Source organism: Eggerthella sp. BIOML-A1 (genome assembly GCF_009875595.1).
Classification (GTDB): Bacteria; Actinomycetota; Coriobacteriia; order Coriobacteriales; family Eggerthellaceae; genus Eggerthella; species Eggerthella lenta.
On sequence record NZ_WWRZ01000006.1, the window covers coordinates 212406 to 270076 of the forward strand.

General features: G+C 67.4%; 50 protein-coding genes (2 of these 50 cut by a window edge). 45 read left to right on the plus strand and 5 right to left on the minus strand.

The window, feature by feature from the left end; genetic code table 11:
- The 7 genes from fixA to GT590_RS08900 form a co-directional block, all read left to right on the plus strand.
- Window positions 1-214, plus strand: the 3' portion of a protein-coding gene (gene fixA / locus GT590_RS08870) for a putative electron transfer flavoprotein FixA (RefSeq protein WP_161171014.1). It extends 545 nt beyond the left edge of the window; the window shows 214 of its 759 coding nt (coding positions 546-759); the start codon falls outside the window, past its left edge; it ends in the stop codon at window positions 212-214.
- Between the two features lie 45 nt (window positions 215-259).
- Window positions 260-1141 carry an electron transfer flavoprotein subunit alpha/FixB family protein gene (locus GT590_RS08875; RefSeq protein ID WP_161171015.1) on the plus strand — a complete coding sequence of 294 codons (882 nt, stop codon included), beginning with the start codon at window positions 260-262 and terminating at the stop codon, window positions 1139-1141.
- Window positions 1142-1388: 247 nt separating this feature from the next.
- On the plus strand, window positions 1389-2690 hold the full coding sequence (locus tag GT590_RS08880) for an FAD-dependent oxidoreductase (RefSeq protein ID WP_161171016.1): 1302 nt from the start codon (window positions 1389-1391) through the stop codon (window positions 2688-2690).
- The gene (locus GT590_RS08885) at window positions 2687-2986 is read left to right on the plus strand and encodes a ferredoxin family protein (RefSeq protein WP_161171017.1); all 300 of its coding nucleotides are present in this window, start codon (window positions 2687-2689) and stop codon (window positions 2984-2986) included. The genes GT590_RS08880 and GT590_RS08885 overlap by 4 nt, the downstream gene beginning before the upstream one ends.
- Window positions 2987-3162: 176 nt before the next feature.
- Complete coding sequence (locus GT590_RS08890) at window positions 3163-3651, plus strand: DUF1269 domain-containing protein (protein ID WP_161171018.1); 489 nt, start codon at window positions 3163-3165, stop codon at window positions 3649-3651.
- A gap of 543 nt (window positions 3652-4194) precedes the next feature.
- Window positions 4195-4773 carry a helix-turn-helix domain-containing protein gene (locus GT590_RS08895; protein ID WP_161171019.1) on the plus strand — a complete coding sequence of 193 codons (579 nt, stop codon included), beginning with the start codon at window positions 4195-4197 and terminating at the stop codon, window positions 4771-4773.
- An 11-nt stretch (window positions 4774-4784) separates the two neighbouring features.
- On the plus strand, window positions 4785-6491 hold the full coding sequence (locus tag GT590_RS08900; protein WP_240129913.1) for an AMP-binding protein: 1707 nt from the start codon (window positions 4785-4787) through the stop codon (window positions 6489-6491).
- Between the two features lie 16 nt (window positions 6492-6507).
- Here GT590_RS08900 and GT590_RS08905 read toward each other — a convergent pair whose 3' ends face one another.
- Window positions 6508-7617, minus strand: coding sequence for a hypothetical protein (locus GT590_RS08905; protein WP_161171020.1), 1110 nt, complete (start codon window positions 7615-7617; stop codon window positions 6508-6510).
- Window positions 7618-7648: 31 nt separating this feature from the next.
- Here GT590_RS08905 and GT590_RS08910 point away from each other — a divergent pair, with 31 nt between their 5' ends.
- The 9 genes from GT590_RS08910 (at window position 7649) to ribF (ending at window position 18382) form a co-directional block, all read left to right on the plus strand.
- Window positions 7649-9493, plus strand: coding sequence for a sensor histidine kinase (locus GT590_RS08910; RefSeq protein WP_161171021.1), 1845 nt, complete (start codon window positions 7649-7651; stop codon window positions 9491-9493).
- 414 nt (window positions 9494-9907) lie between these two features.
- Entirely contained in the window at window positions 9908-10387 is a 480-nt protein-coding gene (gene rimP / locus GT590_RS08915) for a ribosome maturation factor RimP (protein WP_161171022.1), read from the plus strand.
- Between the two features lie 17 nt (window positions 10388-10404).
- Window positions 10405-11622 carry a transcription termination factor NusA gene (gene nusA, locus GT590_RS08920; RefSeq protein WP_161171023.1) on the plus strand — a complete coding sequence of 406 codons (1218 nt, stop codon included), beginning with the start codon at window positions 10405-10407 and terminating at the stop codon, window positions 11620-11622.
- A gap of 30 nt (window positions 11623-11652) precedes the next feature.
- Window positions 11653-11934, plus strand: coding sequence for an RNase P modulator RnpM (gene rnpM, locus GT590_RS08925; RefSeq protein ID WP_161171024.1), 282 nt, complete (start codon window positions 11653-11655; stop codon window positions 11932-11934).
- Window positions 11935-11951: 17 nt separating this feature from the next.
- On the plus strand, window positions 11952-14714 hold the full coding sequence (gene infB / locus GT590_RS08930; RefSeq protein WP_161171025.1) for a translation initiation factor IF-2: 2763 nt from the start codon (window positions 11952-11954) through the stop codon (window positions 14712-14714).
- Between the two features lie 293 nt (window positions 14715-15007).
- A complete protein-coding gene (rbfA, locus tag GT590_RS08940; RefSeq protein ID WP_161171026.1) occupies window positions 15008-15445 on the plus strand; it encodes a 30S ribosome-binding factor RbfA in 438 nt (145 codons plus the stop codon).
- A gap of 9 nt (window positions 15446-15454) precedes the next feature.
- Window positions 15455-16465: a bifunctional oligoribonuclease/PAP phosphatase NrnA gene (locus GT590_RS08945; protein WP_161171027.1), complete on the plus strand. Its 1011-nt coding sequence runs from the start codon at window positions 15455-15457 to the stop codon at window positions 16463-16465.
- On the plus strand, window positions 16462-17475 hold the full coding sequence (gene truB / locus GT590_RS08950; protein WP_368854014.1) for a tRNA pseudouridine(55) synthase TruB: 1014 nt from the start codon (window positions 16462-16464) through the stop codon (window positions 17473-17475). Before GT590_RS08945 ends, truB begins: the two co-directional genes overlap by 4 nt.
- A complete protein-coding gene (ribF, locus tag GT590_RS08955) occupies window positions 17459-18382 on the plus strand; it encodes a riboflavin biosynthesis protein RibF (RefSeq protein WP_161171029.1) in 924 nt (307 codons plus the stop codon). The genes truB and ribF overlap by 17 nt, the downstream gene beginning before the upstream one ends.
- 97 nt (window positions 18383-18479) lie before the next feature.
- On the opposite strand, the gene GT590_RS08960 is transcribed toward ribF, so the two are convergent.
- A complete protein-coding gene (locus tag GT590_RS08960; RefSeq protein ID WP_161171030.1) occupies window positions 18480-20381 on the minus strand; it encodes an LTA synthase family protein in 1902 nt (633 codons plus the stop codon).
- A 291-nt stretch (window positions 20382-20672) separates the two neighbouring features.
- Between GT590_RS08960 and GT590_RS08965 the strand changes: the two genes are divergently transcribed.
- The 3 genes from GT590_RS08965 (at window position 20673) to GT590_RS08975 (ending at window position 25865) form a co-directional block, all read left to right on the plus strand.
- Window positions 20673-22772 carry a sodium-translocating pyrophosphatase gene (locus GT590_RS08965; RefSeq protein WP_192925335.1) on the plus strand — a complete coding sequence of 700 codons (2100 nt, stop codon included), beginning with the start codon at window positions 20673-20675 and terminating at the stop codon, window positions 22770-22772.
- Between the two features lie 230 nt (window positions 22773-23002).
- Window positions 23003-24568: a diguanylate cyclase gene (locus GT590_RS08970; RefSeq protein ID WP_240129837.1), complete on the plus strand. Its 1566-nt coding sequence runs from the start codon at window positions 23003-23005 to the stop codon at window positions 24566-24568.
- Entirely contained in the window at window positions 24555-25865 is a 1311-nt protein-coding gene (locus tag GT590_RS08975) for a GGDEF domain-containing protein (protein WP_161171032.1), read from the plus strand. Before GT590_RS08970 ends, GT590_RS08975 begins: the two co-directional genes overlap by 14 nt.
- Before the next feature lie 73 nt (window positions 25866-25938).
- On the opposite strand, the gene gdhA is transcribed toward GT590_RS08975, so the two are convergent.
- Complete coding sequence (gene gdhA, locus GT590_RS08980) at window positions 25939-27270, minus strand: NADP-specific glutamate dehydrogenase (protein ID WP_161171033.1); 1332 nt, start codon at window positions 27268-27270, stop codon at window positions 25939-25941.
- 233 nt (window positions 27271-27503) lie between these two features.
- Here gdhA and GT590_RS08985 point away from each other — a divergent pair, with 233 nt between their 5' ends.
- From GT590_RS08985 to GT590_RS09000, 4 genes are read left to right on the plus strand one after another with little or no spacing between them, the layout of a single operon-like run.
- Complete coding sequence (locus GT590_RS08985; RefSeq protein ID WP_161171034.1) at window positions 27504-28859, plus strand: DUF2130 domain-containing protein; 1356 nt, start codon at window positions 27504-27506, stop codon at window positions 28857-28859.
- A gap of 55 nt (window positions 28860-28914) precedes the next feature.
- Entirely contained in the window at window positions 28915-29238 is a 324-nt protein-coding gene (locus GT590_RS08990) for an antitoxin PHD (protein ID WP_154248557.1), read from the plus strand.
- Complete coding sequence (locus GT590_RS08995; RefSeq protein ID WP_161171035.1) at window positions 29235-29564, plus strand: type II toxin-antitoxin system RelE/ParE family toxin; 330 nt, start codon at window positions 29235-29237, stop codon at window positions 29562-29564. Before GT590_RS08990 ends, GT590_RS08995 begins: the two co-directional genes overlap by 4 nt.
- Window positions 29565-29586: 22 nt before the next feature.
- Window positions 29587-31365 carry a hypothetical protein gene (locus GT590_RS09000; protein WP_161171036.1) on the plus strand — a complete coding sequence of 593 codons (1779 nt, stop codon included), beginning with the start codon at window positions 29587-29589 and terminating at the stop codon, window positions 31363-31365.
- A 12-nt stretch (window positions 31366-31377) separates the two neighbouring features.
- Here the strand turns inward: GT590_RS09000 and GT590_RS09005 are convergent, their stop codons facing one another.
- Window positions 31378-31872 (minus strand): DUF188 domain-containing protein, encoded by a 495-nt coding sequence (locus GT590_RS09005; RefSeq protein ID WP_161171037.1) that lies wholly within the window; start codon window positions 31870-31872, stop codon window positions 31378-31380.
- A 195-nt stretch (window positions 31873-32067) separates the two neighbouring features.
- Between GT590_RS09005 and dltA the strand changes: the two genes are divergently transcribed.
- From dltA to whiA, 18 genes are all read left to right on the plus strand, one after another.
- Complete coding sequence (dltA, locus tag GT590_RS09010; protein WP_161171038.1) at window positions 32068-33615, plus strand: D-alanine--poly(phosphoribitol) ligase subunit DltA; 1548 nt, start codon at window positions 32068-32070, stop codon at window positions 33613-33615.
- 16 nt (window positions 33616-33631) lie between these two features.
- Window positions 33632-34804, plus strand: a complete 1173-nt coding sequence (gene dltB / locus GT590_RS09015) for a D-alanyl-lipoteichoic acid biosynthesis protein DltB (protein ID WP_161171039.1) — start codon at window positions 33632-33634, stop codon at window positions 34802-34804.
- Window positions 34797-35051, plus strand: coding sequence for a D-alanine--poly(phosphoribitol) ligase subunit DltC (dltC, locus tag GT590_RS09020; RefSeq protein WP_015538831.1), 255 nt, complete (start codon window positions 34797-34799; stop codon window positions 35049-35051). Before dltB ends, dltC begins: the two co-directional genes overlap by 8 nt.
- Before the next feature lies 1 nt (window position 35052).
- Window positions 35053-36333: a D-alanyl-lipoteichoic acid biosynthesis protein DltD gene (gene dltD / locus GT590_RS09025; protein ID WP_161171040.1), complete on the plus strand. Its 1281-nt coding sequence runs from the start codon at window positions 35053-35055 to the stop codon at window positions 36331-36333.
- The gene (locus GT590_RS09030; protein WP_161171041.1) at window positions 36333-36506 is read left to right on the plus strand and encodes a hypothetical protein; all 174 of its coding nucleotides are present in this window, start codon (window positions 36333-36335) and stop codon (window positions 36504-36506) included. Before dltD ends, GT590_RS09030 begins: the two co-directional genes overlap by 1 nt.
- A complete protein-coding gene (locus GT590_RS09035) occupies window positions 36506-38110 on the plus strand; it encodes a serine hydrolase (RefSeq protein ID WP_161171042.1) in 1605 nt (534 codons plus the stop codon). The genes GT590_RS09030 and GT590_RS09035 overlap by 1 nt, the downstream gene beginning before the upstream one ends.
- Window positions 38111-38173: 63 nt before the next feature.
- Window positions 38174-39121, plus strand: a complete 948-nt coding sequence (locus tag GT590_RS09040) for a lysine exporter LysO family protein (RefSeq protein WP_161171043.1) — start codon at window positions 38174-38176, stop codon at window positions 39119-39121.
- 158 nt (window positions 39122-39279) lie between these two features.
- Entirely contained in the window at window positions 39280-40476 is a 1197-nt protein-coding gene (locus GT590_RS09045) for a Fic family protein (protein ID WP_161171044.1), read from the plus strand.
- 171 nt (window positions 40477-40647) lie between these two features.
- Window positions 40648-43164 carry a molybdopterin-dependent oxidoreductase gene (locus GT590_RS09050; RefSeq protein WP_161171045.1) on the plus strand — a complete coding sequence of 839 codons (2517 nt, stop codon included), beginning with the start codon at window positions 40648-40650 and terminating at the stop codon, window positions 43162-43164.
- Between the two features lie 10 nt (window positions 43165-43174).
- Window positions 43175-43753, plus strand: a complete 579-nt coding sequence (locus tag GT590_RS09055; protein ID WP_192925326.1) for a 4Fe-4S dicluster domain-containing protein — start codon at window positions 43175-43177, stop codon at window positions 43751-43753.
- Window positions 43754-43836: 83 nt separating this feature from the next.
- Window positions 43837-44499: a molecular chaperone gene (locus tag GT590_RS09060; RefSeq protein WP_161171046.1), complete on the plus strand. Its 663-nt coding sequence runs from the start codon at window positions 43837-43839 to the stop codon at window positions 44497-44499.
- A 99-nt stretch (window positions 44500-44598) separates the two neighbouring features.
- Window positions 44599-46788, plus strand: a complete 2190-nt coding sequence (locus GT590_RS09065) for an ATP-dependent helicase (protein WP_161171047.1) — start codon at window positions 44599-44601, stop codon at window positions 46786-46788.
- A gap of 139 nt (window positions 46789-46927) precedes the next feature.
- Window positions 46928-47566, plus strand: coding sequence for a hypothetical protein (locus tag GT590_RS09070; RefSeq protein ID WP_161171048.1), 639 nt, complete (start codon window positions 46928-46930; stop codon window positions 47564-47566).
- A gap of 92 nt (window positions 47567-47658) precedes the next feature.
- Window positions 47659-48102: a hypothetical protein gene (locus GT590_RS09075; RefSeq protein ID WP_161171049.1), complete on the plus strand. Its 444-nt coding sequence runs from the start codon at window positions 47659-47661 to the stop codon at window positions 48100-48102.
- A gap of 115 nt (window positions 48103-48217) precedes the next feature.
- Window positions 48218-50485 carry an excinuclease ABC subunit UvrC gene (gene uvrC / locus GT590_RS09080; protein WP_161171050.1) on the plus strand — a complete coding sequence of 756 codons (2268 nt, stop codon included), beginning with the start codon at window positions 48218-48220 and terminating at the stop codon, window positions 50483-50485.
- A 4-nt stretch (window positions 50486-50489) separates the two neighbouring features.
- Window positions 50490-51458 (plus strand): RNase adapter RapZ, encoded by a 969-nt coding sequence (rapZ, locus tag GT590_RS09085; RefSeq protein ID WP_009307182.1) that lies wholly within the window; start codon window positions 50490-50492, stop codon window positions 51456-51458.
- 10 nt (window positions 51459-51468) lie between these two features.
- Window positions 51469-52593 (plus strand): gluconeogenesis factor YvcK family protein, encoded by a 1125-nt coding sequence (gene yvcK, locus GT590_RS09090; protein WP_015760786.1) that lies wholly within the window; start codon window positions 51469-51471, stop codon window positions 52591-52593.
- Window positions 52572-53504: a DNA-binding protein WhiA gene (gene whiA, locus GT590_RS09095; protein WP_009307180.1), complete on the plus strand. Its 933-nt coding sequence runs from the start codon at window positions 52572-52574 to the stop codon at window positions 53502-53504. The genes yvcK and whiA overlap by 22 nt, the downstream gene beginning before the upstream one ends.
- 42 nt (window positions 53505-53546) lie before the next feature.
- Here whiA and GT590_RS09100 read toward each other — a convergent pair whose 3' ends face one another.
- The gene (locus GT590_RS09100; protein WP_009307179.1) at window positions 53547-53960 is read right to left on the minus strand and encodes a PaaI family thioesterase; all 414 of its coding nucleotides are present in this window, start codon (window positions 53958-53960) and stop codon (window positions 53547-53549) included.
- A gap of 285 nt (window positions 53961-54245) precedes the next feature.
- Between GT590_RS09100 and gap the strand changes: the two genes are divergently transcribed.
- From gap to gpmI, 4 genes are all read left to right on the plus strand, one after another.
- Window positions 54246-55247, plus strand: coding sequence for a type I glyceraldehyde-3-phosphate dehydrogenase (gap, locus tag GT590_RS09105; protein WP_009307178.1), 1002 nt, complete (start codon window positions 54246-54248; stop codon window positions 55245-55247).
- Between the two features lie 62 nt (window positions 55248-55309).
- Entirely contained in the window at window positions 55310-56494 is a 1185-nt protein-coding gene (pgk, locus tag GT590_RS09110; RefSeq protein WP_015760785.1) for a phosphoglycerate kinase, read from the plus strand.
- A gap of 67 nt (window positions 56495-56561) precedes the next feature.
- Window positions 56562-57335, plus strand: coding sequence for a triose-phosphate isomerase (gene tpiA / locus GT590_RS09115; RefSeq protein ID WP_009307176.1), 774 nt, complete (start codon window positions 56562-56564; stop codon window positions 57333-57335).
- Between the two features lie 159 nt (window positions 57336-57494).
- Window positions 57495-57671 carry the 5' end (the start) of a 2,3-bisphosphoglycerate-independent phosphoglycerate mutase gene (gpmI, locus tag GT590_RS09120; protein WP_114557057.1) on the plus strand. The gene runs 1395 nt beyond the window's last position, so only the first 177 of its 1572 coding nucleotides appear in the window; it begins with the start codon at window positions 57495-57497; the stop codon falls past the right edge of the window.

A 57671-nucleotide genomic window follows, 5' to 3' on the forward strand; every position in this document is an offset into this window, starting at 1 on the left:
CATCGCGCTGCCCCGCATCCCGGGCATGAAGGACATCCTGGCCGCCGGCAAGAAGCCGATGAACGTGGCCGGCGCCGAGGGCTCCTACGCCAGCGCGCTGGAGACGGTGTCGTGCCTCGCGCCGCAGCAGGCCGACCGCAAGCAGGAGATCCTCGAGGCCTCGGCCGACGGCGCCGTCGCGCAGTTCGCCGCCGCCCTCAAGGCCGCCCTGTAAGTTCCCGACCATCCTCAAGCATTCAGAAAGGCAGAGTTGATATCCATGAAAGCACTCGTAATCGCTGAACGCGCGGACGCCGCCCGGGAACTCGCCGCCGGTGCGCGCACCATGGCCGACGAGGTCGTGCTCGTCTCCTTCGGGGAGGCCCCCGAGGCCGTCGCCGACAAGGTTGCCCGCATCGACGTGCCGGAGGGCTCCGTCCTGGACGACGCCGCCGACACCGTGATCTCCGTGTTCGACGCCGAGCAGCCCGCCGTCGTGCTCGTGGAGCCCACGCGCCACATGAAGACGATCGCCGGCAAGCTGGCCGCGCATGCGAGCACGTCCGTCATCACCGACGTCATGTCCTTCGAGGGCGGCGCCACGAGCCTGTACTTCGGCGGCGTGGCCGAGCGCGTGCAGAAGGCCGCGGGCGACGTGGCCGTCTACACGGTGGGCGCCGGCGCGTTCGAGGGCGCGGAGGCCTCCGGCGCGAACGTCGTCGAGGAAGTCGCCTGGGTCGCCCCGGCCAACCCCGTGAAGCTCGTGTCGTCCAAGCCCATCGAGAAGAGCGGCGTGGACCTGAACAAGGCCGACGTCGTCGTGGCCGCCGGCCGCGGCTTCGCCGAGGAGCCCGAGCTCGACCTGGCGCGCGCCCTCTGCGACAAGCTGGGCGCGGGCCTGGCCTGCTCGCGCCCCCTCACCGAGGGCGTGAACTGGCTTCCCACCGAGCTGTACGTGGGCGTGTCCGGCCTCATGCTGTCCCCGAAGGCGTACGTCGCCTGCGGCATCTCCGGCCAGATGCAGCACATGGTGGGCTGCAACCGCGCGGGCACGATGTTCGCCATCAACAAGGACAAGAACGCTCCGGTGTTCAAGCAGTGCGACTACGGCATCGTGGGCGACGTCAAGGACGTCCTCCCGGCGCTCGCGGCGGCGCTGTAGGCTCTGCGATCGCTCCCCGGTCCCGCGTCACGACGCGGGACCGGGGAAGCCGGCCAGGCTGCCATCCCGAGCGCCGCGAGCGGCGACGGGGGAGCGCTGCATCCGACGGGACCTTCGCCAGCCCGTCGGCGGCGTGCCGACGAACCTCGTTCGCCTCGCGCGCTCGGGATGGCAGCCTGGCTGGTTTGCGGCGCGTGCCGCAGCGCGGTATGATCGACGGAAACTAACGCTTAGGAAAGGATGAAAGGTGTCTGAAACCGATTTCGACGTCATCGTCGTGGGCTCGGGCTGCGCGGGCGCGGTCGCGGCCTACACGGCCGCATCGGCCGGCAAGAGCGTCCTCGTGGTCGAGCGCGGCAACTTCGCCGGCGCGAAGAACATGACCGGCGGGCGCATCTACTCCCACTCGCTCAAGGAGGTCTTCCCCGACTTCGAGCAGGAGGCCCCGCTGGAGCGCAAGATCACCCACGAGCGCATCGCGCTCATGGATCCCCGCTCCAACATGACCATCGACTTCACGAGCGACGAGCTGGCCGAGGAGGGCAAGGACTCCTACGCCGTCCTGCGCGGGCCCTTCGACCAGTGGCTGGCGGGCAAGGCCGAGGACGCCGGCGCCGAGTACATCTGCGGCATCGCCGTCGAGGAGCTCATCAAGGACGGCGCGGGCAAGGTCGTCGGCGTGCGCGCCGGCGAGGACGAGATCACCGCGCAGGTGGTCATCCTGGCCGAGGGCGCGAACCCGCTTCTGTCCGAGAAGTGCCTCGGCAATCCCCGTCCCAAGGCCAACGAGATGGCCGTGGGCATCAAGCAGGTGTTCGAGCTTCCGGCGGGCCAGATCGAGGACCGCTTCCTCTGCCCCGAGGGCGAGGGCGCTGCGATGCTGTTCGTCGGCGACTGCACGCACGGCAACGTCGGGGGCGGCTTTTTGTACACGAACAAGGACTCCATCTCGCTCGGCCTCGTGGCCACCGTCTCCACGGCGGCGGACGGGTCGAACCCGTACCCGGTGTACCAGATGCTCGAGGACTTCAAGAACCATCCGGCGGTCGCGCCCGTCATCCGCGGCGCGAAGATGGTGGAGCACTCCGGCCACATGGTGCCCGAGGGCGGCTACGACATGGTTCCGAAGTACGTCTTCGACGGCTGCGTCGTGGCCGGCGAGACCGCGGGTTTGTGCATGAACATGGGCTACCAGGTGCGCGGCATGGACTTCGCCGTGGCGTCGGGCCGCATGGCGGCCGAGGCCGCCGTCGAGGCCATCGACAAGGGCGACGTCTCCGAGGCCGGCCTCGCGTCCTACAAGGCCAAGATGGAGGGCTCGTTCGTCATCCAGGACCTCAAGACCTTCAGCAAGTGGCCGCACGTCATGGAGCGATGGGACTCCATGTTCACCGACTACCCGGTCATGGTGAAGGAGATCTTCAACGCCATGTTCAGCGTGGACGGCGCGCCGCAGAGGCCGCTCATGAAGCGCATGATGCCCATCGTGAAGAAGCGCGGGCTCTTCAAGCTCGCCCGCGAAGTGAGAGGAGCAGTGAAGGCCCTATGAGCAAGGTCTGCGACATCACGGTCAACGTCGACGGGTTCCTGGCCGTCGACAAGTACGAGGTCGACGAGGAGAGCGCCCACATCGAGCTGGTCGACGACCCCGACACGGAGGAGTTCCTGAAGCTCGTGCGCGTGTGCCCGGCGGCCCTGTACAAGATCGACGGGGACGGCGCGAAGTCCTTCGACTACGCCGGGTGCCTGGAGTGCGGCACCTGCCGCATCGCCTGCGGCTCGACCATCGTGAAGAAGTGGGAGAACCCACAGCCGACCATGGGCGTGGAGTACAGGTACGGGTAGGATCGCCCGATCATAGCTAAGCGCTTGAGCGGCGCGGGGCCCCGGCTCCGCGCCGCTTCGCATTCGCTTTACGCGACGGTATCGGTCGGGCATCGTCCGGCAACGCTTTGCGCCATTGCGGACGCAGAGCCTTAGAGTGGGGCTGTATCGATTCGCATCGAAAGGAGCCCCATCAAATGAGTACGCTCATCGTGCTCGGTTATCCGAGCGAACAGGAAGCGAAATCCGCTTACCAGAAGGTTCTCGACCTCGACAAGAACCTCATCGTCAGCCTCCAGTCCATCGCCGTCGTGGCGCGCCGCGCCGACGGCAAGTACGACGTGGTCACGCCCGGTTCCAAGGTGGGCACCTCCGCGGTGTGGGGCCTGTTCTGGGGCGTGCTGTTCGGCCTTCTGTTCTTCGTGCCCGTGTTCGGCGCGGCCATCGGCGCCGGCATCGGCGCGCTGACGGGCGCCATCGTCAAGCGCGGCGTGGACAAGGACTTCCAGGACCGCGTGCGCAACCTGCTGTCCGGCGACGACAGCGCCGCCGTGTTCATGGTGGTGGACGAGATGACCACCGACAAGTTCATCGACGCCATCCGTCCGTTCGGCGGCGACGTGCTGCAGACCTCGCTGTCCATCAAGGACGAGGACGAGCTCAAGCACGAGCTGTTCAAGAACTGACGACCCGACCGCGTCGGGTTGCGGGGGCCGTATGGTTCCGCCGTTGCGAAGCCGCCTTCCGAGGCGGCTTCGTCCGTCTCGCGCCCCGCTTCGGCGTTCGGCGTCGATCTGCTCCTGCGAGCAATGCAGCGCCGCCTCTTCAAGCGGCGCGGGCGTGCCAGGCGTCTTCGAAGTTTTGGCAGGTTTTGCGCGATATTCACCCGATCGGGCCCGCTTGTCTCGCGGCGAGCGCCCTTGCGAGCTTGACCGCCCTGCATCGTCGCAGGTCGCGAAAACCTCCTTGCTTAAAATCGCAGCGGGATCGGGCGGCCGGCGGTGAATTCCGTGCGTTTTCGACCAGAAAACGCGATTCGGCTGGCGCAGCCGTACCATGGCCGGCGTCGCGCCCCGCCGCATCGCGCGCCCGCCGCGCCGCGTCCCCCCGTGGCGCGACGCGGCGCCAAGCGCCTCCGCCGTTTCGGCCGCACGCCTAATCGTGGCCGGATAACGGCAGATCGTGGGGTAGTATGGCGGGTACGGAAAGCACGAGGAGAGGACGCTGCCATGGCGGACGAGAACAAGCTGGGGAACAAGATCACCACCCTTCGGACGGCGCACCACCTGTCGAGCCAGGACCTGGCGGATCGCTGCGGATGCGACGTCTCGGTCATCGAGGAGCTCGAGGCCGGCGAGCTGCCGCCCTCGCTCGCGCCGCTCATCAAGATCACGCGCGCGTTGGGCGTGCGCCTCGGCACCCTCATGGACGACGACGAGAACCTGGGCCCCGCCTACATCGACCGCGAGCAGATGGAGGAGGTTGCGAAGGTCAAGACGCTCGAGACGGCCAGCGACGCCGGCGACCTGAGCTACTTCAGCCTGGCCGCGGGGCGTCCTTCGCGCCACATGGACCCGTTCGTCATCACGGTCGACCCCTCGGGAGAGACCGATCACGAGCTCGTGGGGCACGAAGGCGAGGAATGGCTCTTCGGCATGGAGGGCTCCATCGAGATCGAGTACGGCAAGGACGTCTACGTGCTGCATCCGGGCGAGAGCATCTACTACGATTGCATCGTGCCGCATCAGGTGCGCGCCCACGACGGCCAGAAGGCGAAGTTCCTCGCCGTCGTGTACACCCCGATCTAGGGAGGGCGGACATGATGACCGACGAGAAGAACGGGGCCGCTTCGGGCGCCCCCGTCCCAGGGGACGCCGACTACCCGCTGCATTCCGAGAAGACCATCGGCTCCTACTTCCGCGAGCAGGCGGCGATCGATCCCGACCACGAGTTCGTCGTGTACCCCGACCGCGACCTGCGCTGGACGTACCGGGACTTCGACGAGCGCACCGACAACCTGGCGCGCGGCCTGCTGGCCATCGGCATGCGCCCGGGCGACCACCTGGGCGTGTGGGCGCGCAACATCCCCGACTGGCTGACGTTCATGTACGCCACGGCCAAGATCGGCGTGGTCATGGTGACGGTGAACCCCGTGTACAAGAGCCACGAGCTGGACTACGTGCTGAAGCAGTCGGACATGAAGGCGCTCTGCGTCATCGACGCCTACCGCGACGTGGACTACCTCGAGATCATCCGCGAGCTCGTGCCCGAGACGCTCGCCCAGCAGCGCGGCTACCTCGAGTCGGAGAACTACCCGTTCCTCAAGAACATCATCTACATGGGCCCCGAGAAGCACCGCGGCTGCTACAGCGTGCCCGAGCTCGTGCTGCTGGGCCAGCACGTGCCCGACGACGCGCTCGCGGAAGCGGAAACCCATTTCGACAACAACGACGTGGTGATGATGCAGTACACGTCCGGCACGACGGGCTTCCCGAAGGGCGTCATGCTCACGCACCGCAACATCCTCAACAACGGCTTCTACATCGGCGAGGGGCAGAAGCTGGGCCCGGACGACCGCGTGACGCTGCCGGTGCCGTTCTTCCACTGCTTCGGCTGCGTGCTGGGCGTCATGGCGAACCTCACGCACCGCTCCACCATGATCATCGTGGAGGAGTTCGACGCGGGTCTCGTGCTGCAGGCCATCCACAAGGAGCGCGCCACCAGCGTCTACGGCGTGCCCACCATGTTCATCGCCGAGCTCAACCATCCCGACTTCGACACGTTCGACCTGTCCAGCCTGCGCACGGGCATCATGGCCGGAAGCCCCTGCCCGCCCGAGACGATGCGCGAGGCCATGGACAAGATGAACCTCACGGAGATCACCATCTGCTACGGCCTCACCGAGACGAGCCCCGTGTTCACGCAGACCAGCGCCGACGACGACCTCGAGCACAAGTGCGAGACGGTGGGGCGCAAGCATCCGCCGGTCGACGTGCGCGTCATCGATCCCGCCGACGGGCACGTCTGCGCGCCGGGGGAGCCGGGCGAGCTCTGCTGCAAGGGCTACAACGTGATGAAGGGCTACTACAAGATGCCCGAGGCCACGGCCGAGGCCATCGACGCTGACGGCTACCTGCACTCCGGGGACCTCGGAACGGTCGACGAGGACGGCTACTACCGCGTCACCGGGCGCATCAAGGACATGATCATCCGCGGCGGCGAGAACGTCTACCCGCTTGAGGTGGAGAACTTCCTGCTCACCATGCCCGGCGTGCTGGACGCCCAGGTGGTGGGCATCCCCGACGAGAAGCTCGGCGAGATCGTGGGCGCGTTCGTCCGCGTGCGCCCCGGACACGAGGGCATGACCGAGGACGACGTGCGCGCCTTCGCCATCCCGCGCATCGCGCGCTACAAGGTGCCCAAGCGCGTGTTCTTCGTGGACGATTTCCCCATGACCCCGTCCATGAAGGTGCAGAAGTTCAAGCTGCGCGAGATGGCCGAGGAGTTGGTGCGCGCGGGGAAGTAGGCGCGTCGGCGCGCGTTCAGGGGCGCGGTTTGCGCGGGCGTCTCGGGCGCGCCCGCAGCACGGCGTGGGCTCCTCCGGCGACGGCGACGGTTCCGGCGGTGGCCCCGACGGCCCACACGAAGCCGGGGATGCGTCCCTCGTCGGGGGGTTCGCCTGCGGCGGGCGCGCTTGCGGGCGCGGCGGACGGATCCGCGCCGTCGTGCGCGCTCGTCGCCGCAGCGTCCTCGCGTTCGGCGGAAGGCTCGGCCTGGCCGTCCCCGGCGTCCGGGCTTCCCCCGGCGTCCGGGTCGTCGCCCTCGCCGGACTCGCTTCCGGGGGCTTCGCCGTCCTCGGTCGCGCCGCCGCCCTGCGGGGACGCGACGGCCTTCTCGGTCGCGGGCGCGAGGTCCGCCGGAGAGCTTTCGGGGTCGACGCGCGCGCTTTCCCCTTGCCCCACGCCGCCGCGGTTGCCGCCGCCGTCGCCGGCGTCGACCGCAGGCGGGTTCACGACGTTCGGGGGCTCCCGGTCCGGCTCGTCGGGCGCTTCGGGGGAATCGGGATCCGGTGGAGGATCGGGAAGCCATTCCTTTGCGTACTCGATGAGCGCCGGTTCGTACTCGGTGGTCCTCAGCGCTCCGTTCTCGAGCGTCACCGCGGTCGCGCGCAGGTAGAAGTCGCGGTAGTCGACGGTGTCCGACGAGTAGCTGACCGTGCAGTACAGGATGGTCGGGTTCTGGAAGTCGTCGTCGTAGACCGGCTGGATGCTGTCGATGCCCGAGGCGTACTCCTGCCAGCCCTCGTCCCATTCGAACGTGCCCCAGCGCTCCCATTCGCCGGGGGCGTCCGCGTACGCGCGGTCGACGTAGAGGACCTGCAGGGCGGGATGCCCGGTCCCCTCGTCGCGACGGCACGGGTCCACCGGCAGCGCGGGCAGGAACAGCAGCGCGCTCATCCCCACATCGGGGATGATGCGGACGATCTGCCCGAACGGCTCGTCGACGCGGTCGACGGCGCCGCCCCCGACGCTTCCGCCCCCGACGGAGCCGCCCGCGCCCAGCGCGCTCGCGGCGCCGCACGGCAGGAGGGCGGCTGCGAGCGCGAGGCCGAGCGCGCATGCGAGCGCGCGTTTTCTGGTACCATGCTGCACGGAGGCTCCTTGTCGTTGCGGAAGGTGGCGTATGCCGGTTCGTGCGCTATGTCGCGCGGCAGCTCCTGCGGCGGCGATCTTCCTGCTGGCGGGATGCCTGTTCGCGTTGACGTACTACCATGATAACAAATACATCGCGCCGCCCCCGTACGGTTCGGCCGGCATCGTCGAGATCGACGACGCCGACCTCGCGCGCGCAGTCCCGCTCGTGGACGGGTGGCTGCTCTGCGTGGACGGCGGGCCGCAGACCGAGACGTTCATCGGCCAATACTCGAATTTCTCGTACGCGCCGGGCGGCACGTCGCCGTTCGGCAGCGCCTCCTACGAGCTCACCCTGCGCTACGTCGGCGAGCAGGGCGAGCGCGCGCTCGTACTGCTCGTCCCCGAGGTGTACGGCGACTACGCGCTGTACGTGGACGGCGTCCTCGCCGCGTCGAGCGGGGGCGCCGCGGACGTGGGCGTCATAGTGGGCGGCGACACGCGCCTGCGATTCGAGGTGGCCAACGACGCGAGCTACTACAGCGGGCTGTACTACCCGCCCGTGCTGGGCACGGCGCAGGAGATTGCGAACATCCAGTTCGCGAACGCGCTGTCCGCGTGCGTGCTCGTGCTGGCCCCGCTCGCCGCGGCGCTGTTCGCGCTGGCCGTGCGCCGCAGGCGCGACGGCGACGCGCTCGTGCGCGACTTCGGCGTGCTGTGCGTCGCCTTCGCCGTGGCGGGCGCGCACGGGCTGGCGTGGCGCGCGGGAATCTCGGGCGCGTGGTTGCACGCCGTGGAGGACGCCGCCTGGTCGTGCGTGCTCGTGGCCGCTGTGGCGCTCGCCGCGCGCGTTGCGGGGCTGCCCTGGACGCAGGCGAGGCGCCCGGCCGCGCGTTGGGGCGCCCGGGCGCTGTGGGCGCTGCCGGCCCTCACGTTCGCCTGGGTGCTCGCCATCCCCGCGTTGCCGGAGTCCATCGAGGCGTACGGCCTGTTCCAAACGGTATCGCGCGTCGGATGCTGGGGCTTGTTCGTGGGATGCGCGGTGGCCGGCGCGCTCAACCGCAGCGCCGAGGCGCGCTTCGTGGGGTACGGCTGCGCGGTGCTGGGCGCCGCGCTCGTGGCGAACCTGCTCGACAACAACGCCTACGAGCCGCTGTACGGCCTGTGGCAGAGCGAGTACGCGGGGCTGCTGCTCGTCGGCGTCTTCGCCTGGATGCTCGTGGAGCGCGTGCGCCGCCTGCGCGCTGCGGGCGAGCAGGTGCGCGACCTCGAGGTGCAGGTGCGCGCGGCCGAGACCAGCCTCAAGCACCTGCGCAGCGGCGAGGAGGCCACGCGCGCCGCGCGCCACGACCTGCGCCACCATGTGGGCGCGCTGCGTCAGCTCGCCGACGCGGGGGAGTGGGAGCGGTGCCGCTCCTACCTCGACGAGCTGGGAGAGCGGCAGCGGTCCGAGGCGCCGCTGCGGTACGCCGACAACCTCGTGGTCAACGCCGTCATGGCGGCCTACCTGTCGCCGGCGCAGGCCGCCGGCGTGCGGGTGAGTTGGGACGTTGGGGTGCCGCCCGAGCTCGGCATGAAGAGCACCGAGCTCGTCGTGCTGCTGTCCAACGTGCTGTCGAACGCCGTGGAGGCGTGCGAGCGCGCCCGCGACGCCGGGACGGACGCGCCCGAGCTGGCGTTCTCCATGCGCGAGCAGGCGGGCCGCCTGGCCGTCCGCTGCGAGAACTCGGCCGCCCCGGGGGCGGCGTTCGGCCCGACGAGCAAGGCCGACGCGCGCAGCCACGGCCTCGGGCTGCCGACCGTGCGCCAGATCGTCGAGCGCCGCCACGGCGCCCTGCTCGCCGACGTCGAGGACGGCACCGCCGTCGTCCGCATCGTCCTGCCCTTGGACGGTTGAGCCCTCTGAGAAGCGCATTGTCGGTCGAAAGCCTCGCTTTCGAGCCGATTTCCGAGGCTTTCGACCGACAGTGCGCTTCTCGACGTGAGACGAAGGGACGAGACGATTGCCCCGTCCCTTCGTCTCGCCTTCGCGCTGCCCGTCGCCCCGCTTGCGCCAAAATATGGTGAACTTGCGTTCTGCCCGATAGGCGCGCTAGTCAAAACGTTGCCGATATGGTATAAATGCAGGGCACGACAAAGAAGCAAGCGCGTTTTTCGCGCACCATACTTTCGACACTCGAGAAAGTGGGCTTGTTCCCGCTTTCTTTGTTTGTAAGGGCTCGCCGCCAAGCGCGGCGGGCGAGCATGGGGCGGCGAAGCACGACGGCCGGCGCGAACGCCCGGCCGCGACCAAACGGGAAGGAGGATGCGCGTGCTCGGCAAGAAGGAACAACAGCTGCTCGACGCGTTGGCTCCCCGGGCGGAGCAGGAGGGCGTCGAGGTCGTCACGGTCGAGGTCGCGGGCGCGAAGAAGGCCCCGACGATTCGCGTGTACATAGACACGCCCGACGGCGTGAGCTTCGACGAGCTGTCCTCCGCGCAAGCGTGGATCAACGACATCATGGACGAGCTCGACCCGTTCCCCGGGGCCTACACCCTCGAGGTGTCGTCGCCGGGCATCGACCGGCCGCTGCGCACCGCGGAGCACTTCGCACGGTTCGCGGGCGAGACGGCGGTGCTCAAGACGCAGCCCGTGGACGGCCGCAGCAACTGGACCGGCACCATCGTGGGGGCGGACGCGGACGCGGTCACGCTCGCCGTGGACGGCGCCGAGGCGCGCATCCCGATGGACGTCGTCAAGCGCGCCCATCTCAAAGGCACGATCGATTTCAGCTCGCAGGCGAGCATCTGAGGAAAGGAAGCGAAGACGTGGCAAGTTCAGAACTGATTGAGGCGTTGCAGGCGCTGGCTCATGAGCGCAAGATCGACGAGTTCTACCTCATCGAGCGTTTGGAGCAGTCGCTCGCCAAAAGCTACGAGCGCATCCTCGACCTCGAGTGGGACGCTCGCGTGACCATCGACCGCCAGTCGGGCCATATCTACGTGTACGAGCTCGTGCCCGTGGGCGAGCCCGACGAGGAGACCGGCGAGTACGAGGAGTTCGAGGAGCGCGACGTCACCCCCGACGACGTGAGCCGCATCGCCGCCCAGAACGCCAAGGGCGTCATCGCGTCCATCGTGCGCGAGGCCGGCCGCCAGTCCATCTACGAGGAGTTCTCCGATCGCGTGGGCGACCTCGTGACGGGCACGGTGCTGCAGGGCACGCCCGACTTCACCATTATCAAGATCCGCGACGGCGTGGAGGCCGAGCTGCCCCACTACGACGTGAAGCGCAACCCCAACGAGCGCAACGAGCGCCCGTCCAACGAGCACTACCGCCACAACCAGCGCCTCAAGGTGCTCATCATCGAGGTTCGCGACCCGAACTCCGACGCGCCGAAGATGCGCGGCGAGCAGGCGCGCCCGGCCATCGTGGTATCGCGCACGCATCCGGACCTCATCCGCCGCCTGTTCGAGATCGAGGTTCCCGAGATCTACGACGGCATGGTGGAGATCAAGTCCATCGCCCGCGAGCCCGGCGCCCGCTCCAAGATCGCCGTGGCGTCGCGCGAGGCGAACCTCGACCCCGTGGGCGCCTGCGTCGGCCCGAAGGGCAGCCGCGTGCGCATGGTGGTCGAGGAGCTGCGCAACGAGCGCGTCGACGTGATCCAGTGGGCCGAGGACCCGGCGGTGTACGTGGCCAACGCGCTGTCCCCGGCGAAGGTGACGCGCGTCGTCATCGACGAGGACAACCACTACGCCACCGTCGTGGTGCCCGACGACCAGCTGTCGCTGGCCATCGGCAAGGAGGGCCAGAACGCCCGCCTCGCCGCGCGCCTGACGGGGTGGCACATCGACATCAAGAGCGCCAGCTTCACGGGCGAGTCGCTCGCGCCGATGGACAACATGCTGATCGACGAGGACGAGGCCGGCGACGACGAAGCCGGGCTGTGCGCCTACGTCGGCGAGGATTCGGTCCGCTGCCGCAACCATGCCCGCCCGGGCAGCCGGTACTGCGGCGTGCACGCCGACCTCGACGAGGCGTAAGACCGGGTTGACGAGAGAGGGCGGCCTGGAATGACGACGACGGCGACGAAGCGGCAGCGCAGCTGCATCACGTGCGGGAAGCTGGCCGGCAAGGCCGAGCTCCTGCGCATCGTGCGCGACCCGTCCGGCGCCGTGTCGTTCGACGAGACCGGCCGTGCGCCGGGCAGGGGGGCGTACGTCTGCTCCGAGGAGTGCTTCGCCGCCGCATGCAAGAAGAAAAAGCTCGACCGGGCGCTCAAGGCGACGCTCGGCAGCGATGAGTACGACAGGATCGCCGCCGACGTCGCTTCGGCTGCGCGCGAAGCGAGATAGAAGTAGAGGAGTGGTATATGGCCAGCATGCGAGTACATGAGTTGGCGAAGGAATTCGATATGTCGAGCAAAGAGCTGCTCGACAAGCTGCAGCAGATGAAGATCCCCGCGAAGAGCCACGCGAGCATGCTCGCGGACGCCTACGTCGACAAGATCCGCAAGAACCTCGAGCCCGAGATCAAGCAGCGCGCCGGGCAGCTGGAGGACGAGGAGGCCAGAAAGCTCGCCGAGGAGCGCGCCGAGGCCGAGCGTCGGAAGGCCGAGGAGGAGCGCGCCCGCCGCGAGGCCGTGGAACAGGAGCGCGCCGCCCGCGAGGCCGAGCGCGCCCAGCGCGCCGAAGGCGCCTCCGACGACGAGCGCGCCGCGGGGGCCGAGGGCTCCGGCAAGCCGAGGAAGGCGCCGGCGTCCTCGCCGTTCGAGAGCCTGGCGAGCCAGATCGAGAGCGAGAAGGAACGCGTCGCCCGCGAGGCCGCCGAGGCCCGCGCCCGCGCTCGCGCCGCCAAGATGGCCGCCGAAGTGGCCAAGAAGCAGGCCGTGGAGGAGGCGCTGCGCAACCGCAACGCCAAGGGCTCGAAGGGCGCCTCGACCGCGTCCGCGCCCAAGAAGCCCGCGCCGGTGCTCGGCGCGAAGAAGCCCGCGTTCGACTCGCTGCTGTCGCAGATCGAGGCGGAGAAGCAGCGCATCGAGGCCCAGAAGCAGGCCGCCCCGGCCGCCCGCGGCGCCGCCGGCAAGGGCCCGCGGCCCGAGCGCCCGGCCAAGAAGGGCAAGAAGGGCGGGCACGTCGAGCAGGTCGTGCCCGAGCTGGAGCAGCAGGCTTCCCAGCCCGAGGACCGCTACGCCCAGATGGCCGTGCAGGCCGAGAAGCTGCAGCGCGACAAGGTGCTGGCCGAGGCCCGCGCCGCCGTCGCCGCCGCCTCCACCCACGAGGGCGAAGGCCGCCGCAAGAAGCGCAAGGAGAAGCGCGAGGCCGAGAACCGCGAGCGCATGGAGCTCGAGGCCATCGAGAAGGGCCTCGACCCCACGCTCGTGCTGGACGACTCCGTCGTGGAGATCCCCCAGGGCGCCACGGTGGCGAAGTTCGCCGAGCTTCTGGGCGTGCAGCCCAACGATATCATCAAGCGCCTGTTCATGCTGGGCCAGGTGCTGACGCTCACGCAGTCGATGGCCGACGACATGATCGAGCTCATCGCCGACGACCTGGGCCGCAAGGTGCGCGTCGTGTCGCCGGAGGAGGAGTACGCGGTGGTCTACCACGACCGGGAAGAGGACCTCAAGTCCCGTCCGCCCGTGGTCACCGTCATGGGCCACGTCGACCACGGCAAGACGTCGCTTCTGGACGCCATCCGCGACACGGGCGTCGTGGCCAGCGAGGCCGGCGGCATCACCCAGCACATCGGCGCGTCGGTCGTGGAGATCGACGGCAAGCAGATCACGTTCATCGACACGCCGGGCCACGAGGCGTTCACGGCCATGCGCGCCCGCGGCGCCCAGGTCACCGACGTCATCGTGCTCGTGGTGGCCGCCGACGACGGCGTCATGCCGCAGACCGTCGAGGCCATCAACCACGCGAAGGCGGCCGAGGTGCCCATCGTGGTGGCCGTCAACAAGATCGACAAGCCGGGCGCGAACCCCGACCGCGTGCGCCAGGAGCTCGTCGAGTACGGCGTCATCCCCGAGGAGTGGGGCGGCACCAACATGTTCGTGGAGGTGTCGGCCAAGCAGCGCCTGCACATCGACGACGTGCTGGAGACCATCATCCTGCAGGCCGACGTGCTCGAGCTCAAGGCGAACCCCGACGCCGAGGCCTCCGGCTTCGTCATCGAGGCGAACCTCGACAAGGGCCGCGGCCCCGTGGCCACCGTCCTCGTGCAGCGCGGCACGCTCCATCCGGGCGACGTCGTGGTGGCGGGCCCGTCCTACGGCCGCGTGCGCGCCCTCGTGGACCCGCGCGGCAAGCACGTCGACGCGGCGCTGCCCGCAGACCCGGTGGAGATCCTGGGCCTCAACAGCGTGCCCGTCGCCGGCGACGAGTTCCGCGTGTTCGAGGACGAGCGCGACGCCCGCAAGCTGGCCGAGGAGCGTGCGCTGCGCGCCCGTTTGGCCGAGCAGGAGTCCAAGAGCCACATGAGCCTGGACGACCTGTTCAACCGCATCGAGGAGGGCAAGCAGACCGACCTGAACCTCATCGTGAAGGCCGACGTGCAGGGCTCCATCGAGGCGCTGCGCGACGCGTTCGAGAAGATGGACCAGTCCGAGGTGCGCATCAACATCGTGCACTCCGCGGTCGGCGGCATCACCGAGACCGACGTCACGCTGGCCTCCGCCTCCGACGCCATCATCATCGGCTTCAACGTGCGCCCCACGGGCAAGTCGAAGCAGCAGGCCGAGAAGGAGAAGGTGGACATCCGCCTGTACAGGATCATCTACCAGGCCATCGAGGAGATCAACGCCGCGCGCGTGGGCCTGCTTTCCCCCGACATCGTGGAGGAGGACACCGGCATCGCCGAGGTTCGCGAGACCTTCAAGGTGCCGAAGGCGGGCACGATCGCCGGCTGCTACATCATCGACGGCGAGATCCACCGCGACGACAAGGTGCGCATCGTGCGCGACGGCACCGTGATCTTCGAGGGCGTCATGGCTTCCTTGCGCCGCTTCAAGGACGACGTGAAGTCCGTGAAGCAGGGCTACGAGTGCGGCATCGGCATCGAGAAGTTCCAGGACCTCAAGGTGGGCGACCACATCGAGGGCTACACCGTGAAGGAAGTCGAGCGCACGGAGTAACAAGGGTTCCACCTGGATCGCGAAGCGCCCGGCAATGCCCAGTCGCTCGGCAGTCCTGCTCGCTCGGACAGCCCACTGGGCTGTCCGGCTCGTGCGGAACTCGCTTGGTGGGCACAGCCGGGCGCTTCGCTGCGGCAACCTTGCGGTTACCATGCAGGGCGCGCGCTTTGATCGGCGAAGCCCTCGCGGTATGCTGGGCTTCGGGGCTGACCGGCGATGTCGAAGTCACTCGGTTAGCTATAGGCCCTTTGTTCCACCTGCAAGGTTCGCCTTTATCGGTAAGGAGACGCATCATGAAACAGAGTTCATCGAATCGCAAGGTCAACGAGCAGGCGCGCGAGATCATCGCGGGCATCCTGCTGTTCGAGATATCGGATCCGCGCTTGGAGCTGGTCACCGTCACCGGCTGCGAGGTGAGCTACGACCGCAGCGTGTGCAACGTGTTCTACACCACCGAGCCCGACCGCTACGAGGACGTGGCCGCGGCCTTCCAGAAGGCCTCGGGCCGCATCCGCTCGCTCATGGCGAAGCAGCTGTCGTGGCGCATCGCGCCCGAGCTGCGCTTTTTGCTGGACAAGAGCGTGGACGAGGCCGAGCGCATCGCGTCGGCCCTCGAGCGCGACGCGGCACGCAACAAGGTGACGGCTCCCACGGACAGCGACGTGCCGGCGGACGCCGACGTCATCGCCGACCGAGAGGCCGAAGCCGAGCAGGCTTCCGACGACGAATAGGGAGACTCCATGACGGTCACGCCCCAGACGAACACCGACCTCGCCTCCATCGCCGAGGCGCTCAAGGCGCACGACGACTTCGTCGTCTGCGGGCACGTGAGCCCCGACGGCGATTGCCTGGGCTCGCAGCTCGGCTTGGCCGCGGCGCTGAAAGGCCTCGGCAAGCGCGTGACCTGCCTTTTGGCGAAAGACGAGCCTATCGACGAGCGGCTCGCCTTCCTGCCGGGGGCGGCCGAGCTGGTGCCGGCGGCGTCCTTCGACGGGCGCGCGCAGGTGTTCGTGGGCGTGGACGTGCCCACCCGCGAGCGCATCGGGGAAGCGGCCGCCGCCCTGCGCGACGGCTGCGAGCTGGCGGTGACCGTCGACCACCATGCGGTGGACGAGGCGATGTCCGACCTCGTGTACGTCGACCCCGACGTCGCGTCCACCACGATGCTCGTGTGGGAGCTCGCGGGCCTCTTGGGGGCGGATCGCGCGGGCGACGTGGCGCTGTGCTGCTACACGGGCCTCGTCACCGACACGGGCCGCTTCCAGTACCAGAACACCGACGCGGCCGCGATGCGCGCCGCCGCCGAGATGGTGGAGGCAGGCGCCGACCCGGCGTCCGTGTCGCGCGCCATCTTCCAGAACCGAACGCTTCCCTCCGTGCGCCTCGAGGGCGTCGCCGTCGAGCGCATGGCGTTCGGGGCGGACGGGGCCTTCGTGCTGAGCTGGCTTTCCGCCGACGACTTCGAGGCCGTCGGCGCGGTGAAGGCCGATGCCGAGCCCATCATCGACGCGCTGCGCTCGGTGGCGGGCGTGCGCGCGGCGTGCATGCTGCGCGAGCAGGGCGACGTCGTGCGCGGCAGCCTGCGCGCCAAGGACGGCACCGACGTGGCCGCCATCGCCCGAACGTTCGGCGGGGGAGGGCACGTCGCCGCAGCCGGGTTCACGCTGCCCTGCCCGATGGACGAGGCGCGCCGGCAGGTCCGGGAAGCGCTCGAGGCCGCCTTCGCCGTCGAGGGGGCGTGCCGCGCGTGAAACGGGGGCTTTCGGGGCTGTCGCTGGTCGTCGGGGTGAACAAGCCGGCCGGCATGAGCTCGCATGACGTGGTGAACCGCTGCCGGTCCATCTTCGGCGAGCGCCGCGTGGGGCACACGGGCACGCTCGACCCGATGGCCACCGGCGTGCTTCCCATCTGCGTCGGCCCGGCCACGCGCCTGGGGTCGTATCTGACCGGGCACGACAAGCGCTACCGCGTGTCCATCGCGTTCGGCGCCGCCACCGACACCGACGACGCCGCCGGCCAGGTGGTGCGCACGGGCGACGTGCCCGGCCGCGTGCTCGACCCCGAGTTCGCCGCCGCGTTCGTCGCGGGCCTCGTGGGCAAGCGCAAGCAGATGCCGCCCGCGTACTCTGCCATCAAGGTGAACGGCAAGAAGTCCTACGAAGCGGCGCGCGCCGGCAACATCATCGACCTTGCGCCGCGCGACATCGAGGTGTACGATGCGCGGTTGTTGGGCGTCGACGAAGGCGACGGCGAGGCGCCTCCTTCGTGGGACGTGTCGTTCGAGGTGTCGAAGGGCACCTACATCCGCGCGCTCGCCCGCGACGCCGGCGTGGCGCTGGGGTGCCCGGCGCACGTGGCCGCGCTCGAGCGCACCGAGCTGGGGCTGCTCACGCTGGAGGAGTGCGTGAGCTTGGAAACCCTGGCCGAGCTCAAGGACCGTGCGGCGCTCGACCCGGTGCGCCTGCTGGGCGTGCGCTTCGCCTACGCTCAGGACGACCTGGCGAAGAAGGTGGCGAACGGGGCGCAGCTGAGCGCCGACGCGCTGCCGCTGTTCGAGCGGAGGCGCTCGACGGCGGCGCTCGAGATGTGCGCCTGCACGGCGGGCGTGCGAGAGAGCTGCGAGCCGCCGCGCGACGGCGAGCTGGTGGCCGTGCTGACCGACAACAAGCTGGTTGCGCTGTATGCGTTCGATGAGGGGCGCGCTCGCTACGAGACGCGCTGCGTGTTTCAAACGGGGGTGTCTCGTGGCAGAGATATTTAGAGTCGACGAGTCGTTCGACCATGCGTTCTTCAAAGGCACGTCGTGCGCGTTCGGCGTGTTCGACGGTGTGCATCGAGGGCATCGCTTCCTGCTCGACCGCGCCCGCGCCACCGCGTGCGCGAGCGGCGGCAAGAGCGTGGCGCTGACGTTCGACATCGATCCCGACGAGGTGTTCCATCCGGCGCGCCTCAAGAAGCTCATGACGAACGAGGAGCGCGTGGCCATGCTGGCGGAAAGCGGCGTGGACGCCGTCGCGGTGCTGCCGTTCACGCACGACTTCGCCTCCTCCTCGCCGGAGAAGTTCCTCGTGCAGACCTTCGACGGCACGCCCCCGGCGTTTTTGCACGTGGGCTACGACTTCAAGTTCGGCGCGCGCGCCTCGGGCACGGTGCGCGACCTCGACGCGTGGGCGGCCGAGGGGGGCACGGACGTGCAGGCGCACGACCTGCAAAGCGACGACGGCGCGCCCATCACGGCCACGCGCATCCGCCTGCTTCTGGCCGACGGGAGCATCGAGGAGGCGAACCATCTGCTGGGCCGGCCGTACTTCATGACCGGCATCGTGCAGCCGGGTCGCGGCGAAGGCGCCGACCTGGGCTTCCGCACCGCGAACCTCACGGTGCCCGACCAGATGCGCCCCCTCGGCGACGGCGTGTACGCCGCCTACGCCCACGTTGACGGCGCGCGCTACAAGGCGGCCGTGAACGTGGGCGTGGCCGCCACGTTCGCCGACCGTGCCACCGCCACCTGCGAGGTGCACCTCCTCGATTTCGAAGGCGACCTCTACGGCAAGCCGGTCAAGGTGGAGTTCCTCCACTGGCTGCGCGAGATGCGCAAGTTCGACGACCTGGACGAGCTGGTGGCAACGGTCAAGGGGAACATCGCCTGGGTGCGGGAGAACCTGTAGGGCAAGGGATGAGACAAAGGGACGGGGTAATCGTCTCATTCGCGCGCGAATGAGACGATTACCCCGTCCCTTTGTCTCATCCCGTCCCTTCGTCTCCCTACTTAGTCGCCCAAACCGAATCCTTGTTGAACAGGTTGTCGTACTGCACCGTCGCGTAGGCGCGCAGCGCTTCCAGCGCGTCGCCGGCCTCGGCGCCCTCGTCGTCGAAACCGTGCCAGGCCCCGTCGGCGGTCAAGAAGCCGTTGAGGTTGATGGCGGGGATCGCCTCGCGCACGGCCAGCAGGAAGCGCTGGTAGCCCGTCGTGGGCAGGCCCGCGGCTTCCACCAGCTTCGATCCCAGGTAGTTGAGGCTCGTGCGCTCGCTGCCGCCGTTGCCCGACGCGTGCGCGCCCTGTGCGCGGGCGGCGTCGTTCGCCCAGATGAGGTACGGCACGGTGTAGCGTTCCTGCACGGCTTCGAGCCCCAGGTCGTCGGCCGTCGCGCCGTGGGTGGCCTCGAACAGCCAGTCGCTGAAGCCGGGCTGGTGGTCGCCGAAGAAGCACAGCACCACGGGCCTGTCGAGCGCGTTCAGCCTGTCCACGAGGTAGGCGAGGTCGCGGTCGGCCTGGCGGATGACGCTCGCGTACTCGTCGAGCTCCGACGACGTGCTGCCGTCGTCGAGCGGCACGCTCACCGCCAGCTCGTCGGCGAGGCCGCCCACGTCGTAGCCGCCGTGGTTCTGCAGCGTCACGTCGAAGACGAACTGCGGGTGCTCGTCGGCTTCCAGCAGGTCGAGCACGTAGTCGTACGTCGCGCGGTCGGTGGTGAGCCCGCGCAGCGTGTCGGCGTCCTCGAACGCGGCCTGGTCGGAGAATTCGTCGAAGCCCAGCTGGTCGTACACGCGGTCGCGGCGCCAGTTCGTGTTCTCGGCCGGGTGGACGGCATGGGTCGCGTAGCCCAGCGCGTCGAAGTACGACACGAGGCTCTCGGCGCCGTCAAGGTCGTACAGCACGTAGGGGTACACGCCGCCGCCGAGGTGGCCCATGGTCGAGCCGGTGAGGAACTCGAACTCGCTGTTGCACGTGCCTCCGCCGAGCGCCGACACGTACGCGTCGCCCGCCTCGAGCGCTTCCTCCGCGATCTCGTAGTAGTGCGCGGGGCGGGCGTCGGTGCCCGCGAGGCCGGGGTAGCGCGACAGGTCCGCGAACGTTTCGTTCATGACGGCTATCACGGTGGGGGCCTCGGCTCCGTCGACAGCCTCGGGCGAGCCGTCGGCGAGCCCGCCGAGCAGCGCCGCCACGCCGTCGGCGTCGTACCCTTCCGGTTGGGTCGGGCTCAGATCCTGCACGCGCTTGAGGAAGCACAGCGCCGATCCCTGCTCGGCGTACGATTCCTTCACGCCCCAGACGTCCACGGAACAGCCATAGGCCTCCTCGATGTCGACCGCGCTCATCCACCAGCCGAAACCGCATACCAAAGCCAGCGCGCACGCGGCGTTGGCCAGCCCTTTGCGGGGGGACAGCGGCACGCGGGGGACGAAGGCCAGCGCCGCGCAGTACGCAACGAACACGGCGATCGCGAAGGCCAGGCTCGCATCGAGCGAGAACGAATAGCCTGCTCCCACCGATGCGGCGGTGGACAGGGCGAAGAGGTCGGCTGGCACCACGGGCTGCCCCTTGAACAGGATGACGAAATGGTTCGCCGTTCCCGCGAGCAGGCACGCGGCCGCGAACACGGCCGCCGAAGCCCGCGAGCGCTGCCCGACGGCGTACACGATGGCGAACAGCCCCGCGAGCACCGCCAGGTTCAGGGCGACGAAATAGGGGTCCATGGACGAGAGCCGGTCGTTGTAGGGCGCTTCGAGCAGCAGGAACCCCACCGGCACGGCGAGCGCCATGACGAGGGGGCGCGCGGCGCGCGAGGCGGCCGACGAGCGCGCGCGGGCCCGGGCGGCTTCAAGGGAGGCGGCAAGCGCGCAGGCGGCGTCCCGTGCCGCTGTGATGCGCTGGAAGAACGTCATGTCGGTGCTCCTCGCGTGAATCAGACGTGTCGCATGTTCGAAAAGGCACAGTATAACGGATAACGGTTCGCTTACGGATGCGAACGCGGAATCCCGAGGGGCCGCGCGTCCGCCCCTGGTGCGGGGCTTGCGGCCTTCCGCCTCCAAAAAACCTCGATTACGGGTTCACATTACCTCCAAATACCCTAAAATAAGGCAGTTGCGACTTTCTCGCCCGAATGCCCGGCGAAAAGGTCGCATGTCGTATCGGTTCGAACAAGGAGGAGACACGTGACTACTGCAGTCGCATGGATGGCTCCCGTGTGTGCCCTCATCGGCATCTGCATGGCTGCCTACCTCGGATCGTGGGTCCTGAAGCAGGATCCGGGTCCGGACAAGATGAACAACATCTCCCTGAAGATCCAGCAGGGCGCCAAGGCGTTCCTCATGAGCGAGTACAAGCTGCTCGTCATCTTCATGGTGATCGTCGCCGTCGTGATGGCGCTCGCGCTGTCGCCGATCACGGCGCTGGCCTTCGTCACGGGCGGCGTCATGTCCGCCGCCGCCGGCTACGTCGGCATGCATGTGGCGACGCGCGCGAACACGCGCACGGCCCACGCCGCCGAGGAATCGGTGGCCAAGGCCCTCAACATCAGCTTCAAGTCCGGCCTGACGATGGGCCTGTGCGTGGCGTCCTTCGCCTTGCTGGGCCTTTCGCTGTGGCTGCTTCTGCTCGTGTTCGGCATCAACATCGTCGAAGTGGCGCAGATGCACACGAACATCGGCATGGTCGAGGGCTTCGCCACCGGCGCTTCCGCTGTCGCGCTGTTCGCCCGTGTGGGCGGCGGCATCTACACGAAGGCGGCCGACGTGGGCGCCGACCTCGTGGGCAAGGTTGAAGCGGGCATTCCCGAGGACGACCCCCGCAACCCGGCGACCATCGCCGACAACGTGGGCGACAACGTGGGCGACGTCGCCGGCATGGGCGCCGACCTCTTCGAGTCCTACACGGGCGCCATCCTGGCCCCCACCATCTTGGCCGCCACGTTCGGCGCGCTGGGCGGCTACTTCGCCACGGGCGACCTCGTGTGGGCTCTCGTGACGCCGCTCCTCATCGCGGGCTGCGGCATCATCACGTCCATCATCGGCCTGTTCGCCGTGCGCACCAAAGAGGGCGCGGCGCTGCACAAGGCGCTCAACCGCGGCACCTACGTGGCCGCCGGCATCGAGATCGTCGTGATCTTCTGCCTGTTCGCCATCTGGAACTCCCAGTCGGTCGAGGCCCAGCCGCTGTGGCTGTTCGGCTCGGTGCTGTGCGGCCTGATCGCCGGCCTTGCCATCGGCAAGATCACCGAGTACTTCTGCTCCGACAAGTACAAGCCCGTGCATAAGATCGCCGACGCGGCCGACACCGGCGCCGCCACGGTCATCATCGAGGGCCTCGGCACGGGCATGCTGTCCACCATCGCCCCCATCGTGCTGGTCGCCTTGGCCATCATCGGCGCCTTCACGTTCGGCAACATGGCCTTCCCGCTGGCTTCGGCCGAAGGCGGCATCGCCGTCGGCCTGTTCGGCGTGGGCCTGGCCGCCACGGGCATGCTGTCCAACACCGCCATCACCATCGGCGTCGACGCGTACGGCCCCGTCGCCGACAACGCGGGCGGCATCGCCGAGATGGCCGGCCTTCCCGAGGAAGTGCGCGATCGCACCGACGCGCTCGACGCCGTGGGCAACACCACCGCGGCCATCGCGAAGGGCTTCGCCATCGCGTCCGCGGGCCTGTCCGCCATCTCGCTGTTCGTGTCCTACCAGGCCACGATGCACCACTCCATCTCCGATTTCTCGCTGACGCTGACCGACCCGCTCATCGTGGCCGGCATCTTCCTTGGCGCCATGATGCCGTTCATGTTCGCGGCCCTCACCATGGGCGCCGTGTCGCGTGCGGCCCATGCCATGGTCGAGGAAGTGCGTCGCCAGTTCCGCGAGATCAAGGGCATCATGACCTACGAGGCCGAGCCCGAGTACGACAAGTGCGTGGCCATCTCCACCTCGTCCGCGCTGCGCGAGATGATGCTCCCGGGCTGCCTTGCCATCGTGGTTCCGGTGCTCATCGGCTGCTTCAACCCGGCCATGCTGGGCGGCTTCTTGGCCGGCGCCGTGGCCACCGGCATGCTCATGGCCATCTTCATGTCCAACGCCGGCGGTGCGTGGGACAACGCCAAGAAGTACATCGAGCAGGGCCATCATGGCGGCAAGGGCTCCGAAGCCCACAAGGCCGCCGTCGTGGGCGACACCGTGGGCGACCCGTTCAAGGACACCTCCGGCCCGTCCATGAACATCCTCATCAACCTCATGACCATCGTGTCGTTGACGTTCGCCCCGCTGTTCGTCATGATCCAAGGTCTGTTCTAAGCGCTGCGGAATCCGCCGCGCATCACCATCGGAGGCCCCGGCGATCGCCGGGGCCTCCGTGCGTTCGGGCCCCGACGGATGGGGGCGGTCGTGCGGAGAAGCCTCGCGATCCCGGAGATCCCGGAAACGGCCGGATCGAAGGCCGGATCGAAAGGAAACCTATTCGAGACGGTATCGGCGGGGGGGGGGTGGTATACTCTAGCTTCCAGGCATATGAGAGGGATTACGTATTGGCACAGATCGCAGCACGACCCGGCAGGGTATCGCAGTTCACGTTCCGGCGCATGGCCGGGTGCGGCTTCGCGCTTGCAGCGGCGTTTTTGCTGGTCGTGTGCGTGACGGGGGCGGTGTTCGCGGTTCTGGACATGCAGGACGAGGCCGATGTGTCCGTCGCCGCCGCCAAGCCCCAGATAGAATCGGGCATCGAGGAGTCGTTCAAGCTGCTCGAAACGCTGGCCGACCGTCCTGAGTTTTACGACGCTTCCGTCCCCGTCATGGACAAGGTGGCGATCCTCGACCAGATCAACGAGCGCTACGGGTACTTTCTGCTGTGCTTCGTGGACGAGGATATCAACGTATGGGACGCCTCCGGCCCGGCCAGCCTCGCCAGCCGCGATTTCATGCAGAAGCTGTACTCCACGGGAACCCGTCTCGTCACCGACAGCTTCGCGGCCGGAGCCGACGGCGTGACGCTCAACTACACCGTGCTCGTGCCCCTGTTCGACGGCGACAAGATGACGGGTTCGCTGTTCGTCTCGCTGTACTTCGACGACATGGTCGACGTGCTCGAGCGGAGCGCGTCCAGCGAGGACGTGTCGTCGGTGCTCGTCGGCAGCCGCGGCCAGGTCATGTCGAGCTCGTCGGGCTTCGCGTACGACGATCGCTTCCTCGACCCGATCCGCAGCCACATCGCCTTCGGCATGACGGCCGATGCGATCGAGGAAGAGCTGCTGTCCCTCAATCCGGTGAGCTTCTGGACGGTCGACGGGCTCGACCTGCGTTATTATGCGGTGGAGCCGATAGCGAACACCAGCTGGGACGCGGTGTGCGTCACGAGCTTTTGGGCCGCGTACGCGAAGATCATGCGCGCGCTCGCCCCGTTCGTCGCCATCGTGCTCGCGCTCATCGCAGGCGCCTTCATGCTGCTGCGGGCCGATTTCGCGCGGCAGACGGAAAATGCCCGCATGCTGGAGCAGTCGGTCGAGGATCTGCAGAAGACCATGTTCGACGAGCGCCATCGCGGCGACGCCGACGTGACCGACATCCTCGAGCTCACGTCGTCGGGGCTTTCCGACGGCTTGACCGGCGTCGTCACCCGGTCGGTGTTCTCGAGCAGGCTCGAGAACCTTCTCGAGGATGCGCACGGCGGCTCCCTGTACGCATTGTGCTTCGTGGACCTCGACGATTTCAAGCACGTCAACGACGCTTACGGCCACGCCGCCGGGGACGCCGCCCTGAAAAACGTCGGGTACGTGCTGCGCACGTACGAACGGCGCTACGACGGGCTGGTAGGCCGTTACGGCGGCGACGAGTTCGTGCTGCTCATGACCGATCTTGACGACGAGGACGAGTTGCTCGACGTCCTTGCCGGCATGGTGGCCGATCTCAGCTTGGACCTGCAGTTCGGCGACGAGGCGTTCAAGCTGCACTGCAGCGTGGGCGCGGCGGTATGGGACGGCGCGATCGGCATCGACGAGCTGACGGAGCAGGCAGACCAGGCCCTGTACCGTGCCAAGCATCAAGGCAAAGGAAGGTTCAGCGTGTTCGGCGACGGGAGCGTCAGTGAAGCGACGTAAGGTACGGGGCGCGATCGGGTTCGTCGGCTACGTCCTCGCCGTCTGCGCGCTGATGGCGTCGCTCGGCTCGTTCGTCTACGGCGAGGTGGGCGCGATCCGCCACCGCGAGGCCGAGGACCTGCTCAGGTGCTTTCAAGAGGCCATGGTCTCGAAGCTTCACGGCGAGGTGAGCCAGGTGGACGACCTGGTTGCGGTTCTCACGGCGAGTTCCGGAGATGCCGCGGGGTTCCCCGCGCTGGCCGAAGAGGCGATCGGGCGCGAGGGGGTCGCCTACGTCGCGTACGTGCAGGACGAGACGATGGCGTACGCATTTCCCGAAGACACGTTCGGCGGCACGGTGGGGAAGGACCTGTCCGCGTTTCCCTACGTGTACACTTTGGCGAAGGTCACGGACGATTTCGTCGTCGAGGGCCCGGTGAGCCTCGACAGCGGCGAAAGCGCGTTCCTGTTCATCAAACCGGTGAACGTCGACGGCGCTTTCGTCGGCGAGGTCGCGGTGGGGGTGAGCGAGCCGTACGTTATCGAGCAGCTGGACCTCTCGTCGCTTGAGGGATACGGGTACCGTTACGAGCTGTGGGCGGTCAGCCCGCAAGACGGCAGCAAAAACGTGATCGCGACGTCCGAAGGAGGAAGCGATTTCTCCCATGCGGCGAAGTCCGAGTTCAACATGCCCACGCAATGGACGCTGTCGATCATGCCCGAGGAAGGCTGGGTTCCCCGAGATTGGACGATGTTCATCGTCGCAGGGGCAAGCGCGACCGCGCTCTCGCTGATCGGGCTGGGCGGCGCGATCGCGTTGCGGCTCAGGGATCGCCGCCGTCGCATCGAAGAGGCTGCGCGCGATCGCGAAACGGGCCTGCTGACGTACCGCGCGCTCGTCGACAAGCTCGAACGCGACGCGGGAAGGGCGGGGGATCCCCTTCGGTGGACGATCATCTGCCTGACGGTGGACGATTTCGAGCCTACCGCCCGCACGCTGGGTTGGGAAGCCCGGCGCGATTACCTCGAGCGGGTGCATGCCGGCATCGATGCCGTGATGGAGGGCGCGTACGAGGCGGCGCGGATCAGCGGAGCGAGCTTCGTGATCGTGGTCGAGGGCTACATGGTCAGGCGCGCGCTCGGCGACCTCATGCGCGCGCTCGAGCTGGCGCTGCTGTGGAAGGTGCGCATCGACGGCAAGAAGGCGTTCTGCATGGCGCGCTCGGCCGCGGTGCGCTTTCCCGAGGACGGCAGCGACCCCGGGGCGCTTGTGGAGCGCACGGTGTCGCTGCTGGAACGCGACCGCCCCGACCGTTAGCCTTGCTCCCTTCGGGAAAGCGAACGGCCCCGAAGACGGGGCCGTTCGTTGCGCGAGGTGAAGGCTGCGCCGCCTACACGATGCCCTGGGCCATCATGGCGTCGGCGAGCTTCTTGAAGCCGGCGATGTTGGCGCCCATGACGTAGTTGCCCTCGTGGCCGTACTCCTTTGCCGCGTCGTCGGCCGCATGGTAGATGTTCTTCATGATCTCCTGCAGCTTGCCGTCCACTTCCTCGAACGTCCAGGACAGGCGCTCGGAGTTCTGCGACATCTCGAGGCCGGAGGTGGCCACGCCGCCGGCGTTCGCCGCCTTGCCCGGGCAGAACACCACGCCGTTGTCCATGAGGTAGTCGGTGGCGTCCATCGTCGTGGGCATGTTGGCGCCCTCGGCGACGATCTTGCAGCCGTTGGCCGCGAGTTGCTCGGCGTCGTCGATCAAGAGCTCGTTCTGCGTGGCGCAGGGCAGGGCGATGTCCACGGGCACGCTCCACACGCCGCGGCCCTCATGGTACTCGACGCCCTCCTTGCGCTCGGCATACTCGGAGATGCGGGCGCGCTCCACTTCCTTGATCTGCTTCACGAGGTCGAGGTCGATGCCCGCCGGGTCGTGGATCCAGCCGGTGGAGTCGGAGAGGGTGACCACCTTCGCGCCGAGCTGCTGCGCCTTCTCGGTGGCGTAGATGGCGACGTTGCCCGAGCCGGACACGGCCACCGTCTTGCCCTCGAAGGAGTCGTCGTGGCAGTTCAGGTACTCCTGTACGAAGTAGACCAGGCCGTAGCCGGTGGCCTGCGTGCGCGCGAGCGACCCGCCGTAGGACAGGCCCTTGCCGGTGAGCACGCCCTCCCACACGTTCTTGATGCGCTTGTACTGGCCGAACATGAAGCCTACCTCGCGGGCGCCCGTGCCGATGTCGCCGGCCGGCACGTCGGTGTCGGCGCCGATGTGGCGGAACAGCTCGGTCATGAAGCTCTGGCAGAAGCGCATGATCTCCATGTCGGACTTGCCCTTGGGATCGAAGTCGCAGCCGCCCTTGCCGCCGCCCATGGGCAGCGTGGTCAGGCTGTTCTTGAAGATCTGCTCGAAGCCGAGGAACTTGATGATGCCGAGGTTCACCGACGGGTGGAGGCGCAGGCCGCCCTTGTAGGGCCCGAGGCAGCTGTTGAACTGCACGCGGTAGCCGCGGTTGACGTGCACGTTGCCCGCGTCGTCGACCCAGGGCACGCGGAACATGACGACGCGCTCCGGCTCCACGAGGCGCTCGAGGAGCCCCGCCTTCTCGTAGGCGGGATCGGACTCGATGACCGGCTTGAGGGACGAGAGCACCTCCGTGACGGCCTGGATGAACTCGGGCTCGTTCGGATTCTTTTCCTTGACCTGCTCGATGACGTTATCGACGTAACCCATCTTGGCGGACCTCCATTCGTGCGGGTGACCATACTGCCTTCATTATAGGGAGCGAACTGCGACGGAAGCGCTTATTTAAACGATTCGAAACAAAACAGCATGAGGGAGGAGCGAAGGAGGCTAAGGGCGGCTCGCCGTCCCTTCCATGAAAACTTCGCCGTCTGTTCCGAAGGCGGGACAGCCGAGGGAGGGCCGATGCGGTAGAATCGGGGGACACGGGAGAAGGAGCGAGCATGAACGAGATCAAGTGCCCCCACTGCAACAAGATGTTCACCATCGACGAGGCCGGCTTCGCGGCCATCCTCAAGCAGGTGCGCGACGCCGAGTTCGACAAGGAGGTGCGCCGCCACGAAGAGCTGCTGGCCACCGAGAAGCAGCAGGCCGTGCAGCTGGCCGTGGCCGAGGCGCTGGGCAAGGCGCAGGGCGACGCCGCGAGCAAGGAGGCGCGCATCGCGGAGCTGGAGGCCCGCCTGGATGCGGCGGCGCGCGAGCGCGAGAACGAGGCGCGCCTCGCCCAGGCGGAGCGCGAGCGCGCGCTGGCCGACGCCGCAGCGGCGAAGGACGCCCGCATCGCCGAGCTCGAGCAGCTGGCCTCCTCGCAAAAGCGCGCTTTCGAGACCGAGAAGCAGCTGGCGGTCCAGCAGGCGCGCTCGGCCCTCGAGCGCGAGCGCGACGAGCTGGCGGCGCAGGTCAAGCTCAAAGACGCCGAGAAGTGCCAGGCCACCAGCGCCCTCAAGGAGCAGCTGGCCATCGAGCTCAAGGCGAAGGACGACATCATCGCCTACAAGGAGAGCGAGATCGAGCGCTACAAGGACATGAAGGCGCGCCTGTCCACCAAGCTCGTGGGCGAGTCGCTCGAGCAGCACTGCGAGGTTGAGTTCAACAAGCTGCGCGCCACGGCGTTCCCGCGCGCGTACTTCGAGAAGGACAACGATCAGTCCGGCGGCAGCAAGGGCGACTTCATCTTCCGCGAGTGCGACGAGGAGGGCAACGAGATCGTCTCCATCATGTTCGAGATGAAGAACGAGTCCGACGAGTCGGCCTACCGCCACAAGAACGAGGAGTTCTTCAAGAAGCTCGACGCCGACCGCGCGAAGAAAGGATGCGAGTACGCGGTGCTGGTCACCTTGCTCGAACCCGAGAGCGAGCTGTACAACCAGGGCATCGTGGACGTTTCGTACCGGTTCGAGAAGATGTACGTCATCCGGCCGCAGTTCTTCATCCCGATGATCTCCATCCTGCGCAACGCGGCGCTGAACTCGATGGCGTACAAGGCGGAGCTCGCCGTCGTGCGCAACCAGAACGTCGACATCACGAACTTCGAGGAGTCGATGGAGGCCTTCAAGGCGGGCTTCGCGCGCAACTACGACCTGGCCAGCCGCAAGTTCCAGACGGCCATCGACGAGATCGACAAGACCATCCTGCACTTGCAGAAGACGAAGGAAGCGCTCATGTCGTCCGAGAACAACCTGCGCCTGGCGAACAACAAGGCCCAAGACCTCACCATCAAGCGCCTGACGAGGAAGAACCCCACCATGAAGGCCGCCTTCGAAGCGTTGAAGGCCGAGCAAGAAGAGGACGCGTCGTAAATTGCCTTAAGTCGTGAAGATATGCTAGTATATTTTCACGACTTAAGGAGGTCGCATGGCAACACCCGCAGAGCTTTTGGACAACATGGTGCCGGTGTCGGCGTTCAGTCGGGGCAAGGCGGCGCAGGCCTTCTCGTCCGCGTCGAACTCCACTCCGGTCATCGTGCTGAAGAACAACGCGCCCTATCGCGTCATTACCACGCCCGACGAATACGCGTACCTGTCCGAAGTCGAAGCCGACATGGTGCTCATGGCGGAGGCGATGGCGCGTTTGACGGCGAACCAGGACGCAGGCTTCCTGTCCGCCGACGAGGTGTACGCCGACCTGGGCATCGCTCCCGAGGATATCGCCGCAGCCGACGACGTGGACCTGTCATGACATGGGAGCTTTCGTTTCTCCCCGAAGCGCAGGAAGATTTGAGGAGCCTTGACGGATCGCAGCGCATCCGCGTCGCGAAGGCGATCGCCAAGGTTCAGGAGAACCCCTTGCCCGCATCCGAGGGCGGTTGCGGAAAGCCTCTCGGCAACAAGCGCGTATCCCAGCTCAGCGGATTGATGAAGGTGAAATTGAAGTCAGACGGCATCCGCATCGTGTACAAGTTGGAGCGAGCCGAGCATGCTATGCGCATCGTCGTCATCGGGGTGCGATCCGACGATGCGGTCTACCGCGAAGCGCAGAAAAGGCGGGAGTCTCGCGGATTGTAATCTGAGTCGGACGGAGCGCAGCATGCGGCACGATGGCGAATCGGCGGGAAACGAAGCGAGCGGCTCGATGCTCGCTCGGGCGGGGTACGCGCTGGCGGGCACGCTCGTCGCAGTGCTCGCGGCATGGCTCCTCTCGCTCGTCGTGCCGTCGGCGCACCCCGGGTTCCTCGAGCTCTTCGCGTTCGTGGCCTCGATGAGCGCGGTGCTCATGCTGTGGGCGGCGTTCAAGCCCTCGCGCGGTTCGTCGGGCTCGGTGGCGCTCGAGGCGCTCGTCGTGTTCGCGACCATGATGCTCGTCCAGGCGGCAAGCGACTTCCTGCGCTCGCCGAGCCTGTTCTGCTATTCCAGCCCGCTCGTCTGGTTCTGGGGTTACGCGATCTTCATGGTGTACAGCGGGCTGGGTCTCGCGCTGCCGGTCGCATGGGCGCTCGGCAGCAGCGTGCGGTGGGCTCGGCGTTCGTGGGGCTGGGTCGCGGGCGAGGCCGCCTTCGTCCTGGCAGCGGGAGCGCTGGCCTCGGCCGGCATGCTCGACCTGTCCTCGAGCCTCCTCGGCTTCGCGTTCCAAGGCCTCGTCTTCGTGGCGGCCGCGCTGGCTGCGGCGGGCGCGGTCCAGCGGATCGTTTGCGAGCTCGTCTGGCGCTCGCGCGGGGAGCGCGCAGGCGATCCGCCGCCACGCCCGCACGCCCGACCGACTGTGCGCCCTGCAGCGCGTCCGGACGTTGCACCGCGAAGCAAGCTGCGCACGGCCTGCATAGCCGTGCTGGTCGTATCGGTGGCCGTCAGCGTGCTGTCGCTCGCGTTCTTCTTCATCTGCTACAAGCAGGCGATGACGCAGGGCCTGGTCATGCGCAACGTCGTGTACGATGTGCCGACCTTCTGCGTGCTGGCCACGTGCTTCGTCGCCATCCCGTTCGCCGCCATAGGCGCGGCGGTAGGGCCGGGCAAAGACTACCGCGTTGCAGGGTACGGGGTGCTCTGCGTGCTCGTGCTGCTCCCGGTCATGCTGTTCAGCTCGGCTCGTCTGGACGTTCCCGAGGAAACCGAGCTGCCCGACGGCACGATCGAGGTGGTGACGCCCGTGTGGCTCGACAAGCCGCGCGTGCAGCACGCCGTACCCGAAGGACCCCTGTTCATGCGCATGTTGCCCGACGCAAGCGAAGCCGCGGCTCCCGAAGTCGAAGAGCCGCTTCCGCGCGAGCAGTCGGGGTACTCCTACCATACGACCGGCACCATCGCGTCCATCGACGCGGAGGCGCGGACGCTCGAGCTGGCGGTGACGGATTCGACCGAGTACCTTGCCGTTGGCGAGCGCGTGACCGTCGAATGCGCGACGGCCGAGCATTTCGACGTCCCGTTCGACGAACTCGCGGTGGGGGAGACGGTGCAGATCCGCTCGACCGAGGCCTGCGCGGACGGGGTCGTCGTCGCGCAGAAGGTGTTCGTCGAGATCAGCGAGTACTACCGACCGGAAGACGGTCCCGAACGCAGCCTCGACGACATCCTCGCGTCGTACGATTGCCCCTACGCGATCACCGGCACGGTCACCTCGGCCGTCGGGGAGGGCGGGTTCTCGTTCCGTGTGGACGACGGGGGCGGATTCGTCGAGAACGGCACCGAGCTGCACGTGTCCGAAGCGTTCGTCGAGCGACGGCTGTACGGCATGAAGGGCTTGCAGTGGGGAATGGACGGGGTGGTCATCGGGTTCTCCGACCTGCCGGCCGAGGGCGTGCTGCGTGCGAAGGTGATCGTCGGCAACGACGACACGTCGTCCGACTACTGGGAGAACATGCCCGCCTCGTAATGAGCTACGTCCTCAGTCCCCCTCGCGCAACGCCTCGTCGACGAGGCGCCTGAGGTTCGCGCTGAACCGTTCGCGGTCGTCGTCCTCGAAGGCTGCGGGCCCCTTCGTGCGGCCGCCAAGCCGCCGCACCTTCTTCTCCTCGTGGCGGATGTGCATGTCGAGGTCGATGGTGCCCCGCGTGTACACGCGACCGCGCACGCCGATGGCCCGCGCGCCGCGCCCGAGCGCCATGGCGGCCAAGCCGATGTCCTGCGTCACCACGATGTCGCCGGGCTCGAGCTCCTGCACGATGGCGAAATCGGCCGCGTCGGCGCCGATGCCCACGGCAAGCGTGTCGACCCAGAACCCGTCGGTCGGCTTGCGCGGGTCGCCGCGCCGGATGTGGCGGGCCAGGTTCTGCGTCGCGTTGCCCGCGATGACTACGGGCAGCTTGCCCGCGCGCGCGACGGCGAGGGCCTCGGAGGTGACGGGGCAGGCGTCCGCGTCGATGTAGATCGTCGGTCTCATGGGCTCGCTTTCTTCTCGGGAGGCTCCAGTATACGGCAGGATCGTCCCGGACGAAGCGCGCGCGCCTCGCCAATGCGACGGGACGGTGACCGAAATGTGCGCAGACGGTGATCGGGGCGCGCCGTAGACATTTTATTGAGAAATGCGTCATAGATTCATCCCCGTTCGATTGGATAAAACGGCGGGAGGATCACCATGACGAGGGAGAACGAGTTCGTATGCGCCGTGGAGCGGCAGGTGCGCGCGCACCCGGAGGCGCCCGCCCACCGGGCGTCGGACGGGTCGACGATGACGTACGGCGAGTTATGGGCCGCCTCCGACCGCATTGCCGCCGCCCTGGCGGCGCGCACGGACGGGCGCGAACCGGTTGCGGTGCTCGGCTGCAAATCGGCGCTCATGTGCGCGGGCTTCCTCGGCTGCCTCAAGAGCGGCCACGCCTTCGTTCCCGTGGACGTGGAAATGCCGCCGTCGCGCCTCGCGGACATCATGTCCCAGCTCGGCGACCCGCTCGTGCTGACGACCGTACCCGTGCCGGCTCCCCTTGCCGCGGCGCTCCCTCCCGCTCGCGTGCTCGACGCGCGCACGGTCGTCGCCTCCTCCCATCCCGTGCGCGTGCCCGAGCGGGATAAATGGGTGACGGGCGAGGAGACGCAGTACCTCATCTTCACGTCCGGCTCCACCGGCCGGCCGAAGGGCATCGAGGTGAGCGCCCGCAACGTGGCCTGCTTCATGGCGTGGGTGCGCACGTTTCCCGTGATAGCGGAGGGCGGCCGGGTGTTCCTCGATCAGCCGCCGTACTCCTTCGACCTGTCCGAATACGAAGTGGTGGGCGCGCTGTCCACCGGCGGCTGCCTGCACGCCGTCTCGCGCGAGGAGACGGAGGACCTGCGCGCCCTGTTCGCCGACCTGCGCTCCTCGGGCGTGGAGGTGTGGACGTCCACGCCCTCGTTCGCCGATCTGTGCCTGGCCGACAAGAGCTTCGCCCAGGAGCTGCTGCCCGACGTGCGCCTGTTCCTGTTCTGCGGCGAGGCCCTGCGCCATTCCACGGCCGCGGCCCTGCGCGAGCGTTTCCCGCGCGCCCGCATCGTGAACACCTACGGCCCCACCGAATCCACCGTGGCCGTGACTTACGTCGAGATCGGCGCGGCGGAGCTGGCCGACGCGCGCCCGCTGCCGGTGGGCACGGCGCGTCCCGGCACCGAGCTCTTCATCGTCGATCCCGAGACGGGCGCGCCCTGCGCCGTGGGGCAGACGGGCGAGATCGTCATCGTGGGCGACACGGTGGCCAAAGGCTATTTCCGCAACCCCGAGAAGACGGCGGCGGCGTTCTTCGAGACGCGGCTTTCCGACGGCACGCCGACGCGCGGCTACCGCACGGGCGATGCGGGCCATCTCGACGAGGGCGGCATGCTGTACTGCGACGGGCGCTTCGATTCGCTCGTGAAGGTGAACGGATTCCGTATCGAGCTCGAGGATGTGGAGGAGAACCTCGGCGCGCTTCCGCTCGTGAAGCAGGCGGCCGTCGTGCCCGTGCGTCGCAAAGAGCGCATCGTGTACCTGAAGGCGTGCGTCGTGCTGCAGGAGCGTCCTGCTGGCACCGACTTCGAGATCGGCCGCCTCATCAAGGCGCGGCTCGCCGAGCGCGTGCCCGGCTACATGGTGCCGCGGGCCGTGTCGCTCGTCGGGGAGCTGCCGCTCACCTGCAACGGCAAGGTGGACCGCAAAGCGCTGGCCGAGGCATGAGGCATGGCGGGCATTGATGACGTTCTACGCCGATCCGAGCTTCTTCGCGCTGCTGGCGCTGGCCGTGGCGGGCGCCGCCTTCCTCGGCCTGCGCGAGAAACCGCTCGCGCGCTACGGCATGGCCGCCTCGGTCGTGTTCCTGGCATGCCTGTTCTGCAAGGACCTTCCGGGTTTGATCGCCGCTGCGGGCTTCGTGGTCGTGGCCGTGCTGTCGATGCGCTGGGTGCTGGCCGCGCCGCGTTCCAACCTGCGCTTCGCCGTGGCGTTCGCGCTCACGCTGCTGCCGCTCGTGTCGGCGAAGGCGGGCGCGGTGTTCGATCAGAACCTGCTGGGCTTCATGGGCGTGTCCTACATCACGTTCAAGGCGCTGCAGGTGCTGTTCGAGGTGCGCGACGGCGTGATCAAGGAATGCGGGCTGTTCGACTACCTGTACTTCCTGCTGTTCTTCCCCGTGTTCACGTCGGGTCCCATCGACCGGTCGCGCCGCTTCGCCGAGGACGCGCGGGCGGTGCGCTCGCGCGACGAGTACGCGGGCCTCTTGGCGCGCGGCATCCTGCTCGTGCTCGTCGGGCTCGTGTACACCTTCGTCGTGGCCGCGTGGCTCCACCGCTTCTACGTCCCCGCAACGTGGGGCTCGGGGCCGTTTTTGACCGAGCTGGCCGCGCAGGTGCAGACGGCGTACGTGTACGGGCTGTACCTGTTCTTCGACTTCGCGGGGTACAGCCTCATGGCGATGGGGGCGAGCTACTGCTTCGGCATCCGCACGCCGCGCAACTTCCGCGCCCCGTTCGCCTCGCTCGACATCAAGGACTTCTGGAACCGGTGGAACATCACGCTGTCGTTCTGGCTGCGCGACTTCGTGTTCATGCGCTTCTCGCGGCTCGCGCTCAAGAAGCGCTGGTTCGCGAGCCGCCTGACCACGGCGTGCTGGGGCTTCGTGTTCGACATGGCCCTCATGGGCGCCTGGCACGGCCTGACGGCCGACTACCTGCTGTACGGCCTGTTCCACGGCCTGCTGCTCGCAGGCACCGAGGCGTTTCAGAAGAAATCGAAGTTCTACAAGAAGCATAAGAACAATCCCGCGTTCAAGGCGCTGTCCTGGTTCGTCACCTTGCAGTTGGTGATGTTCGGGTTCGCGCTGTTCTCGGGGCAGATAACGATGCTCGTGAAGGGAGCGTTCCATGGCTGAGACGGATCATGCGGAACTCGAGGAGAAGATGCTCGACATCCTGGAGGAGGTGTGCGGCGACGACGAGGTGCGCGCCCGTCGCGACGAGGACCTGTTCGCCCTCGGGCTGCTCGACTCGATGGGCGCCATCGAGCTGCTGGTGGACATCGAGGACGTCTTCGGCGTGTGCATCGCGCCCACCGAGGTGGAGCGCGACGAGATGAACACGGTGAACCTCATCATCCACCAGGTGGAGATCAGGCTCTAGCATGGCGAAGCCGTCGAACAACCGGGGCGCGGCGCCAACGGGCATGGCGCTTTTGCGCGGCGTTCTCGTCGGGCTGCTCGTGGCCGCGCTCGTGCTGACGGGCGCGTGCTTCGCGTTGCCGGCGCAGGACGCGCACGACCCCGCGCGCCTGTACGACTACGTGTACTCGGGCGTGAAGTCCGAAAGCACGGCGTTCACGCTGTCTGCCATGAGCGACGACGGGCATGTGGCGTTCGGGTCGTCGGAGTTCTTCATCTCGAAGGACAAGGTGGCGCAGTGCCCGCAGGCGGTGTTCGGCGAGCAGGTGTGCGGCGTGGACCTCACGTACGTGGGCGAGGCCTACGATCAGAGCCTGTGGCAGGCCATCGCGGCCGGCGCGTACGGCAGCGCGGTGCAGAACAAGAAGGCGATGCTGGTCGTGTCGCCGCAGTGGTTCTTCAAGAACAACGGGGACCAGGGCAAGTTCGCCTCGAAGTTCTCGTCGACGCTGTACCGGCAGTTCGCGGGCAACCCGAACATCTCGGACGAGACGAAGGCGTACGTGCGCTCGCGCGTCGAGCAGCTGGGCGTGGACGCGAAGACGACGGCCGCCGCGCACCGCGACACCGTGCTCGACGCGGTCAACGACGTGGCGGCCGCGTTCGCCGACGACCTGAGCCTGCGCGCCCAGCTGCCGGGCGTCGTGGAGAAGGCGCCGCTCAAGAGTCCCGTGCGCGCCGCCGGGGCGCCCACGGGCGAGCCCGATTGGAACGCGCTGCTCGCGCAGGCCGACGCGTCGGGCGACGAGGCGTGCACGACGAACAGCTACGGCATCTACGACGCCTACTGGGAGAAGAACTCCGGGTACGACGTGGAGCGCGGGCAGAACTTCTCCGAGGCCGACGACGAGTACGCCGACTTCTCGTGCTTCCTCGACGTGTGCCGCGAGGTGGGCCTCGAGCCGCTCGTGGTCATCCTGCCCGTGCACGGCGCCTGGTACGACCGCGAGGGCGTGCCCGCGAGCGAGCGGCAGGCGTACTACGAGCGCATCCGCGGGCTGTGCGACAAGGCGGGCGCGGCCTACGCCGACTTCTCCACCTGCGAGTACGAGAAGTACTTCCTCTGCGATACCGTGCACCCCGGGTGGCGCGGATGGGTGCGCATCGAGCAGGCGTTCTACGACTTCGTGCACGATCGCGACGACGCGTTCCTCGGCGGGGGTTCCTTCGGCGCGGCGGAAGGGCTCGACGCGGCGGGCAACGCGGGCGCTTCGCTCGTCGGCGTGGGGGAGGAGGCCTCGTGATGGCGCGGGCGAAACGGGTTGCGGAGGCCGTGCGCTCGGCGGTGGAGGCGCGCCCCTGCGCGCTGGGCGCCCTCGCGGCGGCGGCCGTCGTGGCGATGGCGATGCTGGTGGGGTGGTACCTCCTGTTCTCGGGCATGAACGAGCCGGTGCAGTTCGTGTACAGCAGCTTCTGATGGCGCGGGCGGGACGGATAGCGGCCGCGGCCGCCGTGCTCCTCGCGTGCGCGGTGCTGCTGCCCTCGTGCGCTGCGCGGGCGAACGGGGAGCCGCCGCTGATCGGAGGTGCGGACGCGCCGCTCGCGGAGAGGGGCGGCGAGGGCGTCGACGCGCCGTCCGCTCCCGACGACGCCGACGGCCCGGCCCCCGACGATGCGGCCATCGATCTCGACGGCCTCGACGATGCCGCGCCGCCCGAGGGGTTCGAGCCGGAGGGCGCCGCGCTCGAGACGCGCTTGGACGCCTACCTGCGCGAGAACGTGCCGCGCACGGGCGTGCCCGGCGTGGCCGTCGCCGTCGTGGACGCCGACGGCGTGCGCTACCTCGACACGTTCGGCGACTGCCCCGGCGCGGACGCCCCCTTCATCATCGGCTCGCTGAGCAAGTCGTTCACCGCGGCAGCCGTCATGCAGCTGGCAGAGCAGGGGCTCGTCGACCTCGACGCGCCCGCGTCGTCCTACGCGCCCGGCTACGACGTGCCCGACGAGGTGACGGTGCGCAGCCTGCTCAACCAGACGAGCGGCTTCGGGTACGATGAATCCCTCGCCGATGCGCAGGTGGGCGACACCTTCGGCTCCTTCTCCTACGCGAACGCGAACTACGACCTGCTCGGCCGCGTCATCGAGGGCGCGACGGGCGAGACGTACGCAGCCTACCTCGACGAGCACGTGCTGGGTCCGCTCGGCATGGCCTCGTCGACGGCGGACGCGGACGAGGCGGCGGCGCTCGGCATGGCCCCGGGGCATCGCGACTGGTTCGGCCTGCACCTCGCCGACGGGTTCCGGCATGCGCAGGGCGACTCCGCGTGGGGCGGTCCCGCGTCGGGGTACGTGGCCGCAAGCGCGGAGGACATGGCTTCCTACCTGCGGATGTACCTGAACGACGGCGCGACCGACGGCGGTGCGCGCGTGCTGTCGCCCGACAGCGTGCGAAGCATGTTCCTCGACCGCGTGCCCGACCCTGCGGGGGACACGTACTACGGCATGGGATGGACGTCGTTTTACTGGGACGACGGGGAGCTGGTGCTGTCGCACGACGGGCAGGTGGAGAACTACGTGGCCAGCATGTGCCTGCTGCCCGAGCGCGGCATCGGCGTGGCGGTGCTCGGCGACGCCAACGACAATGCCGGCGGCAACGACCGCTTCTTCGACCTGGCCGGCGGCGTGGTGAGCGTGGCCATCGGCGCGGAAGGCGAGCCGGTCGACGGCTCGTGGACGGCGCAGTGGCGGCAGCGGACCGACGTGCTGTACGCCTGCGCCCTGCTGGCCGCCGCGGCTCCGCTGCTTCTGACGGGCCGTTGGCGTCGACGGCTGGCCTCGGTGCCGCGCCGGCGCCTGCTCGCGCAAGGTCTCGGTCTGCATGCGGCTCTGCCCGTCGCGATTCTCGCCCTCCCGTTGCAGTGGGGCGTGCCCTGGCGCGATCTGCTCGCGTTCTCGCCCGACGCCGCGCTCGTGCTCGCCCTAAGCGCCGCGCTGCTCGTCGTCGCGGGGGCGGCGAAGCTCGCGCTGCTCGCGACGACGCCGGCGGCGAAACCTCCTCCCCGAAGCGCGCGAATGCGATAAGATGACTCCTTCACCGTAGATCGACCGCCGGGCGCGCATGCTCAGGGCGGCAGGAGGGATGTCGTGGAAATTCTGGCAGTGATGGTTGCGGGCGTGCTCGTGGGGGCCACGGTGTTCCCTGCGCGGCTCAAGGGGCTCAACGAGAAGCTGACGCTGGCTGCCACCGCGCTGCTCATCTTCTCGATGGGCGCGCTGCTGGCCGGCCGCGACGCGTTCCTCGAGGAGCTGGGGGCCGTGGGGTGGGCGAGCGTGCTGTTCTGCCTCGTGCCCGTGGCGTTCTCCACCGCCGCCGTGTACGGGCTGACGAACCTGTTCCTCTCCGACATCGCCCGCCGTCCGCCCGGCCCCCGCGTGGCCGCGGCTCAGGGCGCCGACGCGCCGGCCGAGCCCGCATCGCGCGGCGAGGCGGTCATGATCGCCGTCGCCGTGGGCGCGCTCGCGCTCGGCGTTGCGTACGGCCTGGCGGGCGTGCCCCTCGCGCCGGTCGACTTCGTGGCCGACCACTCCGATGCCATCCTCTTCGCGCTCATGTTCCTCGTCGGCATCAGCGTGGGCGGCAGCCGCGGCCTGTTGGGCAAGCTGCGCCAGTACCACGTGCGCGTGCTCATCATCCCGGTGGGCATCGTGATCGGCTCGGTGGCGGGCGGCCTCGTGTGCGCGCCGCTCGTCGGGATGTCGCTGCCCGAGGGCGCGGCGGTCGCGTCGGGACTCGGGTGGTACAGCCTCGCGGGCGTCATGATGACCGACATCGCGGGCGCGCAGGCGGGCAGCATCACGTTTCTGGCGAACCTGCTGCGCGAGCTCGTGTCGTTCTTCAGCATCCCGTGGATCGCGAAGCACCTCAACTATCCCACCTGCATCGCGCCTGCGGGCGCCACGAGCGAGGACACCACGCTGCCCATGCTCGTTCGCTGCACGAACGGCGAGACCGTGGTGCTCTCGGTGCTCAACGGCGTCATCTGCTCCGCGCTGGTACCCGTGCTGATCGAGGCGTTCCACCAGCTGATGTAAGGTGGAGGGAACGTGAGGACGAAAGCGCTCGCAAGCGCGTCCTTTCCACGATTCGCCAAAAGCTGCAAAACCGTTGCCGCCTGCCGAGCGCTTGGCTAGCATGGTGCGAGGGATGGGCATCCTTGGGGGAGGGGCCCATGAAAGCAAGGGGGACGGGCATGTACACACCGAGCTTGCTGAAGATGCAGCGATTCAACATTTCACCGGAGGTGCAGGCTTGCACCGCTCGTGCCGAACAAGCTCTCGTTCGAATGGAAGACAAGGCGCTCTACGGACGCGTCAGCGGCTCGCTGAAACGCGTGCTCGCGAGAATCGAAGCCGTTTCGACGATTCGCATCGAGGGAAAAGCACCGCGCCTGATCGCGCTCTTGCAGCTCGAGGCGTGCGCTTCGAGCGAGGGCGCCCGCGTGCGAGACGAGGCGTTCGATTTCTTCGGATTCGAATGCGAGGAAGAGAAACTGGCGGCTATCGAGGTCCTGTATTTCGAGCGCGCTCTCGACTATGTCTACCGCGACCTCGATCCGGGAAAGCCGTTTTCCCTCGATGAGCTTCTCGACGCGCATTCGCTCGCTCGTTTCGGCTGCTGCGCTTCGGAGAGCGGGGTTGGCTTCAGAAACAGGGAATGGTCGGTCGAGAAGGTCTCGGCGAAGGTGTACGAGCCCCCTCGATCTGAGGATGTTCGCGCATTCGTGGAGGACCTGGTCGATTTCGCGAGCCTTGAGGCGTACAGCCCCATCGCCCAAGCGGCTATCGCGCATTTCCAGTTCGAGAGTATCAAGCCGTTCAAATCGGGTATGGACAAGACCGGCCGCCTCATGTGCCACGCCATCTTGCATCGCCGGGGCCTCATGAGCGGCATCGTGGCCCCGATCGGATTGGAACCCGCCATCGACACTGCGAGCCATGCTCAATCGCTGCTTCCGTACAATTTCGGCCGAGCCATCGACGAGACGAATCGCATGGCGTTCATCGACCAATGGGTACGGTTCTGCGCGTTGTCCGCCGAGGTGTCGGCGCGAGCGGCGGACGTGTACCTCGACGCGATCCTTCGGCTCAAGGAATCGTGGTTCGACGACTTCGGCCGTCCGAACAAAGGATCGGCTCTCGAGGATCTTCTCGACCTGCTTCCGGGCACGCCGGTGCTCACGGTCAAGCAAGCTGCGGCGCTTACGGGTAAAAGCCTCTCGGCCGTCAACGATGCGCTGTCCCGTTTGGAGCGGGCCGGCATCGTGCAGGCGGTCGACCGCTTCCAACGCGGCCGCCTTTTCGCGGCGCCGCGCGCGGTCGACCTGCTCGAGCAGATGGCTCGTCGCATCACGCCCGAACGGCCCGTCGATCGCGATTCGCTCGCGTGATCTCGTCCGGCGGCTCGCAAGCGAAGCCGGCTTGCGGGTTTTCGCGCTTCCCGCAAAACGCTCGCAGGTTCCGCCGCGGTTCGTATACTCGAAGCAGGGGAACAGGGGAGCTGCAGATCCTATGAAGTCGTTTCCTTTAACCGGAGATCGAGCACTGGAGAGGAGAGGGCCATGTCAGACGATAACGAGGGAATCGCTCGCGGCAACGAATGGCTGAACATGAAACGACGCCGGTTCTTGCAGGTGACGGCTGCGGCCGCCGCTGCGGCCGCCGTGGGAACGTCGCTCGTATCCTGCGCGCCGAAAGCGGAGGAAACGCTATCCGGGGTCGGGGAGACGGGGAGCGGTCAGCCCGAATACGACAGGATCGTGCGTACCGTGTGCGCGCCGAACTGCGTGGGAAGCTGCGGTATCAACGCTTTCGTGAAAGACGATGCAATCGTGAAGGTGGAGCCGGCTGATTTTCCGGACAACGCATACCATCGCATATGCCTGCGCGGCATCTCGAACGCCCTTCAGCGCGTCTATTCGCCGGACCGCGTGAAATACCCCATGAAGCGCGTCGGCGAGCGCGGAGCAGGGGAGTTCGAGCGCATCAGCTGGGAGGAGGCCATCGACCTCATCCATGAGAACATGCAACGCAACATGGACACGTACGGCCCGACGGCTAACGCGTTTCTCGGCATGACCGGCAATTACGGCGTATTCCCGCAGATCATCGATTCGCTTTTGGCTATGACGTACGACGGCACCGCGTTCACGAACTTCGGCATCATGGGGGACAACGGTTGCAACATGGGCTTTTTGCCCCCGTTGGGCGTGCAACAGGATGCAAGTTCGTGGGAGGACCTCATCGGATCCAAGACCATCATCATGTTCGGCTGCAACTATGCCGAGACGAACATGCAGGAAATGCATTTCGTATTCGATGCCCAGGAGGCCGGTAGCAAGCTCGTCGTGGTCGATCCCCGCTTCTCGCGCACCGCGGCCAAAGCGGATCAATGGGTGCCCATTCGGCCTGGAACCGATGCGGCGCTCGTGTTGGGCATGATGAACCATCTCGTTGAAGCGGGCAAATGCGACGAGGACTACGTGCGGACGCATACGAACGGCGCATTTCTCGTGGACCTCTCTACGAAGAAGCTCGTTCGCATCGGAGACGCCTATGCCGTATGGGACGAATCCGCAGGTGCCGCGGTCGCGGTTGCGGCGCTTCCTGACGAGATGAAGCCGGCGTATCCCTCCGTCGAGGTGAGCGGCCAGCCGTCGAAGGAGACCGAGGTTCCGGAAACGGCCGCCCTGCGCGGCACCTACACGCTCGAAATCGAAGGCTCGCATATCGAGGCGGCGCCCGCCTACCAGCTGCTCGTCGACTCCCTTGCGTCCTATACGCCCGAAGCTGCCAGCGCGATCTGCGAGGTCCCGGCAGCCGACATCGTGGCGCTGGCCGACTTGTACGCCGACGAGACTCCCGCGAGCTTGCGCGTGAGCCAGGGCACGAACCGCTATTGGAACGGGCATCTGCCCACCCGCGCTCTCGTCCAGCTCGCCGCGATCACGGGCAACATAGGCAAGCCCCATGCCAACGTCAACTGGGCCGGCGGCAGCCTCATGCGCATCCTGTTCTCGCTTGCCCCTTCGGCCGTCACCCCGCGCCCCGGCCATGCGTCGACGCCCCAGCCCGGATCGCAATGGTACGACATCGTCGCGTCGCAAAAGCCGTATCCCGTCAAGCTTCTGTGGACGCACAACTACGGTTGGGGCACGCAGGGCCCCGATCGCAACCGCATGGTGGAAGAGGTGCTGCCCCAGCTCGATTTCATCATCGTGTCGGACTCCATCTTGACGCCCGGCGCCCGATACGCCGATCTCGTGCTGCCGGTGACCAGCTACTACGAGGAGCCGTTCGAGATCGTGACGGCTTGGTCGTCGATGTACGTGCAGGTGCGCGAACAGGCCATCGCTCCTTTGTTCGAAGCCAAGACCGACTATCAGGTCGCGCAGCTCTTAGCCGAGCGGTTCGGCATCTTGGACGAGACGGAATGGAGGCTCGACATCGAGGAGTACGGCCGCAAGCATATCCTCCAGGAGAGTCTTGCTCCCGAGTTCGCGACGATCGACTTCGACGAGCTGATGGACAAGAAAGTGGTGCGGGCGAACTACCCCGAGAACTACGTCGCCTTCGAGAGCATGCGCTTCGCCACCCCTAGCGGGAAGATCGAGCTGTACGCCGAAAGCCTGACGGATTTCGGCGAGGAGCTGGCGTGTCATTACGAGCCGCTCGAATCGAACCGCAACGATGCTGCGGCAACGTATCCGCTCACGTTCATGAACTGCCGCACCGTTTACACGACGCATTCCCAGCACGTGCAGCTTCCGTGGATCCGCGAGGTGGCTCCCGAGCCCTGGCTCGAGATCGCACCCGAAGACGCTTCGTCCCGCGGCATTGCGAACGGAGACGTGGTCGAGGTGTTCAACGATCGAGGGGCGTATCGCGTCAAGGCGCTCGTGACGCCTGAGATAAAGCCTGGCTGCCTCAATCAGCGGCAAGGGTGGTGGCCGGATGATTTTCCTGGGAACACGCACTACAGCGCGCTCATCCAGATGACGCTCAACCCGGCGCAGGATGCCATTTCGGAGACGAACTTCGCTCCTTACGACAACCTCGTCGATGTGAGAAAGGCATAGAGGTGCGATCATGACGAAGTATGGATTCGCTATCAACCTGCATCGATGCATCGGGTGTCGCACGTGCTCGATCGGCTGCAAGATGGAAAACCACGTAGCGGACGGCCTGCTGCGCATGCGGGTCCTGAATGACGAGGAGCAGCTTGTCTACGATATTCCCGCAGGGGAGTACCCTGTCCTCACGATGACATGGACGCCGGTGCCGTGCCAGCACTGCGACAACCCGCCTTGCGTGGATGCCTGCCCTCAGAAGGGCGCCACGTACAAGCGGGAGGACGGCATCGTGGTGGTCGACGAAGAGAACTGCATCGGCTGCGGCTTGTGCGTGGAGGCATGCCCGTACGGAGCTCGCCAGGTGGACGCTGAGGCGAAGAAGGTCGACAAGTGCACGCTGTGCGCTCATCGGCTTGATGCCGGGTTGGGCACGACCTTGTGCCAAATCGCGTGTCCCGGGCGTGCGTTGACCGTGGGCGACCTCGACGATCCCGATTCCCCTATCGCGAAGATCGTCGCCGAGCGCGAAACCCGGCGTCTATTGGAGGAGAAGGGCACGGGGCCGCAGGCGTATTATTGGAATTCCATGGCGTGAGGCACCGTCGCGTCCGCATCGCGCGCCGTCGCCATCCCTCCCAGGCGGCGCGCGGTTGCGGTTTCGAAAGGAAGAGGAGGTGGATGATGTGCGACGAAGAGGAGATGCGGTTCGCGTCGGCGCAAGCCGGGCTCTTCGATACGGCGGCCCGTTGCATGAGGAGGCCCGACGCGGGGCTCGCTGCGGAAATCATCGCCGGGTCGCTGACGAGACGGTTCGGCATGCTGCGTTCCTCGTCGGATCCGCGGGTCGCCCAAGCGCTCGAGGAGCTTACGTCGTTCGAGCGGGCGTGTTCTTCGGATGAGCCCGGGACGTTGAGGCTTCGATTGGAAGTCGAATACAACCGCCTGTTCGTGGGACCTGCCGCATTGCCGGCTCCGCCCTACGAAAGCTATTACGCGAGCGAAGCCCGCGTGTCGGGTGGTGGGAGGCTGCGTGGCGAAGAGGAGCGCGCCGTTTTGCGCGCTTACGGGCAGCGCGGCTTCGCCGTTTCCGAGGAACTGTCCGAGCTTCCTGATCATATAGCGCTTGAACTGGAATTTCTGTATCTCGTTTCCAGCGACGAGGCGCATGCGTGGTCGAGGGGGGATGCGGCTCTGGCGATGGAATTACAGGAAGCGCAGGCTTCGTTCATCCGAAACCATGTGGGCAGGTGGGTCGGGCATCTTTCCGAGCGCGCTCGCGAGGCCGCCCGAACGCCGTTCTATCCCGCCGTCCTCGACCTCGCGACCTCGTTTTGCGCGTAATGATCCAATCCGAGCGAACAGGGTGTTCTGGGGGGCTCGCTTTTCTGAAAGTATAGGGAACATCCGTGCGGTTTCTGGTATACTGTCCCTATGGAACAGATGATCGAAACAGCGGCGAGCGCCCAACCCGACGACGCGGGCGCCCCTCCGCGCTTGAACGCGGCGCAACGCGAGGCCGTCACGACGACGGAGGGGTACGTGCGCGTGATCGCAGGCGCGGGCACCGGCAAGACGCGGGCGCTTACCGAGCGGTTCGCCTATCTCGTGAACGAGCTGGGCATCATGCCGGGCAACATCCTGTGCGCCACGTTCACGAACAAGGCGGCTGGCGAGATGCGGCGGCGCATCCGGCGGCTGACGGGCGACAACGACACCGGCTACGTCAACACCTTCCACGGTTTCTGCGTGTCGGTGCTGCAAGAGGACGGCCACGCGCTGCAGTACCCGAAGAGCTTCCTCGTGCTGGACAACGCCGACATCGACGCCATGCTCCAGGTCGTCTACGAGGAGCGCGGGCTCACGCTGCGCGACATGACGTTCTCGAAGGCCCGCGACATGATCGAGATCGTGAAGCTGAAGGAGCGCCCCGGCTACTATCGCGACATGCTGGCCATGCCGCTCGAGGACCTGCGGCAGAAGTACCTCGACGCGACCGCCGCCAAGGACATCGTCTTCTACGGGTACCTCTACCAGGAGAAGAAGTGCTTCGGCTTGGACTACAACGACCTCATCGTGTTCGTGCTGTACCTCTTCGAGCAGAACCCCGACATCCGGTCGAAGTGGCAGAGGCGGCTCGAGTACGTCATGGTCGACGAGTTCCAGGACATCGACGGCCTGCAGCACGAGCTCATGGAGGTGCTGGCCGGCTACCACAAGAACTTGTTCGTGGTGGGCGACCCCGACCAGACCATCTACACGTGGCGCGGCGCGGACGTGCGCTACCTGCTGGACTTCGACAAGCGCTTTCCCGGAACGCACACGGTCATGATGCTGGAGAACTACCGGTCGGCGCCGCGCGTGGTGGCCGTCGCGAACTCGCTGATCGAGAAGAACCGCGAGCGCATGCCCAAGCGGCTCGTCGCCGCGCGTTCGGCTCACGGGCCCACCGTGTGGCATCACGCGAAGAGCGCGGCCGACGAGGCCGCGTGGATCGCCCAGGGCGCCCTCGCCCTGCACGGCGAGGGCGTGGCGTTCCGCGACATGGCCGTGCTCTACCGCGCCCACTACGCTTCGCGGCCGGTGGAGGAGGCGCTGTTGCGCGCCGAGGTGCCCCATGCGGTGCACAGCGGCGTGCCGTTCTTCGCCCGCCGCGAGATCAAGGACGCGCTGGCATACCTCAGGCTCGTCGCCTTCCGCGACGACCTCGACTTCGCGCGCGTGGCGAACGCGCCCAAGCGCAACCTGGGACAGCGCCGCATGGCGTTTCTGCGGCAGCAGGCCGACGAGCGCGGATGCAGCCTGTACGAGGCGCTTGCGCTCGCGGCGGACGACGACCTGTTCAAGCGCACGAAGGCGCGCCAGCTGCTCGACCTGGTCGAGCGCTTCCACTCGTCGTACGAAGGCCGGCCGGTATCGGAGGTGCTCGCCGCCGTGCTCTCGGAAAGCGGCTACGAGCGCGCGCTGCGCACCGAGGGAAGCCAGGAGCGGCTCGACAACCTGGCCGAGCTCAAGCAGTCCGTCTACGAGTTCGAAACCACGTGCGGGGAAGAGGTGACCCTCGAGCACTACCTGGCCCACGTGGCCCTGTTCTCGAACGCCGACGCGATGGACGATGCGCAGGACAAGGTGCGGCTCATGACCGTCCACGCCGCGAAGGGCCTCGAGTTCCGGCACGTGTTCCTCTGCTCGATGAGCGAGGGCGTGCTGCCGTCGCGCAAGACGAGCACGCCGCAGGGCATGGAGGAGGAGCGCCGCCTCGCGTTCGTGGCCATGACCCGTGCGCGCGACGGCCTGTACCTGACCGAGGCCGAGGGCCGCGGCCACGAGGGCGCCCCGCGCTTCCCCTCGCGCTTCCTGCTCGACATCGACCCGGCCGCGCTCGAGTTCTCGAACAGGCCTTCCGAATCCCAGATGGAGGACGCGCGCGCCGCCTACGCGCTCGCCGACCGCTGGATAGCCGACCTCGTGCGCGACGCGCGCTTCTCGGTGGGCGACCGCGTGGCGCACGCGGTGTTCGGCGCGGGGCGCGTGTCGGCCGTCGACACCGAGAAGCGCGCCTACGAGGTGAAGTTCGACGGCATGGACACGCCCCGCACCATCTCGTTCAAGGCCAAGCTGGCGGAGGCTTAGGTTCGCACAAGTTTCAAGCGGATGTTTCACGTGAAACATTAGTTCGTATCGCTTCTCAGCGTATTCCGCTACATGTTGAGCGAAAGGGTTATACTGGTCGCGTGATGACAACCCTCATACGCAATCAAGGCGGATGCCTATGTTTCCCCTGCGCGATCTCAACAGCATCGATTCGAACGAACGGGGTCGCCGTGGCCGGCGAGCCATCGTCGTGTTGTTGGTGAAGCCGAGCGACGGCATCGCCGATCAGCTCATAGGGAACTTCAACTATTATCATTTCGCGTCGCGCGGCCACTGTTCGATCTACGCTGCCGGGTATGGCCTCGGCGCCACGGAGACGTACGGCGATGCGAAAAAAGTGTGCACGGTTGACGGATGTGACTGGTGGTACAGCGATCGCTGTTTCGTGGAATTCCAAAACCAGCTCTCATTACGGACGAAGTGGCGCTATTGTGGCGAGCCCGAGATCCTCATTCTGCAAACCGGCAAAGGGAAGCACTCATCGCTCGACTTCACCAACTACGTTGCGATTGACGTGTGCCAAGGGTTACGCCAAGGCTACATTGACGCGGTGCCGCGTCTGATGGAGGGGCTATTGCAGGCTTCCAAGGAGGAGGTCGAGGCGAAGAGCCTGATCAAGGAGGCAACGCGTTTGAGTGCTTCCAACATTGCGAAGTCGGCCATCGACATATGCTTGGATTTCGTGCATTGCCCAGCTTCGCTGAAAACCGTGCTTGCGGATCGGGCGTTCTATCGCACGTCGAACCGGAGGTCGTAGCGCCAACCGCTCACCGTGCCCTCGGATGTTTCACGTGAAACATTAGTTCGTGTGTTGCCGCATGCTATACTGTGACGGACGAAGGAGGGGCCATGAAGCGGATCGCGATCCTCGGGGCGGCTCTGGCCGCGGTCTCGATGCTGCTCGGCGGGTGCGCGGGCGGAACGCCGCACGAGCCGCTGCACACGACGGTGGAAACGCCGTACTACACGGTCATGCTCCCTGCATCCTATGCCGCGTCGGTCGCGGTCGGATACGACGAGTCGTACCGCCTCGACGAGGAGACGGGGGAGGGCGTCGGGTTCTGCACCTCCGTCTGCGACCAGGACACGGGGGAGCCGCTTTGGCACGTGCTGTGCGCCACGCCGTCGTACGGTCCCGACCCGGGCTTTCCGCGGACGGTGGACAAGGGCGCGCCCTCCGCGTGGCCGACGGCGCGCGTGTACGTGGCGCAGCCGATCTTCCCGATGGAAGCTCCCGACCAAGTCTCCCGATACGAGCGGTACGTGACGGCGAAGCGGAGCCAGCAACCGTAGGCGTGCGTCGGCGTGCCGAAACTCGTCCAGGGAAGAGGCCGGCCGCCCCTTTTGCATTCCGCGTGGAGCGTGACGCCCCCAGGGGAACGCTTGTGCGGTTTGCTATACTGACGGCATGGACGATCTCAACAACACCATCAACGGATCCGATGCATTCGACGGTCCTGCCGACGCCGACGCGGGCGGCGTCGAGCGCCTGACGGGCGACGCCTCGCTTGGCGCGGGCGCGCTGCGCGACGACGAGCGCCTCGAGCGCGAGGGCCGCCGCCGTCCCGCGCTCAACCGCGCCGCGCGCGAGCACGACGCCGACGCCGCGCTTGCCGACGCCGGCCAGCTTGCCAAGCTCGAGCGCATCAAGCGCGAGCTCGACAGCGTGCCCACGCTGCCGGGCGTGTACCTGTGGAAGGACAAGTCCGGCCAGGTCATCTACGTCGGCAAGGCCAAGCAGCTGCGCGCCCGCATGCGCCAGTACGTGAACTACCAGGACGAGCGGGCGAAGATTCCCCTGCTGGTCGACCAGATCGACAGCTTCGACTACATCGTGGTGGAGAACGAGCACGAGTCGCTCGTGCTCGAGAAGAACCTCATCAACCAGCACGCCCCCTTCTTCAACGCCGACTTCAAGGACGACAAGTCCTACCCGTTCATCGCGCTCACGAAGGGCGACGTGTTCCCCGCCATCAAGTACACGCGTGAGAAGCACCGTCCCGACACGAAGTACTTCGGCCCCTACACCGACAGCCGCGCCGCCCGCGACATGGTGGACATCGCCCGTCGCGTCGTGCCGCTGTGCGCCACGTCATGCGCCGATTGGCGCGGGCTCAAGCGCCGCCTGGACAAGGATCCGCTCGCGCTGCTCGACCGCGAGGCCCGCCCGTGCTTCGACGCGCACGTGGGCCTGGGCCCCGGCGCCTGCTGCGGCGGCATCACGCCCGAGGACTACCGCGTCCACGTCAAGCGCATCGAGCGCTTCCTGTCGGGCCAGCACCGCGAGTTCGTCGACGAGCTGCAGGCCGAGATGCAGGAGGCGGCGGCCGAGCTGGACTTCGAGCGCGCCGCGCGCATCAAAGCGCGCATCGACACCATCAACAGCCTCACCGACAAGCAGCATGCGGTGTCAACGCGCAACCTCGACGCCGACGTCGTGGGCCTGTTCCGCGAGGAGACGGTGGCCGGGGTGCACGTGTTCATGGTGCGCGAAGGGCGCATCATCAACTCCAACGAGTTCGTGCTCGACCGCGGCAAGGACGTGCCCGACGACGACCTCCTGCACATGTTCCTGCTGCGCTACTACGATGCCACCACGTCCATCCCGCACGAGGTCATCCTGCGCGACGAGCCCGAGGACAAGGCTGCCATGGAGGCATGGCTCACCGAAAAGCTGGCCAGCCCCTACGGGGCGAAGGTGCGCATCACCGCGCCGCAGAAGGGCGAGAAGGCCGAGCTCGTGGGCATGGCCGAGACGAACGCGAAGCACACGCTCATGCGCTACAAGGTGCGCACGAACTACGACGACAAGCGCATCAACAACGCGCTTCTGCAGCTGGAGAGCGCACTGGCCCTGGACGAGCCGCCCATGCGCATCGAGTGCTTCGACATCTCCACCATCCACGGCTCCTACACGGTGGCCTCGATGGTGGTGTTCACGAACGGCAAGCCCGACAAGAACCAGTACCGCCGCTTCAAGATCAAGACGCCGCTCGACGAGGCGAACGACTTCCTGTCCATGCAGGAGGTCATGAGCCGCCGCTACGCGCCCGAGCGCATGGCCGACGAGCGCTTCGGCAGCAAGCCCGACCTCATCATTCTCGACGGCGGCAAGCCGCAGCTGTCGGCGGCGCTCGAGATGTTCGAGCGGATGGGCATCGACGACATCGCTATGTGCGGTCTGGCCAAGCGCGACGAGGAGCTGTTCGTGCCCTGGCAGGACACGGGCCCGGTGGTGCTGCCCAGCGGCTCGGCGTCGCTGTACCTCGTGAAGCAGGTCCGCGACGAGGCGCACCGCTTCGCCATCACGTTCCACCGCGAGCTGCGCGGCAAGGGCATGACGGCCTCCATCCTCGACGACGTGACGGGCATGGGGCCGGTGCGCAAGAAGGCGCTGCTGAAGGCGTTCAAGTCGTTCAAGAACCTGAAGAGCGCCACGCTCGAAGAGATCAAGGAGGCGCGCGTCGTCCCCGTCGAGGTGGCCGAGGAGCTGTACCGGGTGCTGCAGCAGTATAATAGGGAGCGGAAAGACGAGCGCGTGGTGGGCGGCGAGGCCGGAGAGGCCGTCTGCCCGCCCGCAGGCGAGGGCCCGGCGGCGGTCGAATCCGCCGCGGTGGACGCGGCGGTCGAGGCTGCCGTGCAGGGCGAACGCACGCGCACGGATACGGAAGGATAGCGCTATGAGCGAAGAAACCGCAGGCAAGACGGCAGACCAGTCCGTCGATCTGCAGCATATGCCCGAGCTGGTCATCGTCACCGGCATGAGCGGCGCCGGGCGCACCGAGGCCATGCACTCGTTCGAGGATCTCGGCTACTTCTGCGTGGACAACCTGCCGTCCAGCCTGATCGGCAATCTTTTGGAGCTGACCGGCATGCCCGGCCAGCCCGACGAGAAGCGCCGCCTCGCCGTGGTGTGCGACGCGCGCAACCGCGACTTCTTCGCGAGCCTTGCCGGCGAGCTCAAGAAGTTGAAGGGCCTGGGCATCGACTACCGCATCCTGTTCTTGGACGCCGCCGACGAGAAGCTCGTCGCGCGCTACAAGTCCAGCCGACGCCGCCATCCGCTGTGCGCCGACGGCGCATCCATCGCGCAGGGCATCGAGCGCGAGCGCGACCTTCTGTTCGAGGTGCGGGAGAACGCCCATCACGTCATCGACACCACGTCCATGCTGCCGCCGCAGCTGCGCTCGACCATCCGCGCGCTGTTCGCGCCGGGCGAGGAGCGCGCGGGCCTGTCCGTCACCGTGTACTCGTTCGGCTTCAAGCACGGAGCGCCGCTTGACGCCGACCTGGTCATGGACGTGCGCTTCCTGCCGAACCCCTACTACGAACCGCAGCTGCGCAGCCTCACGGGCCTCGATAAGCCGGTCAGCGACTTCGTGCTGTACCGCCCCGAGACCGAAGAGTTCCAGGAGAAGTGGCGCGCGCTTCTGGATTGCGTCATGCCCGGCTACGTGGCCGAGGGCAAACAGCAGCTGGCCATCGCCGTGGGATGCACGGGCGGCCAGCACCGCAGCGTCGCGCTGGCCGAGTCCACGGCGGACTACCTCAAGGCGAAGGGCTACCGCGTGAGCATCGCGCACCGCGACCTGTCGCTGGCCGAGGGCGCCGACGCCTCGGCGCGCTCCGGCGCTGCTGCAGGCCGGTAGGGGAGCGACCATGGTTGCCCGTCCGTTCTCCCACGACCCCTCGGCTACGGCGGCGTTCGCCGCACTGCGCGAATCGCAGCCCGTCGTCGCGCGCGACGAGCGCTTGCGCGTCGTCGTCATCGGCGGCGGCACCGGCGCGCCCGTGTCCATACGCACGCTTTTGTCCATGGGACTGGATACGAGCGCCGTCGTCGCCATGGCCGACGACGGCGGCTCCACCGGCATCCTGCGCGAGGAAGCCGACGTCACGCCGCCGGGCGACGTGCGCAAGTGCATCGCCGCAATGGCTGCGGACCCGAACGACCCTTTGACCAAGGCGTTCAAGTACCGCTTCTCGTTCGCTCGCAACCACACGCTGGGCAACCTCATGCTGTCTGCGCTCGAGGATGCGGCCGGGTCGTTTCCCGAGGCCATCTCCATCTGCGAGCGGCTGCTGGATGCGCGGGGGCACGTGTATCCCTCCACGCTCGATCGCGTGACGCTCACGGCTCGCACGCGCGACGGCCGCTCCCTCGAGGGGCAGGCCGTGGCCTGCCATTCGCGCACGGCGCTCGAGCGGGTGAGCCTGCGCGCCGCGCACGAGGTGGTGCCCTACCAGCCGGCGCTCGAGGCTATCCGCGAGGCCGACCTCATCGTTCTGGGCCCGGGCTCGCTGTTCACGTCCATCATCCCGAACCTGCTCGTGCCCGGCGTGGTGGATGCGATCCGCGCGTCGAAGGGTTCCACGCTGTTCGTGTGCTCGCTTGCCGACATGCAGGGGGAGACCTGGGGTCTCACCGCGCGCGAGCACGTGGAGGCGCTCATGGACCACGGCACGCGCGGGCTGCTGGATTACGTGCTGGTGCATACCCCGGTCTCGCTGCGCCCCGACAGCCCGGCCACGGGCGTGTTCACCGCTGTGACGGGTGCCGACTCGGAGCACGCCTCCACTGCCGACCTCGACGATCTCGTGCTGTCCGGACGCATCCGCCCCGTGCGCGTATGCTACCAGGACGTGCAGGCCATCCAGGCGCAGGGGCCGGTGGTCATTGCGCGCAACCTCGTCGATCCCATTCATCCAACCTGGCACGATCCTGCTGCCTTGCGCGATGCGTTTGCGGGGGTGTTGAAGCTATGTCGTTCACGGCGGAGGTAAAGGACGAGCTGGCTCGCGTCCCTCCCACGTGCTCGCACTGCGAGAAGGCGACGCTGGCCGCGCTCGTGCGCATCGAAGGAACGCTGTTCTTCAGCGGCCAGGGAAAGTACCGCATCGAGATAGCAACCGACGTGCCGTCCGTGGCGCGCCTCATCATCAAGCTGCTGCACGAGCTGTACCATCTCGAGACGAACCTCACGGTGCGCCGCAGCGTGCTGCACAAGACCCCGAACTACCTCATCGAGGCTCCTTCGCAGCCCCGCCTCGCGCCGGCTCTCGTCGACATGGGGGTTCTCTCGCCCGATGGAGGCTTGGAGCTTGGCCTCAAGCCCGACCTCGTGGAGAAGCAGTGCTGCACGGCGGCCTACCTGCGCGGCGCGTTCCTAGGCAGCGGCTTCGTGTCCGACCCGCGCGGCGACTTCCACTTCGAGATCACCGTGGAGAGCGAGGACCTGGCCGGAGGCCTGGTCGACCTGCTCGACCGCAAAGGCATCCGCGCGCGCGTCATGCAGCGACGCAGCTCCTACATGGTGTACCTTAAAAGCGGCAGCGCCATCCTGGAGTTCCTCGCGTTCGCCGGCGCGCACCAGAGCGCGCTCGCCATGGAGAACGCGCGCGTCATCAAGAGCGTGCGCAACGACGTGAACCGCATGACGAACGCCGAGATCGCGAACCAGGCCAAGGCCGCGAACGCCTCGGTCGACCAGCTGTACGCCATCCGCGTGGTGCTCGAGGCGCACGGCATGGAGAACCTGCCGCCGGCGCTGCAGGACTTCATCAAGCTGCGCGTGACCTACCCCGACGCCACGCTCAAGGAGCTGGGCGAGCGCGCGAACCCGCCCTTGTCGAAGTCCGCCGTGTACCACCGCGTCCGCCGCATCGAGCAGATGGCGAAGGAGGCGCAAGGCTAGGAGGCTTCAGCCGGAAGACGGAGACGCTCGGCGCAGGATGCGCTAGCTCTCGAGCGGCCCCAGGAAGAACATCGTGAACGTGGACTCGGCCACGAGCCTGCCGCGCTCGTCGACGATGGCGCAGTGCGCCACCGACGTGCTGCGGCCCTTGTGCGAGGTGTCGGCGCTCACGGTGAGGCGCTGCGGGCGTACGGCGCGGACGAAGTTCGTCGCGCAGGAGACGGCCACGTTGCTCTCGCCGTAGGCGTACGTCGCCATGCCGGCGGCGATTTCCAGCATGGTGGACACGAAGCCGCCGTGGATGCAGCCGTGGTAGTTCAGCACGTTGTCCGGCACGTCGATCTCGTAGCGCACGCTGCCCGGCGAAGAGGCGAGGATGCGGATGCCCTCGAGCTCCTTTTGCGCCGGCACGTTGCCCATCAGCTTCTCCACGGTTTCCTGCGGTACTGCTTCCATGCTGCTCCTTCGGTCGGACGTGCGTCTACGGGCACCTTACCGCAGCCGTCGGCTGTGCGACACGGACGGATCGGGCGAACTGGCCGATGCTGGGAGAAGCGCGCTGCTGTACGGCGCGCACCGGGTGCGGAGCCCCTCGGCGAGCGGTGTGAAACTTCTGTGAATGGCCTGTTCGGTTGCTTTTTTTATACGGCTGCCAGATAAGGCTTGCAGCATCTGGGCGGCTACCGCTATGATCGGGGCGTTCCTGCAATTCTTAGTGCGAGTATCTGAAAGGGGATACGCATGGCAATCAAAGTAGGCATTAACGGATTCGGTCGCATCGGCCGCCTGGCGTTCCGCGCGATGGTGAACGATCCCGAGATCGAGGTTGTGGCAGTGAACGACCTCGGCGACATTCCGACGATGGCCCACCTGCTCAAGTACGATTCCATCCACGGGCGCGCCTTCGACACGGTCGAGGTCACCGAGGACGGCTTCGTGGCCGACGGCCATGCGGTCAAGGTGCTCTCCGAGCGCGAGCCCGCCAACCTCCCCTGGGGCGAGCTGGGCGTCGACGTCGTCGTCGAGTCCACCGGCTTCTTCACCGACGGCACGAAGGCCAAGGCGCACCTTGACGCGGGCGCCAAGAAGGTCGTCATCTCCGCGCCGGCCAAGAACGAGGACATCACCATCGTCATGGGCGTGAACGACGACCAGTACGATCCCGAGAAGCACAACATCATCTCGAACGCCTCGTGCACGACGAACTGCCTGGCCCCCTTCGCGAAGGTGCTCATGGACAACTTCGGCATCAAGCGCGGCTACATGAACACGATCCACTCCTACACGAACGACCAGAAGATCCTCGACCTTCCCCATAAGGACCTGCGTCGCGCCCGCGCGGCCGCCATGTCGATGATCCCCACCACCACGGGCGCCGCCCGCGCGGTGTCGCTGGTGCTGCCCGAGCTCAAGGGCAAGCTGGACGGCTTCGCCACCCGCGTTCCCACGCCGGACGGATCGATGGTCGACCTCACCGTGGAGCTTGAGAAGGACGCCACGGCCGATGAGATCAACGCCGCGATGAAGGCCGCCGCCGAGGGCCCGCTCAAGGGCATCCTGGAGTACACCGAGGATCCGATCGTCTCCATCGACATCGTGGATAACCCGCACTCCTCCATTTTCGACAGCAAGCTGACCATGGTGCTGGGCGGCGAGGGCAACTTCGTCAAGTGCATCTCCTGGTACGACAACGAGTGGGGCTACTCGAACCGTGTGAAGGACTTGGTGAAGATCCTTCTTTAACAGCATTCCCCGAAACGAGCCTGCCTTGGCAGGCTCGTTTCTCGTTTAGACAGGAGGGCCCCATGGCCGAGATCAAAACCATCGACGAGCTGGACGCGCGCGGCAAGCGCGTGCTCGTGCGCGTCGACTTCAACGTGCCGGTGAAGGACGGCGCCGTCACCGACGACACGCGCATCCGCGCGGCGCTGCCCACCATCCAGAAACTCGTCGACGACGGCGCGCGCGTCATCCTCATGAGCCATCTCGGCCGTCCGGCCGGCGAGGGCTTCGAGGAGTCGTTCACGCTGCGTCCCGCCGCCCAGAAGCTCTCCGAGCTTATGGGCAAGCCCGTGGTGTTCGCCACCGACACGGTGGGCGACGACGCCCGCGCGAAAGCCGCCTCGCTGCGCGACGGCGACGTGCTGGTGGTGGAGAACCTGCGCTTCGACAAGCGCGAGAAGAAGAACGATCCCGCGTTCTGCGAGGAACTGGCCGCGCTCGGCGAGGCGTACGTGAACGACGCGTTCGGCACCGCGCACCGCGCCCATGCGTCCACGGCGGGCGTCGCCGCGCTCTTGCCGGCGTACGCGGGCTACCTCATGCAGCGCGAGGTGGCCACGCTCTCGGGCATGCTGGAGGAGCCGCGCCGTCCCTTCACCGCCATCCTCGGCGGCTCGAAGGTGTCGGACAAGATCAAGGTCATCGACGCGCTCATGGACAAGTGCGACACGCTCATCATCGGCGGCGGCATGTGCTTCACGTTCCTTTTGGCCCAGGGCAAGGCCGTGGGCACCTCGCTCAAGGAAGAGGACTGGGTGGAGCGCGCGGCGGCCATGATCGCGAAGGCGGAGGAACGCGGCGTGCAGCTGCTGCTGCCGGTGGACGTCGTGTGCGCCGACCGCTTCGCCGAAGATGCCGAAACGCTCACGGTCTCGGTCGACGGGATTCCCGGTGATATGATGGGCCTCGACATCGGGCCCGAGACGGCGAAGCTGTACGCCGACGCGGTGGCCCAGGCCAAGACCGTGTTCTGGAACGGCCCCATGGGCGTGTTCGAGATGAAGGCGTTCGAGGCCGGCACGAAGGCCGTGGCCGAGGCCGTGGCCGCCAACGCGGATGCGGACACCATCATCGGCGGCGGCGACAGCGTGGCCGCCGTGAACAAGTTCGACCTGGCCGAGCAGATGACGTTCATCTCCACCGGCGGCGGCGCCTCCATGGAGCTCGTGCAGGGCGAGGCGCTCCCGGGCGTCGAGGCGTTGAAGTAGCAAGCAGGCGATTGCCCCGGACGGGGACGGTTCCCGTCCGGGGCGTTTCGATGGAAAGGAAGTTCGCATGGCGCGCAAACCCATGATGGCAGGCAACTGGAAGATGAACAACACCATCGCCGAGGCCGTGGTGCTGACGCAGGAGATCTCCAACCAGTACGACAAGGAGACCTGGGGCGAGGACGTCGACATCGTCATCTGCCCGCCCTACGTCGACCTCAAGCCGGCCAAGACCGTGCTCGACTTCGACAAGACGAAGGTGGCCGTGAACGCCCAGAACGTGTACTGGGAGCCCTCCGGCGCCTACACCGGAGAGATCTCGGTGCCCATGATCAAGGAGATCGGCTGCGCGGGCAGCATCGTTGGCCACTCCGAGCGCCGCGAGCTGTTCGGCGAGACGAACGAGGACGTGAACCGCAAGGTGAAGGCGCTCGTCGAGGCGGGCCTGTACGCCATCGTGTGCGTGGGCGAGTCGCTGGCCGTGCGCGACGAGGGCACCACCGAGGAGTTCGTGTGCGCCCAGGTGCGCGCCGCGTTCGCCGGCGTGGACGCCGCCGACGCGCAGCGCTGCGTGGTGGCCTACGAGCCCATCTGGGCCATCGGCACGGGGCGCACGGCCACGCCCGAGCAGGCCGAGGCCGTCTGCGCCGCCATCCGCGCGACGCTCGCCGACCTGTACGGCGCGGAGGTCGCCGAGGAGATGCGCGTGCTGTACGGCGGCTCCATGAACCCGGGCAACGTCGAGGGCCTCATGGCCCAGCCGAACATCGACGGCGGCCTCATCGGAGGCGCCAGCCTGAAGGCGGCGTCTTTCGTGCAGCTGATCAACGCCTGCCTGTAGCCCTGTCGCCGTCCCGGGCGAGCGAAGCGGGTCGAAGGGCCTTCTCGTCAACGGAGGTTCTTCGTCGAAGCTTCGCTTCGGACGGCGGATCTGAGAACCTGTTGTCCCGGCGGCGCGCACTCCGCGCCGCCTCCCGTCATACCGAGCGGAGCGAGCGAAGTGAGCGCAGTCGAAGAATCCCGTGCGGCATCAGCCGAAAACCTTACCCTTCCCGCATGCCTTATCATCATGGACGGCTTCGGCCTGGCCGAGCCGGGCCCGGGAAACGCCATCTCTCAGGCGCGCACGCCGTGCCTCGACGAGGTGTTCGCCACCCGTCCGTGGACCAAGCTCGAG

Coding starts and splice junctions, on each gene's coding strand:
- GT590_RS09060 (WP_161171046.1), top strand. CDS start 43,837: ATGATGTGCGACGAAGAGGAGATGCGGTTCGCGTCGGCGCAAGCCGGG.
- GT590_RS08985 (WP_161171034.1), top strand. CDS start 27,504: ATGAACGAGATCAAGTGCCCCCACTGCAACAAGATGTTCACCATCGAC.
- GT590_RS09030 (WP_161171041.1), top strand. CDS start 36,333: ATGGCGCGGGCGAAACGGGTTGCGGAGGCCGTGCGCTCGGCGGTGGAG.
- yvcK (WP_015760786.1), top strand. CDS start 51,469: ATGGTTGCCCGTCCGTTCTCCCACGACCCCTCGGCTACGGCGGCGTTC.
- GT590_RS09055 (WP_192925326.1), top strand. CDS start 43,175: ATGACGAAGTATGGATTCGCTATCAACCTGCATCGATGCATCGGGTGT.
- GT590_RS08890 (WP_161171018.1), top strand. CDS start 3,163: ATGAGTACGCTCATCGTGCTCGGTTATCCGAGCGAACAGGAAGCGAAA.
- rnpM (WP_161171024.1), top strand. CDS start 11,653: ATGACGACGACGGCGACGAAGCGGCAGCGCAGCTGCATCACGTGCGGG.
- pgk (WP_015760785.1), top strand. CDS start 55,310: ATGGCCGAGATCAAAACCATCGACGAGCTGGACGCGCGCGGCAAGCGC.
- GT590_RS09075 (WP_161171049.1), top strand. CDS start 47,659: ATGAAGCGGATCGCGATCCTCGGGGCGGCTCTGGCCGCGGTCTCGATG.
- dltD (WP_161171040.1), top strand. CDS start 35,053: ATGGCGAAGCCGTCGAACAACCGGGGCGCGGCGCCAACGGGCATGGCG.
- dltB (WP_161171039.1), top strand. CDS start 33,632: ATGACGTTCTACGCCGATCCGAGCTTCTTCGCGCTGCTGGCGCTGGCC.
- GT590_RS09050 (WP_161171045.1), top strand. CDS start 40,648: ATGTCAGACGATAACGAGGGAATCGCTCGCGGCAACGAATGGCTGAAC.
- GT590_RS08875 (WP_161171015.1), top strand. CDS start 260: ATGAAAGCACTCGTAATCGCTGAACGCGCGGACGCCGCCCGGGAACTC.
- GT590_RS08910 (WP_161171021.1), top strand. CDS start 7,649: ATGCCGGTTCGTGCGCTATGTCGCGCGGCAGCTCCTGCGGCGGCGATC.
- uvrC (WP_161171050.1), top strand. CDS start 48,218: ATGGACGATCTCAACAACACCATCAACGGATCCGATGCATTCGACGGT.
- infB (WP_161171025.1), top strand. CDS start 11,952: ATGGCCAGCATGCGAGTACATGAGTTGGCGAAGGAATTCGATATGTCG.
- rapZ (WP_009307182.1), top strand. CDS start 50,490: ATGAGCGAAGAAACCGCAGGCAAGACGGCAGACCAGTCCGTCGATCTG.
- GT590_RS09005 (WP_161171037.1), bottom strand. CDS start 31,872: ATGAGACCGACGATCTACATCGACGCGGACGCCTGCCCCGTCACCTCC.
- whiA (WP_009307180.1), top strand. CDS start 52,572: ATGTCGTTCACGGCGGAGGTAAAGGACGAGCTGGCTCGCGTCCCTCCC.
- dltC (WP_015538831.1), top strand. CDS start 34,797: ATGGCTGAGACGGATCATGCGGAACTCGAGGAGAAGATGCTCGACATC.
- GT590_RS09100 (WP_009307179.1), bottom strand. CDS start 53,960: ATGGAAGCAGTACCGCAGGAAACCGTGGAGAAGCTGATGGGCAACGTG.
- GT590_RS08900 (WP_240129913.1), top strand. CDS start 4,785: ATGATGACCGACGAGAAGAACGGGGCCGCTTCGGGCGCCCCCGTCCCA.
- GT590_RS08995 (WP_161171035.1), top strand. CDS start 29,235: ATGACATGGGAGCTTTCGTTTCTCCCCGAAGCGCAGGAAGATTTGAGG.
- tpiA (WP_009307176.1), top strand. CDS start 56,562: ATGGCGCGCAAACCCATGATGGCAGGCAACTGGAAGATGAACAACACC.
- gap (WP_009307178.1), top strand. CDS start 54,246: ATGGCAATCAAAGTAGGCATTAACGGATTCGGTCGCATCGGCCGCCTG.
- GT590_RS08965 (WP_192925335.1), top strand. CDS start 20,673: ATGGCTCCCGTGTGTGCCCTCATCGGCATCTGCATGGCTGCCTACCTC.
- dltA (WP_161171038.1), top strand. CDS start 32,068: ATGACGAGGGAGAACGAGTTCGTATGCGCCGTGGAGCGGCAGGTGCGC.
- gdhA (WP_161171033.1), bottom strand. CDS start 27,270: ATGGGTTACGTCGATAACGTCATCGAGCAGGTCAAGGAAAAGAATCCG.
- GT590_RS09000 (WP_161171036.1), top strand. CDS start 29,587: ATGCGGCACGATGGCGAATCGGCGGGAAACGAAGCGAGCGGCTCGATG.
- GT590_RS08990 (WP_154248557.1), top strand. CDS start 28,915: ATGGCAACACCCGCAGAGCTTTTGGACAACATGGTGCCGGTGTCGGCG.
- GT590_RS08960 (WP_161171030.1), bottom strand. CDS start 20,381: ATGACGTTCTTCCAGCGCATCACAGCGGCACGGGACGCCGCCTGCGCG.
- GT590_RS09065 (WP_161171047.1), top strand. CDS start 44,599: ATGATCGAAACAGCGGCGAGCGCCCAACCCGACGACGCGGGCGCCCCT.
- GT590_RS09070 (WP_161171048.1), top strand. CDS start 46,928: ATGTTTCCCCTGCGCGATCTCAACAGCATCGATTCGAACGAACGGGGT.
- GT590_RS08885 (WP_161171017.1), top strand. CDS start 2,687: ATGAGCAAGGTCTGCGACATCACGGTCAACGTCGACGGGTTCCTGGCC.
- GT590_RS09045 (WP_161171044.1), top strand. CDS start 39,280: ATGTACACACCGAGCTTGCTGAAGATGCAGCGATTCAACATTTCACCG.
- rbfA (WP_161171026.1), top strand. CDS start 15,008: ATGAAACAGAGTTCATCGAATCGCAAGGTCAACGAGCAGGCGCGCGAG.
- GT590_RS09035 (WP_161171042.1), top strand. CDS start 36,506: ATGGCGCGGGCGGGACGGATAGCGGCCGCGGCCGCCGTGCTCCTCGCG.
- GT590_RS08945 (WP_161171027.1), top strand. CDS start 15,455: ATGACGGTCACGCCCCAGACGAACACCGACCTCGCCTCCATCGCCGAG.
- GT590_RS08895 (WP_161171019.1), top strand. CDS start 4,195: ATGGCGGACGAGAACAAGCTGGGGAACAAGATCACCACCCTTCGGACG.